The following is a 55670-nucleotide window of genomic DNA, read 5'->3' as shown; positions in this document are numbered from 1 at the left end:
CGCGAGGCAGGCGCCCATGCCGAGACCCAGTACGAACACGGACGGGGCGAGCGCCCACGCGGAGACCGTGGTGCCCAGCGCGACGCCGGTGATGAGCATGCCTGCGACCGCCGCGATCGTGATGACCAGACCCGCGATGACGAGCCGGCGCCCGAGTTTCGGGATCAGCGGCCGCGCGGCGAACGACGACACGATGATGCCCAGCATCATCGGCGACATCGCGAGAGCGGCACCGGCGGGTGCGAAGCCGAGTCCGAGCTGGAAGTACAGCGACACGACGTATGCGAATCCGTTGACGGCGGCGAAGTAGGCGAGTCCGACGAGCAGGCCGCTGGTGAATCCCCGGTTGCCCAGCAGCGACGGCAGGATGAGCGGGTTGCTCGCTCGCCGCTGGCGCCAGACGAACAGGCCAAGGAAGACGAGGCCGACGAAGACGGCGAGCAGGGGCGTCGGGCCCCACCCCGCTGTTGATCCCTCGATGAGGCCGTAGATGAAGCCGACCATGGTGACGGCGAGAAGGCCCGAACCGAGCCCGTCGATCGCCACAGGCTGAAGACTGGTGTCCTTGGGCAGAATGAGCCACCCCGCGATCAGACCGGCGGCGCACAGCAGGATGTTGATGAGGAACATCGGCCGCCAGGTGAGCCCCCACAGGTCGGCGCCGATGAGGAAGCCGGCGAAGATCGGCCCGACGATGGCCGCGCCGCCGAGCACGGGCCCGAACATGCTGGCCGCTGTGGGGAACTGGGCGCGTGAGAACGTGGCTATCAGAATGCCGATCCCCTGAGGGATGAGAAGTGCGCCGAAGGCCCCCTGCAGGAAGCGGGCGCCGATGAGCATGGCCGGGTCGAACGAGATCGCGCACAGCAACGAGGTGATGCCGAAGCCGGCCATTCCGATGAGGAACACCCGACGCTTGCCGAACCGATCGCCGAGACGTCCCCCGACTACGAGCAGGACGCCCAGGGCGAGTGCGTAGGAGGCTCCGAGCCATTTCACGAGGCTTTCGCCGCCACCCAGCTCTCGGACGATGGTGGGGGCGGCGATGTTGGTGATGGTGGAGTCCATCAGGTCGAGGGCGGCCGCGGCCAGGATGACCGCGAGGATCGCCCACTGTCTGGGGGTGAGGCGCGATGCTTCGCGGCTTGGGTGAGTTGCTGTCGATGACATCGGCTGTTTCTTTCAGCTCGAAATGATGGGGCGCGCGGCTGAACCAGATTCAGCGGAGGTGGCAGTGTTCCGGCAGGCTGAGCCGTATCAGCTGTTCGCGGTGCCACCGAGGGGCACAGTGTGATCAAGGCGGTGGAAGGCGTCGTGGTTCGGCTCGCCGTCGCCCGCCCGGAACGCTTCGCTCCCGCTGCGAAAGTCCTTTGGTGCACGCCGCGCGTGCAGGGGCAGGAAGTCGAGCGCGGGGTCGCCGGCTTCTACTCGTCGCGCCAGTCGACGTGAAGTTCGTGGCGCTGGCCGAAGCGTTCGAGATGGCGTCCGACGACGTCCTTGACGATGGTGAGGCCGTCCTCGTCGGTGGCGCTGGCACGCAAATCCAGGACGTGGTCGCCTGGTCGGAGGAGACAGGCTCCTTCATCGAAGGTGATCTCGGTGCCGCCGTCGATCTCCCGCACCTGGGCGCGGCGGCCGAGGTGAGAGGCGAGCTGTTTGGCATATCGCTCCGGCACCGAAGTGGAGACCGAGGCGATTGAGGTGCGTTCTTCACTCATGACCGTCACTCATCTCTCCGGCGAGCAGCAGATACATCGAGCGGCGCGCGTCGTCGAGGATCTCCGCAGCGGCCACGATCTGGTCATCCGTGCCCCCGCGCGCGACCTGTCGGGTTGCGTCGTGCAGTTGTCCGAGAAGGGATCGAAGGTCGGGGCCGCCCGCGTGCGGTCCTTCGTCGGCGAAGAGGTCGCCGGCCTGGTCGACCTGGGTCTGGGCCGCCTCACGCCCGGCCTCGGTCAGCGCGGCGAGTTTGCGGCCGGACTGCGCGGTGACGGTGACGAGGCCCTCGTCCTCGAGCTGGCTGATCGCGGGGTAGATCGCGCCCGGGCTTGGCGTCCAGCGGCCGTTGCCGCGCTCGGTGATCGCCTGCATGAGTTGGTATCCGTGCATGGGCTGCTCAGTGAGAAGGGCCAAGATCGCGACACGTACGTCACCGCGACGCATGCGGGACCGTCCTGAGCCGCCGCGTCCCCAGCCGCCTCCATGGCCGTGGTGGTGATGCCATCCACCCTCGTAGTAGCCGCGGTGACGGTGGCGCGAGACATCGCGCTCCGCGCCAGATGCAAACGAATCGATGTGGTCGTGATCGCCGTAATTGTTCACAATCGCCTCCTTTGGGCTCTGGCGGTAACGATGTATCAAGACTGTTCTGCCTGCTTCGAAAGGCGGTATTACTGCAAGAAACCGTCAGTGAAGGGTCATGGCGTGAAGTAATCCGTCGGCCACTTCCCGGTGGTGGGCTCGGCCGGACGTCGCCCGCCTCGCGTCCGCGCATACCAAGGCCGCCACCTGATCTGGCGACGCCGGGCTCGGGATCAGCGAGTGAGTCGTTTGATCTGCCGGAGAGCGGGGGCGGTTTCGACGTACTGCACGCCCGGCAGCGTGCCGACGTGCTCAGCCAAGTAGCGGTAGAGGCCGCCGGTGTTGCGGGTGATGGCGGTGGCGACCATGTTGTGCGGCCCTGTGACCGCCGCGGCGAAGCTGATGGGCGTGTGGGCGGCGAGGGAGGTGCCCACCTCTTCCAGCCGGGCGGGGTCCACGCGAAGCCAGAGATAGGACATGAGGCGGTAGCCGAGCCGACTCGGCGGGAACTCGGTACAGATCAGCACGACGCCCTCGGCCACCAGGCGGTCCACCCGTCGTTTCGCGGTGGAGTTCGTGAGGCCCGTGGCCGCGGCGAGCTGCGGGTAGGTCGCCCGGGCGTCCTCGCCCAGCGCGGCGATGAGCGCGTGGTCGGCATCGTCGAGATCCGCGAGTTCGGCGTCCGGTTCCACTGTGTGCGGCGCTGGAGGTGCCAGGGCAGCGTGCTGCTCGGGTGCGAGGGGGTTGCGCTTGGTGGCCCAGACGGGGGGATCACCTTCGTAGACGTGCAGCAGGCAGTGAGCGTTGATGGCGGTGACGCGGTTCATCCGGTGCAGGCTCGGCAGCAGCGGCGCGTCGTTTTCCTCAGTGGCGGGCGCGGTGATGCCGCAGTGGATCTCGGTGCCGGCGCCGCCGACGGACACGTACCCGGTCTCCGGGCGCTTCGCCAGCGCCTCGGCCACCGGTGTCGCGGCGTCGGGCGTGACCTGGATGCGCACGATCCATTCGGTGCGGCCCAGTCGCGCCGGCACGGGACGGGCCACGGTCCGCAGGCCCAGCGCGCGGAGGTTTCGGTAGCGGCGGGCGGCCGTGTTCTCCGAGACGTCCAGGACCTGGCCGATCCGTCGGAAAGATGCTCGGCCGTCGAGCTGGAGGGCCTGCAGCACCTTCCGGTCCAGCTCGTCGAGAGTGACGGATTCCAGCATGTCCTGCCTTCCAAGTGACGCTTAATTCCATTATCCACGCCGTGGTGACGTCGCCGAGAGGGGACGAGCGGGATTGTGGAGGCAACGAACCGGCACACCAGGACACCGTGATCACCGCCGGTCCTGGCTACGGAAGGTACACAGATCATGCGTAAGTGGGCGCCGCTGCTCGCGGTCGGCCTGGGCACATTCATGCTGATCATGGACGTCACCATCACCCTGGTCGCCCTGCCCGACATCTCCACTTCCCTGCACACGTCCCTGGACGCACTGGCGTGGGTCATCGACGGCTACGCCCTGGCCCTGGCGGCGGCGCTGCTCGCCGTCGGCACCCTCGCCGACCGATGGGGCCAGCGCCGTGTCTACCTCGCGGGGCTGGCGGTGTTCACGATCGCCTCGCTGATCTGCGGCCTGGCCCACACTCCCGCCCTCCTGATCACGATGCGGGTCGTGCAGGGCGTCGGCGCGGCAGGGATGTTCGCCACCTCCGTCTCCCTGCTGCGCCACACCTACCAGGGACGCGACTATGGGATCGCCATGGGCGTGTGGGGCGCGATCGCCTCCGGTGCGGCCGCCCTCGGCCCGCTGGCCGGTGGCATCCTGACCCAGGGCCTGGGCTGGGGCTGGATCTTCTTCGTCAACGTCCCCGTCGGCATCGCGGCCCTTGTGCTGACCGTGCGTGTCGTGCCGAAGCCGATAAACCGGCCCGGCAGCGCACTGCCGAATCTGGACGTGGCGGGCATGCTGCTGTTCGCGCTGTTCGCAAGCTCCCTGCTCTACGGCACCATCCGCTCCCACGCCTCGGGCTGGACCGGATCGCGGACTCTCATCGCCTTCGGTGTCTGCGCCGTCGCCCTACTCGCGTTCGTGCTGCGACAGCGTGCGACCGACCATCCGATGTTCGATCTGGCGCTGCTGCGCCGGCCCGCCTTCACCGCCGCCCTGGTCGCCATGTTCGTCGGCGAGTTCACCGCCTACGGCTTCATGGCGTACACCTCCATCTGGCTGCAGTCCCTGACCGGAATGTCCCCGCTGGGCGCGGGCCTGATCATGCTGCCCAGCTCCGCCGCGTCGATGATCGTCTCGATGATGGCCGGTCGCTGGCTGCGCCGTTTCCTCCCGCGGTACTCGCTGCCCGTCGCCCTTCTGCTGGTCGCCGTCGGCGCCCTGGCGCAGGCAGGCCTGACCCCCGGCTCCACCGGCAGCCGCGTCATCGCGGGACTGTTCGTCAGCGGCCTGGGCATGGGCATGGTCTTCCCGGTCGCCACCACCCTGGCGATCGAATCCGTCCCGCACCGCCGCGCCGGCATGGCCGCAGGGGCGTTCACCACCTTCCAACAACTCGGCTACGCCGTCGGTGTCGCCATCTTCGCCGGCGTGATGGCCGCGGTCGCGAAGTCCGAACTGACCGGGCACGTCACCGACGCCCACGCGACCGCCCAGGAACTCACCGGAGGCGGAGCCCAAGCGATCACCGCTCAGGCTCCGGTCACCGCCCGGCCGGCCCTTGAACACCTCTTGAGCACCGCGTTCGTCCATGGACTCAACACCGTCGCCATCGTCGGCGCAGCTCTGGCGGCGGTCACGGCGCTCATCACCGGGTTCGTCCTGCGCCGAGAGACATGGGCCGCAGCTGACCACGCCGAACCTGACGACGAAGAGACAAACGCCCTGGTCAGTGCATAGGGCGAACACCCAGGGCACTTTCAACGCCTGCCCCGCCGCACAGCGGCGGGGCAGGCTCCTTCGAAAGCTCACACGGACGCGTTCGGGACGCAGGTTGGACACAAGGATCGGAAAAGACTGACAAGGGGCGAGAGGAACTGAGGCGCCAAACGGCGTCTGACCTGGGGAAACGGACAAGATTGGCATTGATCGACAAGGGTCGCCAAGATCCTCAAAGGACTCATCATCCGTCGGCCGTGGGTTCGATTCCCACCCGCCCCACTGCGCAGGACTGTGACCTGCGGAAACGTTCGTTGTGAGGTGTCGGAACGTCAAATTTGGACGTGGCGTGGTGCGTTCCGCTGCGGCGGGGACAGTCGAAATGCCTCCCTCCAAACCCGCCCCAGCCGACCCTGACGCCGCAGGGCTCAGCGGGCTTCACGCGTTCCGCCCGGTAGCCGGCGCCGTCTCGGGCGCAGCCGGGACTGGTCGGCGCACAGGCAAACCGATGCCGAGTTCCTCGCCCGCTGCCGGCGATGACAGGAGACCCCGGTGCACTGGCCCCCCCGTGTCCTCGCCGTGCCCGCCCTTGCCCGGGTACTCCTGCGCGACGGGGCACGATGCGCGGGCCCCGGCTATCGCGACGTCACTGCCGACGGCACCTCGGACGATCCCATGATGGTCGGGGGTGTGCCCGCCCAAGGGTTGATGGGCACCGCATGGGTGGTCCGACCTTGGTGATCGAGGACGCGGCCCATTCGTTCGGTCATGCGCAGGACCACAGCGCGCTCGGACAGGGAGAGGGTGGGGAAGCCCTCGGCGATCTTTGTTTCCAGTCGCTGGCTGTCTCCGAGGGTGCGCAGCCACACGATGACGAGCAGGTTGTCCGTCCCGGCCGGCGAGGCCGAGTCTCGTCGAGTCGTGCTGACAGCCGCGAGGACGGCGGTCGGACGTCCACGGTCGCCGACGACCTGCCCCTCGATGTGCCGAGGCCGGCGGCTGTTCCGCTGGTGTTTCCCTTCGGCCTGCGGCGGCGAGCTCCGCGACATCTCCCGCGGGTAGGCTTGGCTGATCAGGCAAAGCGGCGGGGACGAGGCATGGGCGGGGTCGAGAAGACGCGGGGTGGCGGGGCTGAGAGGGCGACCTCGCGGGATGTCGCCCGGCTCGCCGGGGTGTCGCACACGGCCGTGTCCTTCGTCTTCAACGGGCGCGCCGAGGGCAACCTCTCCGCCGAGACGCAGGAGAAGATCCGCAAGGCAGCCACCCAGCTCGGCTACCGGCCGAACGCGGTCGCCCGTGGCCTGCGCCGACGTCGTACCGCCGTGATCGGTCTGGTCACGGACGAGATCGCCACATCGCCGTTCGCCGGGCGGCTGCTGCGCGGGGCCATGGACACGGCGTGGAACAGTGAGCATCTGGTGCTCACCATCGACTCCGGGCAGGACCCGGTCACCGAGGACGCGGCCGTCGCCGAACTGCTCGACCGGAGGGTCGACGGGATCATCTACGCCGCGCTGTCGTTGCGCCGGGCCCGAGTCCCGGAAGGGCTGCACCGCACGTTCGCCGTGCTCGCCAACTGCCTTGCCGAGGACGGCTCCCTCCCGGCCGTCATCCCCGCCGAGCGGGCCGGTGGCCGCAGCGCCGCCCGTGTCCTCCTCGACGCGGGCCACCGTCGTGTCGCCCTGGTGGGTGGTCTGGACGACATCGCGACCGCGGAGCGGCTGCGCGGCTTCCGGGACGCGCTGCGGGCGGTGGGGCTGACCGCCGACAAGGACTGGCTCCTGCGGACGGGAGGGGAGATCGCCGCCGGGTACGAGGGAGCGTTGCGGTTGCTGGACCGTGTTCCCGCCGACCGGCGGCCCACGGGGATCGTCTGTTACAACGACCGGGTCGCCGCGGGCGTCCTCCATGCCGCCGCGCGCCTGGGCCTCGACGTGCCCGCCGATCTGTCCGTGGTCGGTTACGACGACCAGGAGCACATGGCCGCCTTCCTCAGCCCGCCTCTCACCACGGTCGCTCTGCCCCATCGCGCGATGGGAGAGACGGCCGCCCGCCTGCTCCTGGACGCCATCGACAGCGGGACCGCGCCGCCCGTCACCACCCGGCGGCTGGAGTGCCCGGTCGTCAGGCGGGGCTCGGTGGGACCAGCGCCCAGCCCTTGACCTCGAGGTCCGTGCCCGACACCGTCAGCTCCGCGACGTCGTCGTCCCGTCGGTACACCCGTTCCGTGGCCGCCGCCCGGTCGCCCGCGAACAGTTCCAGCAGGGAGCCGTCCACGAGGATGCGTACGGAGAGGGGCTCGCCCGGCAGCCGGGTCGGCAGGACCAGGGGCGGGCCCGGTCGGCTGGCCGTGCCGTCCGGGCCGGAGCGCGGCCAGGCCGTGCGGTCCAGGGTCACCGTGCCGGACGCCGGGTCGAGTCGCATGGTCAGTTCGGCTCCGGACGTGGTCCGCAGCAGACTCAACGTCGCCGTCGACCGGGCGGTCACCAGCAGGTCGTACGAGACGGGGAGTGGGCAAGGTGGTCCCGGTGCGGCCGTGAACGGGACGGCCGCTCGCAGCAGTTCGAGTTCCGGAGCCGGTACGACCCGCAGCGTGCCGTCCTCATGGGTGTCCACCACGCGGGGTGCCGTGAGAACTCCGGACCAGCCCGCGCGGTCCACCGCCTCGCGCGGGCGTGATTCCCAGGACCAGCCCCACAGCAGGGCGCGGCCGGAGTCCGTGTCCTGGAGGACGCAGGGGGCGTAGAAGTCACGGCCGAGGTCCAGGGGGCCGCCGCCCGCACCGGCCGCGAACCTCAGTCCACCGTCCCCCTCCTCCACCAGTTGCCCCGTGAGGTACGCCGTGCTCAGCGGGTCGCCGTCCCACAGCGCCACCGCCAGCACCCAGTCGCCCCCGGCGGTCTCCCACAGCTGCGGGCACTCCCAGCCGATCGCGCGCGTACCGAAAGCGCGGGCCACCGACGGGTCCCGGCCGTCCAGCAGGACCCCGGCGAACCGCCACGCGTACAGGTCCTCACAGTCGTACACCAGGACGGACGGGGTGCCGTCGGCGTGGCCGGCGCCCACCAGCGCCCAGCGGCGCCCGGCGAAGCGGAAGACGAACGGGTCCCGGAACATCGTCACGTCCAGGGCGGGGGGCGGGCCGGCGACCACCGGCACCGGCAGTTGCTTCCACTCCTGAAGGCCGTCGTCCTCGGCCACGGCGAGACAGATCGCGCTCAGGCCCCGGTGGTCGTGGTCGATCCCGGAGTACACCGCCGTCGGTACGCCGCCGTCGTCCACCACGCAGCCGGACCAGCAGCCCGCCTCGTCCGGGCCGCCGGGCGCCGGCCGCAGGGCGATCCCGTGGTCGTCCCAGTGGGCGAGGTCGGGGCTGGATTCGTGACCCCAGTGGACGTTCGCGTGGACGGGGGCGTCGGGGTTGTGCTGGTAGAAGAGGTGGTACCGACCGTTCCAGCGGAACGGGCCGTTCGGGTCGTTCATCCAGTTGGCCGGAGGGCGGACCCGGAAGCGCGGGCTGTGGGCGTCGGTCGATGGGCTCGCGGAACTCAACGATTGACTCCTGCGGATGTGATGCCCTCGCGCAGAGGGCGCTGGCCGACGACGAACACGACGACGGCGGGGACCATGGAGAGGACGACTCCGGCGAGGACGACGGAGATCGAGCCGGTGCCGAGGTTGCCCTGGAGGGAGACCAGGCCCAGGGGCAGCGTGAGGTTCTCGGTGGAGGTTTCGAGGATCAGCGGCCGGAAGAACTCGTTCCAGTGGTAGTTGAAGGCCAGTACCCCGACGATGGCGAGACCGGGGGCCGCCAAGGGGGCGTACACGGACCGGAAGACGCGCCACGGACCCGCGCCGTCGATCATCGCCGCCTCGCCGAGGTCCTTCGGCATGCCCAGGAAGTACTGGCGCATCAGGAAGGTGCCGAAGGCGGTCGGGAAGGCCGGGACGATGAGGCCGAGCAGGGTGTCGGTCAGACCCATCGTCTTCAGTTCCAGGAAGACCGGGACCATCGTGACCTGCAACGGCACCATCATCGTGGCCAGGACCAGCGCGAACAGCGGCTTCTTGAAGCGGAATTCGAGGCGGGCGAAGGCATAGCCCGCCAGGCCCGCGGTGATCATCTGGCCGACCGCGATCAGCGCGGTCACCAGGGTGGAGTTCAGCGCGTACAGCCAGACGTCGATCTGGTCGAAGACCCCGCGGTAGGCGTCGAGGGTGGGGTCCGCGGGGATGATCCTCGGCGGCAGGTCGAAGGACTCCGCCGGTGTGCGCAGTGACGTCGACACCGTCCAGATGACCGGGCCGAGCGTCAACAGGGCGCACACCGCCAGGCCGGCGATCCGGCCCCAGGGCGCCAGACCGTGCCGTATGCGTGACGCGGCGGGGCTCGTAAGAGAACTCGTACTCAACTGACTCACCCGGCTCACTGGTAGTGGACGTAACGCCGGCTGAGCCGGAACTGGAGTGCGGTGACCGCCATGATCAGGACGAAGAGCAGGACGCCCACGGCGGACGCCTCGCCGAAGCGGAGCTGCTCGAAGGCCGTCTCGTAGATGACCATCACGACCGTGCGGGTGGAGTCGCCGGGCCCGCCGGCCGTGAGGACGTACGGCTGCTCGAAGACCTGGAGGGCGTTGATGATGCCGACCACGGACGCCACCAGCAGCGTGGGCGACAGCAGCGGCAGGGTGATGGCGAGGTGCTTGCGCACCCCGCTCGCGCCGTCCAGCGAAGCCGCCTCGTGAACCTCCTTCGGGATGTTGTTCAGGCCACCGACGAACAGCAGGAACGAGAAGCCGAACTGCTGCCAGACGTACGCCAGGACCACGGCCGCCATCGCCCCGTTCTCCGAGGTCAGCCAGGGGACCGAGGCGATGCCGACCGTGCCGAGGAGCCAGTTCACGGGGCCGAAGTCCTGGTTGAACAGGTACTTCATGACCACCGAGATGGACGCGGCGGACAGCACCAGCGGGAAGAAGAACGCCGAACGGAACACGGACCGCAGCCACTTGGGCATCCGGCCGTTCACCGCGATGGCCAGCACGAGCGCGATCAACAGCTGGAGCGCGACCGCGAGCACCATGAAGACGAGCGTGTTGCGGAAGGAGACGAGGACTGTCGAGTCGGTCAGGATCTCACGGTAGTTGGCGGCTCCGGCCCAGCGCGGGTCCTCGATCACGTCCCACTGGAAGAGACTGAGGACGACCGAGCCGACGATCGGTACGACCGTGAAGACGACGATGCCGACGACGGTGGGCGCGAGGAACAGTCCGGCGAGGAGGCGGGCGCCCCGGGTGCGGGCGGTGGTGGCGGCCGTGGACTCGGAGGCCTTACGGGGCTGACCGGTCCTGCGGTTCTTGCGGCTCTTTCGGGTGCGGGCGGACTCCGGCCGTACGGGCCTGACCTCTGTGTTCGTCACACTTCACGCTCCATGGCCTTCTCCAGGTCCCCCTGCAGCCGGCGCAGCGCGGGGCGCACCGCGCCGGGGTCGGCGAGTGCGGTTCCGGTGTGCTTGATCAGCAGCTGCTCGACCTCGTTGACCTGCGGTGGGGCCGGGATCGGGCCGGTGGTGGGGATCTTGTCGAGGGTGTCGTAGAAGACCTGCCAGTGGGCCGGGCCGGTCTCCCGGTAGCGGGCCTCGTCGAGCATGGAGCGGCGGGCCGGAGTGGTCTGGTTGGCTGCGAAGAGCTGGGTCATCACGTCCTTGCGGGCGGTGTACTTGATGAACTCCCAGGCCTCGTCCCGCATCTTCGACGTGCGCAGCAGCGCGTACCCGGCGGCGCCGAACTGGTGACGTCGCGTGCGCCAGCGCGGGAAGTACCGGACGTCGTAGTCGGCCGGTTTCATGCCCGCCTGGTGCAGGCCGCCCGCCCAGAAGCCGCCCGCGGGTGTGACACCGACGCGGCCGGTGGAGAAGACGCCGACGAGGTTCCGGCCGTCGCCGCCCTCGGGCCGGGTGCACAGGTCCTCCTGGACGAGGGAGGCGAGGTAGTCGTAGACCTCCTCGACGCGGTCGGAGTCGGCCTGGGGTGTCGTCCACCGGTAGCCGCCGCCCCGGCCGCGCCGCTCCGCCTCGGGGTAGAAGGAGTTCCAGAGCCAGTCGCCCCCGGGGGCCTTGGACTCGGCGAGGAGGTTGGTGCCGCTCGCGAACAGCCAGGGGACCACTCCGCCCCACAGTCGGTTGGTCCAGAAGTACGGGGTGAACCGGGCGCCGTTGCTGCGTTTCATCGCGCGCAGCAGCGCGGTGAAGTCGTCGCGGGTCCAGTCGTCGTCGGGGAGATCGGCGCCCGCGCGTGCGAGGACCCGGTTGTTGAGGTACATGTCGGCCGCGTTGAACTCGACCGGCAGCTGGTAGAGGCTCCCCTCGTACATCATCGACTCGACCAGCGAGGGATGGACGTCGGCGAAGTACTCGCGCAGTTCGGCCGCGTCCCGCTTCGCCCACCGGTCCAGCGGTACGCCGAGCCGCCGGGCGAAGAGCTGCACGCCCTCGGTGGCGACGTACACGAGGTCGGGTGCCGTGCCCGCGGCGATCTGGGTGAGGATCTTGGAGAAGAAGTCCGACCAGTCGTAGGCCTGTACGGGGTTGATACGGATCTTGATGTCGGGGTGGATCTCGCGGAATCCGTCGCGCAGGGCGCGTTGCGCCTCGGGGCCGAAGGCGGAGCCCAGGGTGGCGATGACGAGCGAGCCGTCGTCTCGGCCGGGGATGTCGGCGGCGGTGAGGCGGTCCCAGCCTGCCGCGACACCGACGAGCGCGGCGGCTCCGGCGCCGTACGCGCCGTAGCGCATCAGGGCCCGTCGGGAGAGGAGCGAGTCGGTCATCGGCGAGCCTAACTCGTGTTAGCCAGCGGGTGATTCCCCGATGATGAGAACCCCGTCAGGGCTCTGTCAAGGGATATGGGTGGACGGGAAGTTGCGTGAATGGACGGTGCGCGAGGGCTTGACCTTTAACGAGTTAGGTATACCGTTCCGGTCCACATGAGCCGCGTCCCGACGACGACGTCGGGGAAGGGAGCCGCACGATGCGTGGCATCAAGAGGAGTTCGCCGGGCCCAGGGGGGACTCTGTCCAGGCGGTCGCTGCTGACGGCCTCGGCCGTCGGCGCCGCCGGTGCTCTGCTGCCGGACCTCGCGGGACCGGCGGTGGCGTTGCCCCGCGAGGCGGCGGCCGCGTGCGCGGGCAACTACCGCGCCGAGTACCACTTCACCGTCCCCGACCAGTGGATGAACGACCCGCAGCGCCCGGTCTGGATCAACGGCGAGTACCACTACTACTACCTCTACAACCCCGACTACTCGACCGGCGGCACGACGGCCGGCACCACCTGGCGCCTGGCCACCAGCACCGACCTCGTCTCCTTCACCGACCAAGGCGTTGCCGTGCCCAAGGACACGACCCCCAACGGCGACGTCTGGTCCGGCTCGGCGGTGATCGACACGGACGACACGGCCGGCTTCGGCGCGGGCGCGGTGATCGTGCTCGCCACCATGGCGCCCGACGACAACACCCAGGCGCAGTACCTGTACTACTCGACGGACAACGGCCGCACCTTCACCAACCACGGCACCGCCCCGGTCCTCGCCAACCCCGGCGTACGGGACTTCCGCGACCCCAAGGTGATCCGCGACGAGGAGCACGGGCGGTGGGTGATGCTGCTCGCCGAGAACGACAAAGCGGGCTTCTACCACTCCGCCGACCTCAAGGCGTGGACGTACGTCGGCGGCTTCATCAAGGGCGGCATCGGCGTCCTGGAGTGCCCCGACCTGTTCCGCATCAGGGCGGACGACGGGACCTGGAAGTGGGTACTGGGCGTCAGCGCCAACGGCAAGGGCTCCGGGCTGCCGAGCACGTTCGCGTACTGGACCGGCTCCTTCGACGGCACGACCTTCACCGCCGACGCGTCCGATCCCCAGTGGCTGGACCACGGCTGGGACTGGTACGCGGCGGTCACCTTCGACAAACGTGACGCGAACGGGGTCCTGGACCCGGCCGCACGGTACGCGATCGGATGGATGAACCACTGGGACTACGCGAACACCACGCCCACGATTGAGTGCGACGGCTTCAACGGCACCGACTCGATCGTCCGCGAGGTGCGGCTGAGGCGCACGTCGTCGGGTGCGTACTACCTGGCGTCCCAGCCGGTGGCGGCCCTGGACGACCATGTGTCGCGCACGGTCAACCTCGGCGACATCACGGTCGACGGCACGCGGCTGCTCGACTACAGGGGTGCCGCGTACGAGCTGACCTGTGACATCACCTGGGACCAACTGGTCGGCGCCGGGCTCCAGTTGCGACGGTCGTCGGACGGCGGGCGGCACATCGACGCGGGGATCTACGGCGACTACGCCTTCGTCAACCGCGGTTACACCGCCGGCCCCGACACCTCCGGCCGCTGGCAGGAGAGCCGGACGCCCTTCGATCTGTCCGCCCGGACGGTCCGCCTGCGGATCCTCGTCGACCGCACGTCCGTCGAGATGTTCGTGGGCGACGGCCGGTACGTGCACTCGACCGAGGCCTTCCCCGACCCGTCCGACACGGGACTGGCGCTCTTCACGATCGACGGGCACGCGGTGTTCCGGAACACGGTGATCCGGGAGTTCACGGTCTGAATCCCCTGCGAGGTGGCCGGGGCGGACAAGGCCGCCGACGACCGGCGCGTCAGGGTTCTCCGTCCCGAGGCAGCGTGCCATCGGTGATCGTTCTCGAGGCCGTCGGGTCTGGCCCGCCATGGATGAGCGCTGATCGGCAAGGGTCGCCAAGATCTCAAAGGACCTGTCAGTCCTTGAGATCGATCATCCGTGCCGGCTGTCCGGTCGTACGGGCGATCGTCTCGAAGTCGCGGTCGTAGTGGAGCAGCGTCAGCCCCGCCTCTTCCGCGGCAGCGGCGACCAGCAGGTCGCAGGGGCCGGCGCTGCGATGCTCGCCCTTGGTGGTGAGTGTTTCCTGGACGACGCGTGCTCGCCGGTAGATGCCGTCGGGCATGGGGCACCAGGTGTAGTGGGCGTTCAACGTGCGCTTCACTCGCTCCCGGTCCGTCGCCGAGCGTGCTGAGTACAGGATTTCCAGTTCGGTGATGTCGCACAGGGCGACGAGTCCCGCGCCGATCCTGTCGTCCCACTCGGCCGTGGTCCGGCCGAGAAGGACACGGGCGACGGCGGAGGTGTCGATCAGGTAGTCGGCGACGGTCACTCGTGCGCCCCTGCGTCGTGGACGTCGTCCGGCCCGCCGGAGGGGCGGTACTTGCTCTTGTCGAGGAGGATGTCGATGTCCAGAGCGCCTTCGGCGGCCAGTTCGCGGGCTTCTCCCAGAGCGCGCAGTCGCCGGTAGCGGGCGGTGACCTCCCGCAGAGCGGTGTTGATGGTGTCGCGCTTGGTTGTGGTACCGAGCTCCTTGGCGGCGGCCTCCAACGCCTCGTCGTCGAGATCGATCACGGTGCGGCTCATGGTGCGACCCCTCGTATATACAGCGTTTTATATCAGTATACATTGCCTGGTATGCCTGGCGGGGTGGGCAGACGCAGACGAACGTCTACAGCGATTGACATGTAAAGCGTGGTGTCGCCGGGCGGCTGACGGCAAGCCCGGCACAGCCCTGCGGGCGCCGACCAGGCGCCCGCAGGCGACGCGACGGAACACGCCTCGTGGATACGCCGCCGTCGGACTCGGCCGGAAGGATCAACTTGACCTCGACCGAACTTGAGGTCGGACGCTGAGCGGGACCTTGTCTTAAGCGAAGGGTGCTGCTCATGCGTGCGATCCAAGTGGCCTCGTTCGGTGCCCCGGAGGTGCTGACCCCCGTGGACCTGCCCGACCCGGTGCCCGGTCCCGGCCAGGTCGTCGTCCGCATGGCCGCGGCCGACGTCATCTTCCTGGACACCCTGCTGCGCGATGGCTGGGGCCAGGACTTCTTCCCGCGAACACTGCCGTACGTGCCGGGCGGCGGCGGAGCGGGCGAGGTGCTGGCAACCGGTGACGGAGTGGATCCGGCCTGGGCCGGCCGGCGCGTAGTTGTACGGACCGGCACTGGGTACGCCGAACAGGTCGTCGCCGGTGAGCGGGAAATCATGGCGACCCCTGACGGGCTGGCCGACGCGACGGCGGCCGCACTGGTGCACGACGGCGTGACGGCACTCAACCTGCACCGGCTGGGCGCGCCGCGCTCGGGGGAGTGGGTGCTGGTCTCGGCGGCGGCCGGAGGGGCGGGCGCCCTGTTGGTGCAGTTGGCCGTCGACGCCGGAGCCCGGGTGGTGGCCGCCGCGTCCAGCGACGCCAAGCTGGCCCTGGCCCGCGACCTGGGCGCCGAGGCCGTCGTCGACTACACGCGCGCAGACTGGATCGAGCGGGTGCGGGAGGCGACCGGCGGCGGTGCCGCGCTCGTCTACGACGGCGCGGGCGGGACGCTCGGTGCGACCACCGTGGACGCGATCGCGGACGGCGGGCGGTTCGTCACCTACGGCACCGCCGACGGCTTCGCCGCCCCGGACCGGGAATCGGCCGCACGCCGAGGCGTGCGGCTGCTCATGCCGCTCATGGACGGCCCACCGGACCTGGACACCGTACGAGAACTGCTGGGCCTGGCACTGGAACGCGCCGCCAGGGGAAGCCTGCGTCCGGCGATCGGCGCCACCTACCCGCTGGAGCAGGCCGCTGAAGCCCACCGCGCCCTGGCCGCGCGTACCACTGTGGGCAAGTCACTGCTGCTGATGGCCGGCGAGTAGGACAGCCCTCAGGTGGCGCCGGCCCGGTCCGTGACGGACAGGACGCCTGTCGGGCTGACGGTCGGTTGAGTCAGAGCTTGAAGACATTGCGGGCCTCCCTGGCGGCGTCGGCGACGGTCTGGAGGTCGGCGCCGGACGCGGCGGTGACGGCGGCGGCGACGGCCCCTTCGACGAAGGGGCCGTCGATGAGGACGACGTCGGTGCGGGGGTGGTCCTCCAGGACGGTGCGGGCTGTCAGGACAGAGCTGCCGAGGTCCGGAAGGACGATGACACCGCCCCCACGGTCGACGTCCTTGATCGCTTTGAGAACGAGGTCGTAGCTGGTGCCGATCCGGCCGTCGTCGGTGCCTCCGGCGGTGGCGACGGGGACATCCTCCGAGCCGATCTGTTCCACCAGCAGGCGAAGCCCCGAGGCGAGCTCGGTGCTGTGGGACACAAGGACGATTCCAACGGGTGCTGTCATGAACGGCAACGTTAGATCTCGGAACGTTGTTCATCAATACGGAATCGCTTCCAAATTTCTTCGGCCTGAGGGCGACGTGGCGCGCGACATGGAGCGCGGACGTGGATCGCCGAGTTGGATCGCCCGGGCGCTCGCCTTCACCATCCCCTCCCTTGCGGGGGCCTCTGTCCGGGGTGGTCGCCCAACCCCTTGACACGGGCGAAACAGGCACTTAATTTTTCGGAACATCGTTCATCAATGATGAACGCTTGCCCGGATGCCTTCGGCCTTCCGGTTTCCCCTTGAGCCGGCCGCCAGGCTGAACCAACCCTGACCACCTGGCGGCCCCCTCCCTTCACAGCCCGCTCATGCGGAGGAGGTGAGGCGCCCGATGCGACGTGGCACGGGCGCCCGACTCTGGAAGAGAACAGCTACTCGCAGAAGCTTCTCGCCGAGACGCTGGGCACCGCGGTGCTGGTGTTCATCGGCGTCGGTTCGGTCCCCGCGACGCTCATCGTCGGCGGCGACGCCCCGTTCACCATGGCGCAGCTGGGAATGATCTCGCTGGCGTTCGCCACCGCGGTCATCGCGATGGTCTACGCGATCGGCCACATATCCGGCTGCCAGATCAACCCGGCCATCACCCTGGCCCTGGCCGCCACGAGGAAGATGCCCTGGCGTGACGTTCCCGGTTACATCGCGGCCCAGGTGGCCGGCGCGGTACTTGGCTCGCTCGCGATCGTGGGGGTGCTGGGGAAGAAGGCGGTCGACGTCGGCCTCGGTATCGCCGCCTACGGCAGCGGTGTCGGCGCCGGGCAGGCCTTCTTCGCCGAAGCGGTCGGCACGTTCATCCTCGCGTTCGTCGTGTTCGGCGCCATCGACCGGCGCGCGGCCGGCGGCTTCGCGGGCCTGGCCATCGGCCTCGGTGTCTTCGCGATCATCCTCCCGCTGGCGCCGGCCACCTCGGCGTCCATCAACCCCGCCAGAACACTCGGCCCCATGATCACGGGCGAGCTGTTCGGAGGCACGGTCCACTGGGGCCAACTGCCGGTCTACGTGGCCGCCGAGGTCGTCGGCGCGGTGGCCGCCGGCCTTCTCTACACCGCCCTCAACACCCACCGCGCAGCCGCCGCAACGCCCGCCGGAACTCGGGCGGCCCAGCCCGCCACGGCCGAAGGAGCCCTGTCGTGAAGAAGCTCATCAACGCGCCCGAGGCGGTCCTCGCCGACGCCCTGGCCGGTATCGCCGCCGCTCACCCGGAGCTGAAGGTCGACACGGAGAACAAGGTGATCACCCGCGCGGGCGGCACCCGCGCGGGCAAGGTGGCCCTGGTGTCCGGTGGCGGTTCCGGACACGAGCCCCTGCACGGCGGTTTCGTGGGAGTGGGCATGCTGGACGCGGCCTGCCCCGGGGAGGTGTTCACCTCGCCCGTCCCCGGCCAGATGCTGACCGCGGCCCAGGCCGTCGACGGCGGCGCGGGCGTGGTGTTCATCGTGAAGAACTACACCGGTGACGTCCTCAACTTCCAGATGGCCGCCGAACTCGCCGCCGAGGAAGGCCTCACTGTGGAGACCGTCCTGGTCGACGACGACGTCGCCGTACAGGACTCCACCTACACCGCCGGCCGCCGGGGCACCGGGGCCACCGTCTTCGTCGAGAAGATCGCCGGAGCCCTCGCCGAGCAGGGCGCCGACCTCGCCGCCGTCGCCGAGATGGCCAAGCGGGTCAACGCCTCCTCCCGGTCCTTCGCCGTGGCGCTGACCGCGTGTACCACTCCCGCCTCCGGCAAGCCCGGCTTCGACCTGCCCGAGGACGAGATGGAGGTCGGCGTCGGCATCCACGGCGAGCCCGGCCGCCGCCGCGAGAAGCTCCGCACCGCCCAGGAGATCGTGGCCACCGCCCTGGACGCGATCCTCGACGACCAGCCCCTGGCCGCCGGCGAGGAGACCATCGTCATGGTCAACGGCCTGGGCGCGACCCCGCTCATCGAGCTGTACGTGGTGTTCAACGAGGTGGCCGCCACGCTCGCCGCGAAGAACGTGACCATCGCCCGCAGCCTGGTCGGCAACTACGTCACCAGCCTCGACATGGCGGGCGTCTCCATCACGGTGTGCAGGACGGACGCCGACATGCTCGCCCTGTGGGACGCACCCGTGCACACCCCCGCCCTGCGCTGGGGCGCCTGACCGGGTCGGGGGCGGACGTTCAAGGACACGCGAGGGCCGGGCCGGAGCCTCCCCGCTGCCGGCTCTCCCCGGACCGCACCCCTTGCGATCCAGCCGACCCGCCCCCGGCTCATCCCCCCCCTCGCCACCACCTGCTCCTTGTCACCACCTGCTCCTTGTCACCACCTGCTCCTTGTCACCACCTGCTCCTCGTCACCACCTGCTCCTCGTCACGACCCGCTCCTCGTCACGACCCGCTCCTCGTCACCACCTGCCACGCAAGCCATGAACGGAGACTCCGTGGACATCGACCTCGCCCGCGCGTGGGTGCAGGCCATCGCCGCCGCGGTGGACCAGCACAAGGACCACCTCACCCAGCTCGACTCGGCCATCGGCGACGCCGACCACGGCGTCAACATGCACCGCGGCTTCTCCGCCGTCACCACCGCCCTGGACGGCCTTGAGCCGGACACCGTCGGAGCCCTGCTGGTCAAGGCGGGCACCACCCTCATCTCCAGCGTCGGCGGCGCCTCCGGCCCGCTGTACGGGGGCGCCTTCCGCGCCATCGGCAGGACGCTGGACACGTCCAAGGCCACGCCCCAGGAATTCGCCCACGCACTCGCCGCCGGCCTGGACAGCATCCAGAGACTCGGCGCGGCCGCACCGGGCGACAAGACCATGATCGACGCCTACACCCCCGCGCTGGCCGCCTTCCAGCAGCAGGCCGACGCCGGAGCCGACCTCGCCACGGCCGCCCTCGCCGCGGCAGACTCCGCCGAGGACGGCCTGCGCGCCACCGCCCCGCTGCAGGCACGCAAGGGCCGCGCCTCCTACCTCGGCGCCCGCAGCATCGGCCACCAGGACCCCGGTGCCGCCTCCACCGCCCTGGTCTTCCGCGCCCTCGCCGAGACGGCCGCGGCCGCCGAGACGGCGGCGACCCGATGACCGACCGCCTCACCTATGAAGGACGTACCGCGGCAGCCGGCATCGCCCTGGGCTTCCTGCGCCGCACCGACCGCCCGTCCCCGCGCGGCGCGCTGCCCCAGCGCACCGGCGGGGAGCCCGCGCGGCAGATCGCCGACGCCTTCGACGCCGTCGCCGCCCGCCTGCTCGAACTGTCGGCCTCGCTGCGTGAACAGGGCAAGGACGAACAGGCCGACATCATGGAGGTCAACTGCTACATCGCGCAGGATCCGGATCTGCTCGAACAGGCCGTCAAGCGAGCGGGCGAAGGCCATCCGGTGGCCGTCGCCGTACGCCAGGCCGTCGACACCTACGCGGGCACCATCGCCGCCCTGGACGACCCGACCCTCGCCGACCGCGCGGCCGACGTCCGCCAGGTCGGCCGCCGTGTCCTGGCCCACCTGTACGGCGACACCGGCCCCGCACCCGACCAGCCCCTCGTCCTGGTGGCCCAGGAGATCGGCGCGGCAGACCTGCTGGAACCCGGCCAGACCGTGACCGGCGCCATCTCCGTCACCGGCGGCCCGAACTCCCACGCCGCGATCGTCGCCCGCTCGCAGGGCATCCCTCTGCTGCTCGCCGTCGACCCGCGGCTACTGGAGTCGCCCGACGGGCAGGAGATCCTCCTCGACGCCGAGCACGCCATCGCCGTCGTCCATCCTGACGACACCGAACGCACCACCGCTCTTGACGCCATCGACGCGGCCCGCACCCGCAGGCTCGCGCTCGCGCGAGAGCGCCACCTGCCCGCCCGGACCCTGGACGAGCACGACATCGTGCTGCGGGCCAACGTGGCCACGCCTCCCGAGGCCCGGGCGGCCCTGACCGCCGGTGCCGACGGCGTCGGCCTGCTGCGCACCGAGCTGCCCTTCCTCAACCACGGCGCCTGGCCCACCCGTCACCAGCATGCGGCCGCCCTCGTCCCCGTCCTGCGTGTCCTTCAAGGACAGACCGTCACCGTCCGCACCCTCGACTTCGCCGACGACAAACTGCCGCCGTTCCTCGCCCAGGGCCGCGAGGGCGAGCGCCTCGGCCGCGGCCTGCCGCTGATGCTCGCCCAACCCGACGCCTTCGCCGACCAGTTCCGCAGTCTGCTCAGCGCCGGAGCCGGCACCGACCTGCGCATCATGATCCCCATGGTCGCCGGCATCGATGAACTGCGCGCCTGCCGTGCCCTACTCGATACCGCGGCCGACGAACTCGGCGTCGGCGCACCACCGTTGGGCATCATGGTCGAACTGACCGAAGCCGTCGCCGCGGCCGATGAGCTCGCCCGCGAAGCGGCCTTCATCTCCATCGGCAGCAACGACCTCACCAGCCAGATCCTGGGCATCGACCGACGAGACCCCGCCGCCACCCCGGCCATGGCCGCACACCCCGCCGTACTGGACGCCATCTCCCAGGTCGTCACCGCCGCGCACCGCCACCACCGCCAGGTCTCGGTCTGCGGTGACGCCGCCGCCCACCCCCTTGTCACCCCTCTGCTCATCGGCGTCGGCTGCGACATCCTCTCCGTGGCCCCCGCCGCGCTCGACGAAGTCCGTGCCCGCGTCCGCCGCCTCAGCTACGACACCTGCTCCGCCCTTGCCGCCACCGCCCTCACCCGCCGGACACCGCAAGAGGTCTGGGAACTCGTACAGCAGACCTGCGTGCCGTCGCTGCCATGACGCCTGCCGCATCGCGCGGCCCAGGGCTCCGCCAAGGATCGGACCTCCCTGTGGAGGTCACGGACGGGCCGTCGTGTCGGCGAGGGCGCGGAAGATCAGGGCGGTCGAGGTGGCCCCCGGGTCCTGGTGGCCGACACTGCGCGCCCCGAGGTAGGAGGCGCGGCCCTTGCGCGCCTGCAGCGGTGTCGTGGCGCGCATGCCCTCTTCCGCTGCGTCGGCGGCAGCCGCCGCGGCCGTGGCGAAGCCGGTTCTCCGACGCGCCTGCTCCTCGAAGGAGGCGACGGCAGGCGCGTACGCGTCGATCATGGTCTTGTCGCCTGGTACGGCCGTGCCCAGCTTCTGGATGCTCTCCAGCCCGGCGGCGAGAGCCGCGGCGAACGCCTCAGGGTCGGCGGAAGGAACGTCCAGTGCCTTGCCCAGCGCGCGGAACGCGCCGCCGTACAGCGGCCCCGAGGCACCCCCGATGGTGGAGATGAGAGTGGTGCCGGTCTTGGTGAGTACGGCTCCGACGGTGTCGGCGTCGAGGTCGGTCACGGCCGTGGCCGCCGCGGCGAACCCACGGTCCAGGTTGGTCCCGTGATCCGCGTCGCCGATCGCCGAGTCGAGCTGGGTGAGGTAGTCCTTGTGCCGGCCCACGGCGACGGCGATGGCCTGCACCCACGCGCGGGCGAGGTCGGTGTCCATGGAGGTCTCCATTCGATGATCGGTGCATCGGTACCGGGCTCGCGTTCGGGTAGGACCCGCCGACCTTGTGGGAACTGGACGATCCCATCTTTCCGCAATTGTTCACCATTGGTGAACGTTGTTCCGGAAGTTAAACGTGCGTTTCGCGCCTGTCAAGAGGTCGGCGCACCGGCCGGCCCCGGCACGCTCAGGAAATGCCCGTGGTGAGGGCGCCCCGGCGCGGGGCGCCCAGGTCGCGGGAGAGGTTGCGGGCGGTCTCGCGGACCGCGACGGCGAGTTCCTGGCGCACCGGTTCGTCCAGCATGCGCTCGACCGGGCCGACGATGCCGATGGCGCCCACCACCTGGCCGGAGCGGTCGAAGACCGGCGAGGCGATGCCCGCGTCCCCGATGGCCGACTCCTGGTCCTCGACGGCGTAGCCCGTCCTGAAGACGTCCCGCAGGTGCCGGTCCAGCTCCTCCCGGCCGGTCAGGCTGGCGCCGGTGAGTACCGCCAGGTCCCCGGCGAGCAGGCGGTCGCGCTCCTCCGCGGGCAGCGCCGCCACGATGGCCTTGCCGAGGGCGCAGGTGTTCCACGGGATGCTCGCGCCCACCTCGAGGATCTGCACGGCCCCCTCGGGGCGGAAGGCGTGGTGGACGATCAGCACGTGATCACCCGTGAGGACGCCCACCCACACGGCTTCCTTCGTCCGGTTGGCCAGAGCGTCCGCCCAGGTCAACGATCGCGTGCGCAGTTCCTGGGTGTCCAGATAGGCGTTGCCCAGCTGCACCAGGTTCGGCCCCAGCTGGTACTTCGAGCTGTCCCGGTCCTGCGAGACCAGCCCCTCGATCTCCAGCGTGCGCAGCAGTGCGTGCACCGTGGGCTTGGCGACACCCAGTCGCTCGGCCAGTTCCGTCACGCCCAGCCGGGGGCCGCCGGAGGCGAGTTCCCGCAAGATCTGCACCGCTCGATGCACAGCCTGGACCATGGAGATTCTCCGATTCAGTATTGCTGAACAGCGTTCCGAGATTTAATGTGACTGTTCATGAGCGCACACGTCGGCATCGTACTCGTGTCCCACAGTGCCGAGCTCGCCGCGGGCCTGTGCCTGCTGGTGCGGCAGATCGGCTCCGACGCCGTGCCCGTCGCCACCGCCGGCGGGACCGACGACGGCAGGATCGGCACGAGTTACGACCGCGTTCTCTCCGCCATGAAGGATGCCGACCGGGGCGGCGGCGTCCTGGTCCTTCCCGATCTCGGAAGCTCTGTCCTGACCGCCCGTACCGTCCTCGACGACCACCCCCGCCCCGACGTCGTCATCGCTGACGCTCCCTTCGTCGAAGGGGCCGTCGCGGCAGCCGTCACCGCCGCGTCCGGCGCCGACCTCCAGACCGTCCTCACCTCAGCCGAAGAGGCCCGCCATGTCCGCAAGCTCTGACACCACGACCGTCCGCCACGAAGCCCAGGTGGTGCTGCCGGCCAACCTCCACGCCCGCCCCGCGGGCCGGCTCGCCCGCGCCGCGAGCGGGTTCTCCAGCACCATCGAGCTCGACTACAACGGCAAAACGATCAACCCGACCGGTGTGCTCGGCGTCATGGGGCTGGGAGCCACGGCCGGCAGCACCGTGACCGTACGCGCCGTCGGAGCCGACGCCCGGGACGCCGTCTCGGCACTCACCGACATCCTGGCCAACGCCGAGTGACCCCTGGGGCGCCAGGCCGTCAGTGAGCCTCAGTACGCCTGCCACGATCAACAACACGCTGTTGAGGTGGAGTTGCGCCAGGGAACCGCGTGCCTGGCTCCCGTCGGAGAACGCGCGGGAGACGCCGATGCCGGCGCCGGCCGGGACGGTGGTGGCCGGGACGGTGGTGGCCCGGGACCGCCGGCGCCGGGGCCGTGCGCGGATGGTCGGCGTCCGGCTCGACATGGCAGACGCGGCGGGGGTGCCCGATAGTGAACGGAGGGGGTTTCTCACGAGACTCCGGAGCCGCAATGGACCGCTACCCTCCCATCGCCGAGCACGGCCTGGTGGGCGACCTCCAGACCGCCGCGCTCGTCTCGTCACAGGGCGTCGTCGACTGGTTCGCCGCTCCCCGGTTCGATTCACCCAGCGTCTTCGCCGCCCTGCTCGACCACGACCGTGGCGGGTACCTGCGGCTGTCCCCCGAGCACCCCGAGGGAACATGCCGACAGCTCTACTACCCCGACACCGCCATCCTGGTCACGCGGTTCCTGTCGCCGGACGGGGTGGGCGAGGTGCTCGACTTCATGCCGCTGGAGGAGAGCCGCACCGTCACGAACCGGCACACCCTGGTCCGTCTGGTCCGTGTCGTGCGGGGGACCGTCGACTTCACACTCGAGTGCCGGCCGCGCTTCGACTACGGCCGGGCCGAGCACCAGCTCGAAGTCGGTGTGAACGGCGCCCTGTTCCGGGCCCCCGGGATCGACGGGCACCTGCGGTCCACCTTCCCGCTGGAGCGGGAGGGCCAGGACGTGCGCGGAAGGGTGCGGCTGCGCGCCGGCGAGTCCGGCGGCGCCGTGTTCACCGTCTGCGCGCCCGGCGGCACGGCACCCGAGGTCCCCTCGGTCGACGGGCTGACCGGGCAGTTCGACGAAGTCGCCCGGTTCTGGCGGCACTGGCTGCGTCAGTCCCGCTACCGGGGACGGTGGCCCGAGCTGGTGCACCGCTCGGCCATCACCCTCAAGCTCCTCACCTACGCCCCCACCGGCGCGCTGGTCGCGGCGGCCACCACGGGGCTGCCCGAACAGGTCGGCGGAGAGCGCAACTGGGACTACCGCTTCACCTGGGTACGCGACAGCGCGCTGTCCGTGCGGGTCATGCTGGACCTCGGCTTCGTCGAGGAGGCCGTCGGCTTCGTGCACTGGCTGGTGGAACGGCTGCGCGAGCGCGAGGGCAAGGAGGAGGAGCCGCTCCAGACGATGTACCGGGTCGACGGCAGTCCCGACCTCCCGGAGCAGACACTCGATCACTTCGAGGGCTACCGCGGCTCCTCGCCCGTCCGGATCGGCAACGGCGCCGCCGACCAGCTCCAGCTGGACATCTACGGCGAGGCCCTCTACGCCGTGTCCCAGGGGAGGGAAATCGCGCCACAGGCCAGTTTCGAGGGATGGCGCACACTCACCAGGACACTGGACTGGTTCACCGACGCCTGGGACCGACCGGACGAGGGCATCTGGGAGACCCGCGGCGGCGCCCAGGACTTCACCTACAGCCGGGTGATGTCGTGGCTCGCCTTCGACCACGGGCTGCGGCTGGCCGACACCTTCCGCAGGCCCGCCGACCTGGAGCGGTGGCGCGGGGCGAGGGACGCCGTGTTCCACCAGGTCATGGAGCGCGGCTGGAGCGAGAAGGAGCGCGCCTTCGTCCAGCACTACGACGGCGACGTCCTGGACGCCTCGCTGCTGCTCATGCCCAGGGTCGGATTCATCGCTCCCCAGGATCCGGCCTGGCTCTCCACGCTCGACGCGATAGACCGCAAGCTCGTCTCCGACAGCCTCGTCTACCGCTACGACCCGGCCGCGTCGCCGGACGGGCTGCGCGGCTCCGAGGGCACCTTCAGCCTGTGCACCTTCCTCTACGTCGACGCGCTGGCCCGCGCCGGGCGGCTGTCCCAGGCCCGCTACACCTTCGAGAAGATGCAGACCTACGCCAACCACGCCGGGCTGTTCGCCGAGGAGATCGGTCCGAGCGGGGAGCAACTCGGCAACTTCCCCCAGGCGTTCACCCACCTGTCCCTGATCATGGCCGCCATCACCCTCGACGAGTCGCTCGACGCGGTGGACGGGCGCTGACCCATGGCCACGCACGCCCGTCCGGCAGGACCGTCATGGCTGACCGCTGCCGAGTTCGACGCGCTGTACCGGCGTCTGGCCTCGCGCGCCGCCTGGGCCGAGGGGGACCGGGGCGCTCTGGCCGCACTCACTCCCGCCCGCGTGCTGGCCGCCACCCGCGAGGTGCGCACCGGCCGGACGGTCACGCTGGCCGCACCGGTGCAGACGTCACCCGGCCCCGACGATCCGGAGCCCGCGACGCACCGGATGAGCCAGTGGCCGGGACGGTCCGGCGAGTCCACGAGCGGACTCCACTTCGCCATGGACGGCTTCGCCATGAACGTGCACGGGGACGTCGGCAGCCATGTCGACGCCCTGTGCCATGTGGTCTACGACGGCACGCTGCACGGCGGCGTGGCCGCGAGCACCGTCACCGCGGACGGTGCCACGGCGCTCACGATCGAGGATGCGGCCCACGACGGGATCGTCGGACGCGGCGTGCTGCTGGACATCCCGCGACTGCGCGGCCTGCCATGGCTCGAACCGGGTGACCACGTGACCGCCGGCGACCTCGGCGCGGCCGAGAGCGCCCAGCACGTCCGTGTGACCGAGGGCGACCTGCTGTTCGTCCGGGTCGGCCACCGCAGGCGCCGCGCCGAGCTGGGGGCGTGGCACGTGGCGGACGCGCGCGTCGGGCTCCATCCGTCCGCGCTGGAGTTCCTGGCGGACCGCCGGGTCGCCGTGCTCGGCGGCGACGGGAACAACGACACCGCCCCCAGCCTCACCGAGGGGGTCGGCTTCCCCGTCCATGTGCTGGCGATCCACGCCATGGGCCTTCACCTGCTGGACTACCTGCAGTTCGAGGACCTCGCGCCGGTCTGCGAGGCGGAGGGGCGCTGGTCGTTCCTCTGCGTCGTCGCCCCTCTCAGGCTGCCGGACGCCACCGGCTCACCGGTCAACCCGATCGCCGTCCTCTGAGTCCGAGGACATGCCGACAGCCTCCGGGGTGCCCACGGTCGTCGTGGTCATGGGTGTCTCGGGCTCGGGGAAGTCCAGCGTGGGGCGACTGCTCGCGCGGCGGCTCCGGTTGCCCTTCCTGGACGCGGACGAGCTCCACCCGGCCGCGAACCGGGCCAAGATGGCCGCGGGCCGTCCCCTCGACGACGAGGACCGGCGGCCGTGGCTGCTGTCCCTCGCCGACTGGATCCGCGAGGCGACCGACTCCGGCCGGGGTGGCGTGATGGCGTGTTCGTCTCTCAAGCGCGCGTACCGGGACCTGTTCCGCGGGGCGGGCGCGGGCGTGTGGTTCCTGTACCTGGAGCTCGACCCGGCGTCCGCCGGCCGGAGGGTCGCCGGACGCGTGGGCCATTTCATGCCGGCCCGGCTGGAGGACTCCCAGTACGCCGTCCTCGAACCACTGCGACCGGACGAGCCGGGGCTGACGGTCGACGCGGCAGCCGACCAGCAGGTCATCGTCGACGAGGCGGCGAACGCCGTGCGCGCGATCCCATGAACGGTTGAACGGTCCCCCGTCCGATCGCCGAGTCCCTTCGAGTGGCCACTCCCACAAGGGGTCGATACCGTCGAAAACGGACATCGAAAACAGGCATGAAGGTTTCCCTCCTGGAACGAGAGGCCGCATGGCTGACGACCACCACTACGACGTCATCATCATCGGTACGGGAGCGGGCGGAGGCACTCTCGCCCACCGGCTGGCCCCCACCGGCAAGCGGATCCTGATCCTGGAACGCGGTGACTACCTGCCGCGGGAGCGGGACAACTGGGACTCCACCGCCGTCTTCGTCAAGGGCAAGTACCGTGCCCCGGAGTTCTGGTTCGACAAGCACGGCAACGAGTTCCCCCCGGAGGTCAACTACTACGTCGGCGGCAACACCAAGTTCTACGGCGCCGCGCTCTTCCGGCTCCGGCCCGAGGACTTCGGTGAACTGCGCCACCACGACGGCATCTCACCGGCCTGGCCGATCCGTTACGAGGACCTGGAGCCGTACTACACGCAGGCCGAGCAGCTCTACCTGGTGCACGGGCGGCATGGTGAGGACCCCACCGAGGGTCCGGCGAGCGGCCAGTACCCGCACCCTCCCGTCGAGCACGAGCCGCGTATCCAGCAGCTCAGCGACGACTTGGAGAAGAGGGGACTGCGGCCCTTCCATCTGCCCATCGGCGTGAACCTCACCCAGGACGAGCACGGCGGGGCCACCCGTTCCAGCGTCTGTATCCGCTGCGACCGGGTCGACGGCTTCCCCTGCCTGCTGGGCGCCAAGTCCGACGCCCAGGTGATCTGCGTCGACCCGGCGCTGGAGCACGACAACGTGACGATGCTGACGGGCGCCCAGGTGCGGCGCCTGGAGACCGACCCGACCGGACGCACCGTCACCAGGGTGATCACCCAACTCGGGGACGCGACCGAGTCGTTCAGCGCCGACATCGTGGTGGTCGCCTGCGGGGCGGTCAACTCCGCCGTCCTGCTGCTGCGTTCGGCCAACGACAGCCATCCCGCAGGACTGGCCAACAGCTCGGACGTGGTGGGACGCCACTACATGCGGCACAACAACCTGGCCCTGATGGCGGTGTCCAAAGAACCCAACCCCACCAGGTTCCAGAAGACGATGGCCCTGAACGACTGGTACCTGGGCGCGGACGACTGGGACTTCCCGCTCGGCGGCATCCAGATGCTCGGCAAGTCGGACACCGACCAGATCCACGGCGAGGCGCCGCGCTGGGCCGGTGCGGTCGCACCCGACATGCCGTTCGAGATGCTGGCGCACCACGCCGTCGACTTCTGGCTGTGCGGGGAGGACCTGCCGCTGCCCGAGAGCCGCGTCACGCTGGACGAGGACGACCGCATCCACCTCGCCCTCGACGAGAAGAACAACACCGCCGGGCTGCATCGCCTCCGGCACAAACTGCAGGGGATGCTCGGGCACTTGGGCATGCACGAGCAGCATCTGCTGCCGCACAGCATCTACCTGCACAAGGGCATGCCGATCGGAGCCACCGCGCACCAGGCGGGCACCGTACGGTTCGGTGAGGACCCGAGAAGTTCGGCGCTCGACGTCCACTGCAAGGCCCACGACCTCGACAACCTCTACGTCGTGGACACCAGCTTCTTCCCGAGCATCGGCGCGGTGAACCCGTCACTGACGGCCATCGCGAACGCCCTGCGGGTCGGCGAGCACATCGCCGCACGGCTGAGCTGACGAATCGCCGGCCAGGGTGCCGTCAGAGGTTGTCCCCGGGCGTTCTGGCGGCCCCGGTGTCGGCATCCGTGAGCGGCTCCAACTCGCCCATGGTGCTGAGCCGGTAGAGCAGTACGAGAGCGGGGCCGACCACGACGACGGCGATGACCGTGACGATCGCCAGCCAGCGCAGCGTGTCCGAGGCACCGGCCCCCTGGGCCACGGTCAGCGAGGTGGGCAGCAGATAGGGCCGCTGTGCGAGGCCCCAGGCACCGACGATCAGGGCGACGCTCGCCACCGAGGTGTAGCGGGTCAAGCCGTAGGACCGGCGCAGCAGGAACAGCACCGTGGCCAGACCGCAGACCGCGGCCAGGACGACCAGCAGCAGGCCCCAGCCCCTGGTGAGGCCGTCCCAGACATACCGGGCGTCGTCGTGGGTGACGGGCAGGCCGATGAGCGCGAGGACGACGACGGCGGCGAAGGCGAACAGCGCGCGCAGCCTGAAGTAGCCGATGAGGTCGTCGGCACCGAAGCGCCGGGCGTCGGAGCAGAGGAACACCGCCCCCAGGAACGCGGCGGCGGCGACGGCCAGCAGACCCGCCACGACGGAGGTCGGATTGGCCCAGGCGTCCGCGGAGGCGGTCGTGCCGACCGCGACCCGGCCGGAGACGACGCCGCCGAGCGACGCTGCCAGGAAGAACGGTGTGAGCAGTGACGAGACGGCGAACATCGCCCCGTAGAGCCGCCGTTGGGCCAGCCGGCGGGTCGGTTTGCGCAGGGCGAACCCGGCGCCGCGGAGCACCAGCCCGACGGCGGCGAGGACCAGGGGCAGCCACAGCGCGGTGAAGACGGCCTGGAACATCGTCGGGAAGCCGGTCCACATGATGACCAGGACGAAGATCAACCAGACGTTGTTGGTCTCCCAGACCGGTGCCATGGCATGGTCGATGAGCCACCGGGGCCGCCGGCCGCGCTCGGCTCCTCCGGCCAGCAGGTCCCAGAAGCCGGCGCCGTAGTCGGTACCACCGGCGCAGGCGTAGGCCGCGACAGCGATCACCAGCACCCAGGCGATGAGATCGGCCATCATGACGAACCGCCCGCGGAGCGGTCGGACCCCTGGCCTGGCGTGGCCCGGACCGCCGCGGGCTCGGGCTCCCTGGGCCCGTACGGTGTGTCGGTCTCAGGGGGCGGTGCGGCCCCCGCGGCGCCGTAGCCCTCGTCGGCGATGCGCCAGCGCGTCCGCATCTTCAGGAGGACCGCGAGGAACGAGCCGAAGACGGCCGCGTACAGGACGATGACGATGCCGAGGATCGTCCACAGAGATCCGGCGCCGGTGGAGGTCACCGCCTCCGAGACCCTCATGTGGTCGTAGACGATCCAGGGCTGGCGGCCGACCTCCGTGGTGATCCAGCCGCACTCCACGGTCACCAGGCAGGCGACTCCCGCGACCGCCGCGCAGCGGAAGAACCAGCGGCTGCGGGGCAGGTCCCGGCGCCGCAGCCAGCACCAGCCGTACCAGAGCGCGAGCAGGATCAGCAGGCTGCCGATGGTGACCATGATGTCGAAGGCCCAGTGGGCGATGGTGGCCTGGACGACCGTGGGGCGGTCGGAGGCCGGTACCGACGTCAGCCCGGTCACCTGGGTGCTCGGCTTGAAACCGGCGAGGATCGAGTCCAGTTGGGGAATCTTCAGTCCGCCGGTGACCGTCCCGTCGCTGTTCAGCCGTCCGAACAGGTACTCGGGCACATGGGTGTCCGTGTCCCAGACGAGTTCCATGGCGGCGAACTTGACCGGCTGCTTGTGGAAGACGGACCGGGCCGCGGAGTCGCCGATCACGAACTGGACCGGTGTGAGGATCGCGGCCACGGTGAACGGCAGCGTGAAGCCGAGCCGGTGGTAGCGGTCGCGGCGCCCGCGCAGCCAGCCGACCGCGTACACGCCGGCGACCAGGTAGCCGGCGGTCAGGAACATCGCCACCACGAAGTGCCAGTACTCCGCGCCGAAGATCGGCGTGAAGACCGCCTTGCGCACATCGACGTCGACGGGGTTGCCCCGGGCGTCGAGGGCGAACCCGCGCGGGGTGTTCATCCAGGAGTTGGCCGCGATGATGCCGAACGCCCCCAGCAGAGCGGCCAGTGGCAGCGGTGCCGCGAGCCAGAAGTGCGTCCAGGGTCTGAGCCGGCGCCAGCCGTACAGGTAGATCGCGATCAGAACGGCCTCCAGGAAGAACCCCCATGCCTCGACCCCGAAACCCAGGCCGAAGACATCACCCCAGCGGCCCAGCATCCCGGGCCACAGCAGGCCGAACTCGAAGGACAGGACGGTGCCGGTGACGACACCGATGGCGAACTGGACCGCCATCACCGCCGACCAGCGCCGGGCGAGTGTGAGGGCGACGGCGTCGTCGCGGCGGAGTCCGCGGTAGTGCATCAGCAGGGTGATGAACGGCAGTGCCACACCGAACGGGACCAGCAGGATGTGCATGGCGAGGGTGAAGGCCATCATCTCGCGCGCCGGCAGGAGCTGGGGCGGGGTGGCCGCCAGAAGGATCGCTGTGCCGGTCATGTGCGCCTCGGTGGTCTGTCCCGCGGGACGCCGCCGGACGAGGTGAAGGCGCGCTCGCGCCGCGCACTGGTGGCGAACGTGACGGCCCAGCTGAGCACCGCTCCCAGCCTGCTGCGGAACCCGGTCAGGAAGGCGATGTGGATGAAGAGCCAGACGAACCAGCCGAGTACGCCCGACAGGTGCAGCGGGCCCATCTTGACGACGGCCCGGCCACGGCAGATGTAGGCGGCGCTGCCGAGGTCCCGGTACGTGAAGGGCTTCGGCTTCTTCGTCCTGCCCTCCACCGCGTGGCGCACCGCCCGGCCGGCGTACGCGCCCGACTGCATGGCGACCTCGGCCAGGCCCGGCAGCCGGTTCAGGCTCATCACGTCGCCCGTGACGCGGATCTCCGGATGACCGGGAAGGGTGAGGTCGGGTTGGACGGCGATGCGCCCGGCCCGGTCCTGGGTGGCGCCGGTCGCCCGGGCCAGCGCCGCGGCGATCGGCGGCGCCTCGACCCCGGCCGTCCACAGCACGGTGCGTGCCGCGAACCGGGTGGTCGTACCGGCCCGGTCCCGCACCGTCAGGCCGTGCGCGCCGACGTCGGTGACCAACGTGCCCAGATGCAGCTCCACGCCGAGACTCCGCAGGGTCCGGGCCGCGCGACGGGCCAGGTGAGGGCCGAAGGCGCCCAGCACGTCGTCCGAGCCCTCGAAGAGCAGCACGCGCGCCTGGGCGGAGTCGATCGTCCGGAACTCCCGGTCGAGCGTGTGGCCGGCGATCTCCCGGATCTGCCCGGCGAGTTCGACCCCCGTCGGCCCGCCGCCGACGAGCGCGAAGGTGAGCCACTGCCGCCGTTCCTCGGCGTCAGCGGCCGTCTCGGCCATCTCGAACGCGCGGTAGAGCCGTCGTCGGATGTCCAGCGCGTCGTTCAGGGTCTTCATGCCGGGGGCGTGTACGGCGAACTCGTCGTGCCCGAAGTAGGACTGGCGCATACCGACGGCGACGATCAGATCGTCGTACGGCAGCTCGAGAGCCCCGCCGTCGGGCCGCCGGGCGTGGACCAGCCGGGCCTCGGCGTCCACGTCGGTGGCCTCGGCGAGCAGGCAGTCCACGTTGGGGTGGCGGCGCAGGACCTTGCGGAGCGGCTGGGCGATCTGCCCCTCCGACAGGATTCCGGAGGCGCACTGGTAGAGCAGTGGCTGGAAGAGGTGGTGGGCACGGCGGTCGACCACGGTCACGGCGACCGGTGACCGCCGCAGCGCGCGGGCGGCGAACAGCCCGGCGAAACCCCCGCCGATGATCACCACCCGGCGGGGCGTGACGTGATCCCGCATCGGGGGTCAGCCTCCGGTGGCGAAGCCGGGGAAGAGCGTCATCCCGCCGTCTACGTAGAGGGTGGTGCCGACGACGTAGTCGAGCAGGTCGGAGGCCAGTGCGACGGCGGCGCTCGCGATGTCGTCAGGATCACCCACCCGCCGGTACGGGATGAGACGCAGCAGGTCGGCCTCGGCCTCGGGGGTGGACCAGGCGTCGCGGTTGATCGGTGTGCGGATGGCGCCGGGCGCGATCGCGTTGACCCTGATCCGTTCGGGGGCGAGCTCCTGGGCGAGCGTCTGCATCAGCATGGACACACCGCCCTTGGAGGAGGCGTAGTTCACGTGCCCCGACCACGGGATGATCTGGTGGACCGAGCTCATGCAGATGATCTTCCCGGCCGACCGGGACACCTCCTCCACCACACCGCGCCGCCGGAACTCCTTGGTGGCCTCCCGGGCGCACAGGAACTGACCGGTCAGGTTGACGTCGATGACCTTCTGCCACTGGGCGAGCGTCATGTCGGTCACCGCCGCGTCCCGCTGGAGGCCCGCGTTGGCCACCATGATGTCGATGGTGCCGAACTCCTCGACCATCCGGGCGACCATGGCGACCACCTGGTCCTCGTCGGACACGTCGGCCTCGTGGGCGTAGGCGCGGACCCCGAAGTCCTGGATCTGCTGGACGACCTTCTCGGCCTCCTCCGCACCGACGACGTAGTTCACCACGACGTCAGCCCCGGCCCGGCCCAGGGCCACGGCGGTGGCCAGGCCGATACCCGAGTTGGCGCCGGTCACCAGTGCCTTCTGGCCCTTGAGGAGCGGTACGGACATCGCTTGACGGCTGTCGTCGGCCTTTCCTGCCATCACGGTTACTCCTTCGGCGTTTCGGACGGCACGCATTGCCGGGAGCGGGCGACGCGCAGGGGAGTCCGAGGCGAACGGCCCACCCGTGCGGATGCAGGACGGAACAGGCCGGATGCAGGAGCCGTCGCATGCCCGGTGCCCCGACCAAAGCACCCTGCGCCGTGGACGGGCCGGACCGGCACACCGTGCGGCCGTATTCGGCCGGGCATGTCACACGGCCGGACTATGAGCTGTCACGGGGCCCCGCAGCGGAGGCGTCCTCCTGACCGACGCGCGATGTGAACAGGCGGGACAGCGGCCACCTGGCCCTCGGCCATGGCACACGACCTTTAATCGGTTGCCTGTTGGCGATGGCGGTGGTTGCAATGTCCGGCATGGTCAACCAGGTGCGCCCGCCACGGGGAGATGAAGAGGAACGGACCGACGGATCGTCCGTCCGGATCGGCGCTCTCGTTCCGCTGACCCGGCCCGGCTGGGCCGAGGCGGGCCGACACCTGCTCGCCGGACTCGAGCTGGCCGTTCGCGACGCCAATGACGGCGGCGGGATCGCCGGAAGGCCACTGGAGCTGGTGGTCCGGGACACCGCCGCTGATCCACAGAGGGCCGTGGCGGCCGTGGACGAACTGGCCGGTCTGGGCGTGGCCGCCTTGGCGGGGGAGTACCACAGCGTCGTCGCTCGCGCCGCTGCCGCCAGGGCCGACGCCCTCGGCCTGCCGTTCCTCTGCTCGTCGGCGGTCCTCGACGCGCTCACCGAACAGCCGACGGAACGGGTCGCGCGTCTCGCCCCGGCGCAGTCCCACGGCTGGCGGATCTACGCGGACTTCCTCCTCGGCGCGGGCCACCGTCGCGTCGCCGTAGCGGCCGAGCCGAGTGTCTACTGGGCGTCGGGGACCCGCATTCTGAGGGACCACCTCGCTCCGCGCGGCGGCACCGTCATCGAACTCGACATGCGCGCGCTCGATCCCGGGGCCCTGTGCGAGGAACTCGTCGACCATCGCGCGACAGCCCTCCTCCTTCTGGTCGGCAACCCGGAGCCGGCCGTGTCGATCGTCAGGTCCGTCCGCCGCGACGAGCGCCTCGCCGAGATCATGATCGGCGCTCCGGCCGGACAACCGGAGTTCGCCGCATGGGCGACGTCGCTGGGCGGCGACGGCGCCGCGATCCCGTTCCTGCGCTACCTGCCCGAGCGCCTCGGCCCACTCGGCACACGCGTCGGGACGGCCCTTCGCGAACGGCTGGCCGAAGCGCCCTCCTTCGTCGCCTTCGAGGGCTACGACACGGTCGCCGTCCTCGCCGATGTACTGCGTTCTCACGGCGTGGACCGGGCGCGCACCGCCGAGTCCTGGCCGAGCGTCGCCGTCGAAGGCACCCGCGGGCAGATCCAGTTCTCGCGCACGCCGGGCATCAGCGTGTGGCAGTGGGCCTGGACGCCGGTCCAAGTCGTCGACCGGGATCCGGCGGAACCCGGTCGCTTTCGGATCCTTCACGCCGGCTGAGAGGGCACAGAGGGATCAGGGCACAGGGATCAGGGCACAGGGCATCGAGGCGAGCTCGATGAGGTGCCGCGCCGTGCCGGCGGGCTCGGCGATTTGATGCGGGAGCTGCCGGGAACGGCGATGCCGCCCGTCAGGCGCGCAGGGCCGTGAAGATGAGGTTCCGGGTCTCGGCCCAGCGCTGGACGAGGTCCTTGCGGCGGTTGAGCCGTGCGGAGATGTGCTGGGTGCCGAAGAAGGCGGAGACGAGTGCGCAGGCCGCTGCCGAAGGTGTGACTCCGGGGCGCAGTTCGCCGGCCTCCTCCGATTCGACGAGGAGTTGTTCGAGCAGGCTGATCCAGCCGACGTAGGGCACGGGGAGTACGCCGTCGGGCAGGGGCTGTTCCATCTGCAGGCGTGCTCCGCCCTGGACGACGGAGTCGTCGCAGAAGGCTTCCGCGGTGCGGTCGAGCAGCTCCATCACGGTGTCCAGGGGGCCGAGCCCTTTGCTCTGGACGGACTCCAGGAGCAGGGGCCAGCGCTCGTAGTGCGCTTCCACGACCGCGATGGTGAGGGCTTCCTTGGTGGGGTAGTGGAAGTAGACCGCGCCCTTGGTCATGCCGACGCGGTCGGCGACGTCCTTGACGGACGTGCCTCCGTATCCGCGTTCGTCGAAGAGCTGGGCGGCCGCGTCGAGGATCTGTGTGCGGGTCTGGACGGCCCGTTCCTGGTGCAGTTCGGGGCTGCGCGCCTGGCGTGTGCGGCCGGGTGCCTGTCGAGGGCGCTCCGGTGCCGGGAACGTGGCCTGGCTCTTGCTGTACTCCACGTGTGCCTCCGCCTCTTGGTTCGTGTCCTTGCGTACCCGCGTGCCCCCGCGCCGTGCGGAAGGCGGTCTGGACCGTACCGAACGGCCATTGCAATATACCTTCCCGGAGGTATATTTTCGAATCGCCCGAACAATCGGTGACCGAGCACTACTCACGGTCACCGATGTCGTGGCGTGGCCGTTTCCAGGGGAGGGGAAAACGTGTACGACATCGACATGGCATCCATGGCGCCCATAGCGCCCACGACGTCCGGTGCCGGGAATGTGGACCAGGGCGGCGATTCCCATGTTCCGCGCACTCTGGTGCACAAGACCGCGGACGCCGAGGTCCTGCTCTTAGCCGTCCGCCCACTGGGCGGGGACCGTTACGCGGTCAGCGGGCGCTGGCCCGACGATCACCTGCTGCACCACCGGGGGGCCGACGGCAGACGTGACTCGCTCGTGGTCGTGGAGACGATGCGGCAGGCGGGGATCTGCATCTCCCACCGCTTCTACGGTGTTCCGGAGGGCCACGCGTTCGTCCTGCACGGCTTCGAGTTCCACCTGGACGCGCCGCTGCGGGACAGCGGTGAGGGGGCCGACGTGGTCTTCGACGTCGAGGTGCGCCGTGTGCCGGGCAGTTCGCGCCGCGTGCGGCTGGAGTCCGAGGCGGCCATCGTCGTCGGCGGCCGTGTCGTGGGCCGGGCCGCCATGCGCTGGGACGCTCTGCCGCCCGCGCAGTACGCCCTCGTGCGCAGCCGCAGCGCCGCGGCGGCCGCGCCCTTCGACGTCATCGACCCCGTCGTGGAGGCGCGGGTGCTGTCGCCGGCCGCTGTCGGCCGCGACCGTGACGACGCCGTGCTGCTGGCGGACACGGGTGACACCGCGTCGGGATGGCGGCTGAGGGGGGAGACCGGCCACCCCGCCCTGTTCGACCACGGCAGCGACCACGTCCCGGGCATGGTGCTCGTGGAGGCGTTCCGGCAGGCCTGCCTGGTCCGCGCCGCGCAGGATGTCTCGGGGGACGCCTCGGGGGACGCTTCGAGGGACTGGGCGGTCGACTCCGTGCAGGCGTCGTTCCTGGCGTTCGGCGAGCTGGGACAGCCCGTGACGATCGTCGCGGAGCCCGAAGGGCCCGGCAGTTACCGGCTGGCGGCCCAGCAGGGTCCGCGCACCCTGGCCACCGCGCTGGTCCAGGGCGGTACGGCCACCCGGCCGGACGCCCTCATGGCGGGGGCCGGTGTTGCCGCGTGCTGAGCGATCTGGGCAAGACGCTGGATGTCGCCCGCGAGGACCGGGCGCTGCTGGACGAGGCCTGCCGGCTCACCGACCGGCTCGCCGACTCTCTGGTGACGAACGGGTTCGCACGGCACTTCGTCCCCACGCGCTGGGGCGGCGGGGCCGGTACGTTCACCGCGCTGCTGGACGCGGTCTCGCTGCTGGCGGAGACGTGCGCGTCCACCGCCTGGTGCGCCGCGCGGTACGCGGCGCACGGCAGGCTCGCCGCCTATCTGCCCGAGGACGGACAGCAGGAGGTGTGGGGCGACGGGCCGGACGTGTGTGTGGCCGCGTCCGTGGTGCCGCCGCAGGGCAGTGCCGTACCGGTGGACGGCGGCTGGCGGCTGACCGGCAGGTGGAGGATGGCCAGCGGCGTCGACCAGGCCGACTGGGTGCTGCTCGCCTCCTGGGCGCCGGCCGACGGTGACGCGTCTGCCGACGGCGACGCGCCGGGCGGGGCGACGGAGCACCGGATCTTCGCCGTACGGCGCTCGGAGGTGAAGGTGCTGCCCACCTGGCGCCCGGTGGGGATGCGGGGGACCGGCAGCAACACCGTCGAGGCCGACGTCCTCGTCCCCGGCCACCTCAGCTTCTCGCTGCGTGATCTCGCCCGCGTCCAGCCGCACGCCGCACGCTGCCACACCGTGCCGTTTCCCCTGGTGGCCGCCCTGATCTTCGCGGCACCGGTGCTGGGGGCCGCCGAGGGAGCGCTGCGTTCCTGGTGGGACGAGCAGGCCGCCCGGACACTCCCTGACAACGCTGTCGCCGCCCAGCAGCAGGTGCTGGCCAGGGCGTCCGCGCACATCCAGTGCGCCCGCCTGCTCCTGGAGCGGGCCGCGCAGCGCGCCGACCACGCAGTGGTGACGCCCGTGCTCGTCGCCGAGAACCAGCGCGACGTCGTCGTGGCGGTGGAACTGTGCGGCGCGGCCGTGGACGAGATCTTCCGTACCGCGGGGTCGCGGGCCCTCGACGAGGACGACGCGCTGCAGCGCCACTGGCGGGACATCACCACGGCGCGCGCCCACGGCACCCTCAAGTTCGCCCCGGCGGCCGCCCACTACGCGGACGCCCTGCGCACGGCGCGAGCCGCAGAGGGGGCGCGGTGAGCGGGCGCATCGCCTTCTTCGACGTGGACGAGACGCTGCTCGCGGACAAGAGCATGCTGAGCTTCTGGCACTTCTGGTCCGCGTGGCCCTCAGGCACGGGCCGCCCGCCGGTCACCCGGCCGAGCACCGGCGGCGCCGACCGGGAGACCCTGAACCGCGCCTACTTCGCGCTCTTCGCCGGGGCGTACCGGTCCTCGCTGGAGGCAGCGGCCCGCCAGTGGTACGCGCGCTACCGCGGCGGCCCGCAGGCCTATCTGTCCGAGACCCTGCGGGCTCTGCGGGACCACCAGCGAGAGGGCGACGAGGTGGTGCTCGTGACCGGCTCGGGCGCGGCCCTGGTCCAGCCCGTCGCCGACGATCTCGGTGTGCGCCACGTGCTGGCCACCGAGCAACTCGCCGACGCCGCCGGAGTTCTGACCGGTGAGGTCCGCCGGCCCATGATCGGGGCGGCCAAGGCCGAGGCGGCGGCCGGCCTCATCGGCAGCCTCGGCGCCCGCGCGCGGGACTGCTGGGCCTACGGCGACCACGCCACCGATCTGGCGATGCTGTCGCTGGTGGGACGGCCCGTGGTCGTCGGCGAGGACCCCGTCCTCGCGGCGCACGGGACCGGGCGGGGCTGGCGCTTCCTGAGTGCGCGGACCGGGCCCCGCTTCGACAGGGGTGCTGTTCGACGGGAGTGTGGTGCTCCGGTGAGCTGAACCGTCCTGCCCTGACCGGCCGTTGAGGTCGGCCAGGGCAGGACCCTCCTCCAAAAAAATACCTTCGGGAGGGTATTTTGTTGCCATGGGTTTCTGGAACTGGGAAGACCGGAGCAGGCGGCGGGCGGATGCGAGGCACCTCCGATGACTCAGGAACGGTCGGTGCGCACCCGCCGTCTGCTCCTGCGCGCCGCGGCCGGCGAGTTCGCCGCGCACGGCTACACCGGCGCTCGCCTGCAGACGGTGGTCGACCGGATCGGCATGACCAAAGGCGCCCTGTACGGCCACTTCACCTCCAAGGACGACCTGGCCCGGGCCGTGGCCGCCGAGGCCGTCCGAGCCTGGGAGGTGCTGCGCGGGGAGCTGTCCGCCGCGGCGCCGGACGCCGGGACGGAACTGCGGCTGATGGCCGAGCGGCTGGTCCGGCTGATGGACGACGACCCCGTCTTCCGAGCCGCCGTCCGGCTCACCGCGGAAGGCCACCGGGGCCACTCGGAGCGCGACCTGCTCGCGACGGTCGCGGCCCACACCACGGCGCTCGTCCGGCGCGCCCAGGACCAGCAGGCTCTCTCCGCCGACCACCCGGCCGTCGTCCTCGCCGATCTGGTCACCGCCGCCATCTTCGCGGGCGCCCGGTCGGGTGCCGCGTCCGCCACCGCCCGCCGCACACGGCTGGACGGGCTCTGGGAACTGCTCGGCCCGGGCGGCCCGCGATGCCGCCCGCCGTCGCACCCCCCACAGATCAGTCGTAGAGAGGCAGCGGACGGAAAATGAGCACACCGGCCATCGGACCCCAGGCCCTGAGGCTCTTCGAGTACGCCTCGGCCCGCGGCGACTGGACCGTGGGCAGCGCCTGCGAGCAACTGGACACCACCGTCGAGGAGGTCGAGCGGGCCCGCCGCCAACTGATCACCCTCGGCCTGCTCGTGGAGTCCGGCGACGGGGAGTCGGCCGCCGCGGCCACCTCTCCGGAGGCCGCGCTGCTGCGGCTGCTCACCGCCGAGGAGGAGGCGGCGGCCCGCCTGACCGACCAGATCCGCCGCACCCGCCAGCAGATCGACGCGATGCGCGAGGTGTTCCTGCCGCTGCACACGGCCCGCAGCAGCGGGCTCAGCGGTGACGTGGTCACCGGGTCCGACCGGATCGCGCGGGTGCTCGGCGACACCGCCGACATGGCGACCTCGGAGATCCTCAGCATGCACCCCGGCCCCGTCATGCCGCCGGAGGTGCTCACGCAGGGGCTGCGGCGCGACCGGCAGGTCCTCGACCGCGGTGTGAGCATGCGGGTCATCCACCTGCGGCCGATGACCCGCATCGTCTACTCGATGACCCATCTGCACGAGCTGCGCACGGCGGGCGCGCAGGTGCGGATCGCCGACATGGTGCCGTTCCGCTTCATCCTGGCCGATCGCGTGCAGGCCCTGGTGCCCGCGCTGCACACCCCTTCCAGCAACGCCCTGATGGTGCTGCGCGGCGAGGCCGTCACCGCCCTGCTGGTCAAGGTCTTCGAGATGTGCTGGGCCTTCGCGGCACCTCTGGAACCGGCCGGCACCGACGAGGAACTGGGGCTCACCTCCCAGCAGTTGTGGGTGCTGCGGCTGATGTCCACCGGACGCAAGGACGAGGCGATCGCCCGTGAACTCGGCGTCTCCGTACGGACGCTGCGCCGTGTCATGGCCGACCTGATGGCGCAGCTCGGCGTGGAGAGCCGCTTCCAGGCGGGCATCACGGCCGCGAAGAGGGGGCTTCTCGACTGAGAGGGCTTCTCGACGAAGGGCTTCTCGACCAGCTGGTGTGAAAGTCCCGTACGGCTGTCCGCTACCGGCCACGCCGCAGGGTGCCGCGCCCCGAACCTGGCAGTTCGCTCCCGCGCCTCGCACGATGGGCCCTCAGGCAGAGACGTCGGCGAGTCAGGAGCCCTCGTGTTGGACCCCGCGTTCCTCCGGTCCCTGACAGGGACACCGATGCGGGTCCGGTGTGCCGTTCTGCCCGCCCGGCTGTCCGGTGCGTGGCCCGCGCCGGGCGCGGGCGAATGGGCCGTGCTGCGGGTGACCCTGGCCAACGCGGGCAGCGCCGGGCAGGGGGAGGCGACACTCGTGCCGTGCGTGGACGGGCACGGACCCGGCGTGCTGCGCGAACAGCTCGCCGCCGCTCAGGACGGCCTGGAGCGGATGATCAGCCCGGTGGAACTCCCCGGGCTCCTGCCGCCGGGCCCCCTGCGCAGCGCCCTGGACCTGGCGCTGTGGGATCTGCTTGCCAAACGCAGCGGGCAGCGCGCCTGGAAGCTGCTCGGGATGCCACCGCCGCGACCGGTGCCCGCCATCCGCACCGTCCCGCTGGTGGCCCCGGACCTGCTGCGGGAGGAACTGCGGGACAGCGAGGGCTTCGCGTTCCTGCGGCTGAAGCTCGGCGGGGGCGACGTCGCCGACGACCTCGTCCGGCTGGCGGCCGTGCGCCGCCTGCGGCCCGACGCCTGGCTGATGGCCGACGCCGGTGGCGCCTGGGACCTGGACCGGCTCCGCCGGATGCTGCCGGTCCTCAAGGCCCACGGCGTACGGCTGCTCGAACAGCCGCTGCCGCAGGCCGAGTCCGGCGCCCTGGCCGCGCTGCGCCGCCCCTTCCCGATCATCACGGGCCTGGCGTACGGGCAGAGCGCCGATCTGGAGCGCCTGGGGGCCCGCTATGACGGGATCAGCCTCAGGCTCGACGCCGTCGGAGGTCTGACGGCGGCCCTCGGCATCATGGAACAGGCCGGCCAGCGGGGCCTCGTGGTGCTGCTCGACTCGCCCCCGGCGACCGCCCTGTCCTGCGCGGCCGTGCTGCACGCCGCACCGGGAGCCGACTACGTCAACCTGCCGCGGTGGCTGCGCGCACCCGGGGACGGCGCCGCCCGGCCACGGGTGGAGGGCGGGATGCTCATCCCGCCCTCCGCGCTCCTGTGGGGGTAGGCCCTCGCCCGAGCCCTCGCCCGAGGCCTCGCCCGCGGTCTCGCCCGCGACGAGGTTCTCAGCCCCAGATCAAGTCGTCGTCCGAGGGCGGTCCCACCTCCCGGACCGCCGGCCCGGAGGGGACGGCCGCGGTGCGGGCCGCGAGCAGACGAACGATCCGGGCCTTCGGTTCGGCCACGACCGGACGGGAGTCGTACATGAGAGGTGCTCCTTCTATTCGAGACGGCGTGACGTGCCCGAGCTGAAAGATCAGGCGCAAATTCAGTGCCTTCGACAAGACTTTCGCATTCCGCCTCCACCTCTCCCAAGCGGTGGAGCTGACCCGGAAGTGACGTGGCCCCGACCGGCCATGGAACCAGCCGCGGTTCCAACAATGCGAAAAGATCTTCCGAGTGCCCGGGCGGCCGTTCGACCCATGCGGGTCATGTCCCACAGCGGCCAGGGCGACCGGCCCCCGGCCGTCGGAACGCGCCTTAGTCTCACCGATGTTGAGCTGCGCGAGCAGCATCGGGCGAGGAAAGGGACAGCATGTCAGTGACACCGGATTCACGCCGCGTTTCCATTTTCGACACCACGCTCCGCGACGGTGAGCAGGCGCCTGGAAACGCGATGAATCCACAGCAGAAACTCGATATCGCACTGCGCATAGAAGCGCTGGGCGCCGATTACATCGAATCCGGGTTTCCGGCCTCGTCGCCCAGTGAGTTCCAGGCCACCAGACTCATTTCCCGGAACCTGAGCTCGGCGCGCTTCACCACTTTCTGCCGGGCGGTGCGGTCCGATGTGGACACGGCCGTCGCGGCGGGCGGCACCGAGCGCCACCAGGTGCAGATCATGGCCACCGGCAGCGACCTGCACCTGCTGCACAAGCGGGGCATCAGCCGCGCCCAGGCCGTCCACGAGGTCGCCGACACCGTCGCCCACGCGTACGCCCTCGGCGTCGAGGAGGTGTCCGTCGGCATCGAGGACGCCAGCCGCGGCGAGCACGACCTGCTGCGCGACATCGCCCTGGGGGCCGTCGAGGCGGGGGCCGTCTGCTTCGCCGTCGCCGACACCTCCGGATGCCACCTGCCGCAGGAGTACGGGGCGCTGATCGCCACGTTCCGCTCCTGGCTGCCCGAGGGCGTCCGCGTCGCCACCCACTGCCACGACGACTTCGGGCTCTCCCTGGCCAACGCGGTGGCGGGACTGCAGGCCGGCGCCGACGAGGTGCAGGTCACGCTCGGCGGCATCGGTGAGCGTGCGGGCAACACCCCGCTGGAGGAACTGGCCGCACTGCTCACCTACAAGGGCGTCCTGCTCGGCCTGCACACCGACATCGACGTGGCCGGGATGTACGAGGCCTACACCGCGCTCCGCGCCGCGATCGGCCTGGAGGAGCCGCGCAACAAGGCGATCTTCGGCACGTACGCGTTCGGCACGGCCGCCGGCATCCACCAGCAGGGCATGCTGCGCAACCCGGCGACGTACGAGTACGTGGAACCCGCCCGCTTCGGCCGCGAGCGCTCGTTGCTGATCGGACGGCACTCGGGCCGGGCGGTGCTGCGCCACATCCTCGACGAGCTGCACATCGACGTCAGCGAGGAGGAGTTGGTGGAGCTCTACCAGGTGCACATCGCCGAGCGCACCGGCGGCGACTGCGAGGACATCGGCGTCGTCAGGGACCGCCTCGCGCGGGAGCTGACGGTCCGGCGGCAGCCCGCCGCAGCCTGAGCGGCGCCCTGGCCGGGGCGGGTGGGGCGGCCGGCCCCGGCCAGGGCGTCTTTCGGCGGCGTCCTTCGGCGCACGCCGCGAAGTGATGACGAGGACGAGGAGACCGGGTGTGGAGATGACCGTGCGAAGCGCCGGTGACGGCCGTGTCCTGTTGTACGAGCTGTACGAGCCCGAGGCCCCCGATGCCGGCGTCCTGGTCGCCGACGCCGACCCGGTGTCCCGGCACGTCCTCGCCGGGGCGCTCGACCAGGCGGACGGGATCAGGGTGCTGGCCACGGCCGACAGCGGCCGGCCGCTGCACCGCTGGCCCCTGAGCGGCGTCGACGTCGTCGTGCTCGCCGACGCGTTCCGGCCCCGGCCGGCCTCGCTCGTACCCGAGCTGGTGCACAAAGGGGTGCGCGTGCTGCTGCTGGACACGCGGTGGACGGCGCCCACGCTCGGCGCCGCGCTGGTCGCGGGCTGCTCGGGCGCGCTGGTCAAGGACACGGCCATCGGCCGGCTCGCGGCCGCGGTACGGGCGGCGGCCGCCGGGTACGTGGTGGTGTCGCCGGAGCTCGTCGGCCTGTGGTCGCCGCCGGCCCGTACGGCCGCTGCCGCCCCCGTCCTCCCGCGCGGCGACCGCTCGGCGGGCCTGCGCCTGCGCTCCCTGACGGAGCGGGAACGCGAGGTGCTCACCCTGCTCGCGGAGGGCCTGTCCACCCGTGAGGCGGCCCGGCGCCTGAAGGTCACCCCGGCGACCGTCAAGAGCCATGTGTCGCACGCGCTGACGAAACTGTCCGTCCGCAACCGCCTGGAGGCGGTCCTGCTGATGCGCCGGGCCCTGGACGAGGACCGCCCACCGTGGTCGTGACGCTGGGGCGCGGCCCACGCACCGGGGGCGGGCCGCGCCCGGCGGGTCAGTCGCCCACGCGGCCGCGTACGCCGTCCAGCCAGCGGTCGGCGTGGCGGTCGGCGGCCGCCTCGTCACGGAAGGCGTAGGTCTTCAGCAGCCAGCGCTGCCGTGCCCTCGCGGGATCGTTGATCTCCATCTTGTCGCGGCTGTGCAGACCGTCCTGGTTGGCGAAGACGAACAGGTCGCCGGTCCGGATGCGGTGGCGGGTCTTGTCCGCGCGTACCAGGGCGTCCTTCAGCGCCAGCAACGCGTCCTTCGCCGCCTCACCCGCCCCCGGGGCGGCCGTCGTGCAGGTGTCCAGGTAGCGGAAACTGTGGTGGTTCTCCAGGATCGGGTGGACCTCGGAGACGGTCAGTTCCTCGTTGTTGTCCCGCGAGAACACGTCGAACGGCGTGACGAACTGGGCCGTCCTCAGCTGCCTCTGCTCCTCGTCACTCAGATGGGCGAGCAGGTCGCGCCCGTCGACGAACCCCGTGTAGATGAAGTCGCCTTCGGGGCAGTGCATGCCGAGCAGCGAGATGAAGTCAGCCCGGACCGGGTGGGCGGTGCGGTCGTTGTGGTAGACCAACTCGCTGTCGCTGAAGCCCGTCTGCATCCCGCTGTAGCGGTTGATGGCGACGACGTCCGTGAAGAAGTCCCCGTTGAAGCGGGTCGCGTACGACAACAGCGGGGTCTTCACCAGTTGGGCGAAGAGCTCCAGGAACGCCTCGGCGACGAACGTCTTCTTCCGCGCGTGTTTGTCCGCGACCGGGTCGTCCAGGTCCAGCAGCGGGATCTCCTCGTCCAGCGGGCAGTTGCGCAGCACGTGCGCTTCCAGGGTGCCCGTCGTGCGATCGGCACGGACACGCGCGCAGACGTCGCCGAGGAAGGCGGGCACCTCGCCGCGCGCGATCAGGTCACCGACGGCGCGTGAGAAGCCCTCGTAGTCCTCGTACGGGTTCTTGGACACGCCGCGCAGCACGGTGGTGAGCTGCTCGCGCTCCGGGTCGGACAGTGCGTAGATGGGTTCCATGCCCCGAGCCTCGCCGCGGGCCCGCCGCCCGGCATCGGCCGTCGGAGGAGGGAGTCGGGTCCGTGTACGCCGATGTCGTATCCGCTCTCCACCGAAGTGGAGGGCGCAGTGGTGGCGCGTACGACATCGGGGAACGGTGACGCGGTGGCACGGGCGCCCGGGCGGCTACGTGAGCATCAGCCCGAGCGTCCGTTCCAGGCCGGCGGCACCCTCGTCCGTCAGGTGCACCACCCTGGGCGCGGCTCCCCACCGCACCCAGCCGAGGTCGAACAGGCGCGTGGTGAGCGTCGCGCCGAGCCCGCCGGCCAGGTGGTGCTGATGCTCGCTCCAGTCGACGCAGTAGCGGATGGCGGGGCGGCGCGGCGGCAGCCGGTCCGTGTCGACGCCCAGCCCGGCGAGAATCACCTTGCCCTCGCCGGTGAGCTCGTAGGAGATGTCGCGTCCGTACGACGACGGCCGGTCCCGTACCGCCTGGTCGGGCCGGTGGATGCCGTCATGGCCGGTGAGCACGCCGTGGTCGAGCAGCGCCTGCATCAGGGCCACGCCGAGCCGCCCGGCCAGATGGTCGTAGCAGGTCCTGGAGCGGTGCAGGGCGTTGGTGCGGTTGCTCTGCTTCAGTGACGTGATCGCCAGCGGCGGGGCGATCAGGGCCAGTGCCTCCAGGGCGGCGCTCACGTCCGGTCCGAAGAGCCGGTAGTAGCGGTGCCGGCCGCGTTGTTCGACGGTGACGAACTCTCCCTTGACGAGCTTGGCGAGATGCGCGCTGGCCGTGGCGGCGCCGATCCCCGCCTCCTGGGCCAGCGCGCTCGCCGGCAGGGCGCGGCCGTCGGCCAGGCACTTCAGGATGCGGGCGCGCGACGGGTCGGCGATCAGGGCGGCGGCGCGGGCGATGTCGGTCTGCTGCTTGAGCGGCTCGTGGGTCTCGTACGGCTCGTACGGCTCGTACGGTTTGTGCGGCTCGGCCGGGCCGCGAGTCGGCTCCCGCGGGGAGCGAGGGGCTTTCGGCATGACGTCAGCGTACGACAACGACACTTCGCTGAGTGGCGAAGTATCCGGACTCGATGCTGGTGTCATGACCACCACCGACATCCCCGCAGGTGCCGGCGCCGCCCCCGCCCCGGCGCCCGCCGCCCCCGCCCCGGCCGCCCGGCCCGCCCTCGCCCTGCCCCCACTGATCGCTCTCAGCCTCGGCTACTTCCTGGTGATGCTGGACGTCACCGTCGTCAACGTCGCCGTCCCCGACATCCGCACCGCCCTGAACACCGGGGCCTCCGGGTTGCAGTGGATCGTCGACGGCTACAGCACCGTCTTCGCCGGGCTGCTGCTCCTCGGCGGCACGCTCGCCGACCGGCTCGGACACCGCCGGATGTTCCTCGCCGGGCTCGGCGTCTTCACGGCGGCCTCCCTGGCCTGCGGCCTCGCCGGCACGTCGGGCCTGCTGATCGCCGGGCGACTCGCCCAGGGCGCGGGCGCCGCGCTGCTCGTCCCCGCCTCGCTCGCCCTGCTGCAGAGCAGTTACCCCGACCGGGCGGTGCGGGCCCGGGCCATCGCCGTGTGGGGAGCGGTCGCCTCCATCGCCTTCGGCGCCGGGCCCGCGGTGGGCGGACTCCTCGTGGCCGGGCTCGACTGGCGCTTCGTGTTCTGGCTGAACCTGCCGGTCGGCGCGCTCGCCGTCGTCCTCACCCTGCGCCACATGCCGGCCTCCGCGGCCAAGGCCCCGGCCCGCAGGATGGACTGGACCGGTCAGGTCCTGGGCCTCGTCGGCCTCGTCGCGCTCGCCGGTGGCCTGAACGAGGCGGGCTCGCACGGCTGGACCTCCTCGCTGGTGCTGTCGGCCTTCGCCGCCGGTGCCGTGTGTCTGGCGGCCTTCGCGGTGGTGGAGCGGGCCCTGGAGAGGCGTGACCGGGTGGGTGACGGCGAGCGGGCGCCCCTGCTGCCGCCGTCCCTGTTCCGCTCGGGCGCCTTCACCGGCACCGCCGCGATCGGCATGCTGATCAGCCTCGGCTACTACGGCATGCTCTTCCTGACGACCCTGTACTTCCAGCAGGAGCGCGGCTTCTCCGTCCTGACCAGCGGCCTGGCGCTGCTGCCGTCGGTGTGCATGGGGCTGGTCGCCGCCCCGCTGTTCAGCCGCCTGGCCGCCCGCACCGGTCCCTACGTCCCGATGGCCGGCGGGCTCGCCCTGGGCACCCTGGGGTTCCTCGGCTGGCTGACCGCCGGACCGGAAACCCCGTACCCCGTGCTGCTATTCGCCCTGATCGCGACCGGGCTCGGCCAGACCATGACCGCCCTGGCCGCCACCGCCGCCATCATCGAGGCGGCCCCCGCCTCCGGCGCGGGCATCGCCTCCGCCGTCTTCAACGTCGCCCGGCAGGTCGGCAGTGCCGTCGGCGTGGCCCTGTTCGGCACCCTCGCCGCCGCGGCGGGCGACTTCACCTCGGGGCTGCGCATGTCGGCGGGCATCGCGGCGGGCGCCTTCGCCGTCGGCACGGTGCTCGCCCTGGGCGCCCGGCGCCGCGCCGCCGGGCGCACCGACTGAGGACGGCGGGGCAGGCCCGGCCGGGCGTGTCACGACGGTCGCCGTGGTGGTCCATGGGCGGCGATCGTCGTGACACGCGGCCGGTGCGGCCGGGCGGAGAGGGGGGGAGGGGGAGGGCGTCAGCCGCGGTCGGCCAGTGCCCCTTGCATCCGGTCGGCCGCCGCCCGTCCCATCCGGTCCAGCGCCGTCCGCAGCACCTTCGGCGACGTGGCGAACGACAGGCGGACGAAGCCCTCACCGCCCGGCCCGAACGCCGAGCCCGGCATCACGGCCACCTCCGCCTCCCGCAGCAGCCACTCCGCGAACGACGCCGAGTCCGCGAACCCCGTGCCGCGCACGTCGGCGAAGGCGTAGAACGCCCCCTCCGGCGGGGAACAGGACACCCCCGGCAGCGAGTTCAGACCCCGCACGAGGAGATCCCGGCGTGCCGCGTACTGCGCGGTCATCTCCTCGACCGGCTCCTGCGGGCCGGTGAGCGCCGCGATCCCTCCCCGCTGCACGAACGACGCGGTGCAGCCCACCGTGTGCTGCACCACCTTCAGCAGCTGCGCCATCAGATCCGGGGGACCGGCCGCGTACCCGAGGCGCCAGCCCGTCATCGCATGGCCCTTGGAGAAGCCGTTCACCGTGATCGTGCGGTCGGCGCAGCCCGGCACCGCGGCCAAACTGAGGTGGGAGCGGCCGTCGTAGAGGATCTTCTCGTAGATCTCGTCCGTGATCAGCAGCACGTCGTGCTCCACCGCGAACCGGCTGATCGCCCCCGCCTCCTCGGCGGTCAGTGACCGGCCCGTCGGATTGTTGGGCGAGTTGACCAGCAGCGCCTTCGTCCGCGGGGAGACGTGCCGCTCCAGCAGCTCGGCGGTGATCCGGAAACCGTCCGCACCGTCGAGGGGCACCTGCACCGGCCGCGCGCCGATCAGCCGCGCCATCTCCGTGTAGCTGACCCAGCTCGGCGTCGGCACGAGCAGCTCGTCGCCGGGGTCGAGCACCGTCACCAGCGCGGCGAACAGGGCGTGTTTGGCCGACGGTGTGACGACGACGCCGTCGGCCGCGTCGACCACGACCCCGTTGTCCTCGGCGAGCTTCTCGGAGACGGCCTCCAACAGGCCGGGGAGGCCACGGCTCGGGGTGTAGTGCGTGAAACCACCACGCAGCGCGCCCACCGCCTCGTCCACGACATGGTCGGCGGTGTCGAAATCCGGGTCGCCGCCGCCCAGGTCCACCACGTCCGCTCCCCGCGCGCGCAACCGCGCCACCATGTCGAAGACCGCGTACGTCGCCGATGGCTGCACGGCGCCGAACCGGGCCGCTGCTCGCGTCCTCATGTGCTCGGGCTCCGTCCCGCGTCCGCCATCGGCGCACCCGAGACCGGCGCACCCGAGACCGGCGCACCCGGCACCGACCGCACCGCCGGCAGCGCGTCGGCGACCGTCGTGACCGTGGCGATCCGGGAGAGGATCTTCAGCGCCGCGTCGTGGATCTCCGCGTCACCGGCGAGCGTCGCGTCCTCCAGGATCCGCACCCGGTAGTCCCGGTCGTGGGCGGCCTGCGCGGCCGTGAGCACGACCAGCTCGGTGGAGACACCGGTGAGCAGCAGGGTGTCGACGCCGGCCGTGCGCAGCAGGATGTCGAGGTTCGTGCCGTGGAAGGGGCTGACGCGGTGCTTGACGACCACCGGCTCCCCGGGCCGCGGCGCGAGCGCGTCGTGCACCTGGGTCGCCCACGTCCCGAGCAGGAGACGGCCGTCGTCCTTCGCCTTCTCGAAGACCGGCGAGGCGGCGGGCCACTCCGGATAGCCGGGGGAGAAACCGACGACGACGTGGATCACCGGTATGTCCGCCGCGCGGGCCCGTGCGATCGCGTCGGCGGCACGCTCCAGTACTCCGCGCTCGTGCGCCTGCGCGCCGTATCCGTCGGCGGCGTACTTGCCGTCCGGATGCACGATCTCGTTGATGAGGTCCATCACCAGGAGCGCCGGGCAGCCGGCAGTGAGGTCCATTTCTTTTCTCTTCCCTTCCCTTACGTCGAGACATCGAATTGCATGAAGAACTCTCATGCGAAGCATCAATGAATTCGTGTTGAACCGCCCATACGGAAACTCCTATCTTCGGGATGCGACAGGGAAACCGCAGCCGGAAGGTGCAGGAAATGAAGGTGGCAATTGTCGGCAGTGGCCCGCGCGGAGTGTCCGTCCTGGAGCGCATGGCGGCGCGCCTCGCCGAGGGCCCGGTGAGCGAGGCCACGGACATCTACCTCATCGACTCCCACCGCATAGGCACCGGCCGGATCTGGCGCACCGACCAGCCCCACTGGTTCCTGATGAACACGGTCGCCGACGAGGTCTCCGCGTTCTCGGGGCAGCCGGACGGCGGCCGGGCCAGACCCGGCGCCGGCCCGTCGCTCGCACAGTGGTGGAGTTCCGTCGACCCCGCATACCCGGGGCGCAACAGTTACGCACCGCGCGCCCTCCACGGCCGCTATATGCGGTTCGTTCTCGAAACGATCGAGAAGAACCTCCCTGGAAAAGTCCGGCTGATATCCGTCAGGGCGACGGTCGACGCGCTTCGGCGTGACCGCGGGAGATACCGGCTTTCCCTCGAGGACGGCACCCGCCTGACCGCCGACCGCGTCGTGCTGACCACCGGACACACCACTCCCGAGCTCACCGGCAACCAGCGCCGCCTGGCCGCCCACGCCGCCCGCCACCCCCACCTGCGCTACATCGCGGGCGACAGCGCGGCCGACATGCCGCTGGAGGAGATTCCCGCGGGATCGGCGGTCGGCGTCCTCGGGCTCGGCCTGTCCTTCTACGACGTGATGGCCGCGCTCACCGAAGGGCGCGGCGGACGCTTCGAGGAGGACGGCTCCGGCCGGCTCCGCTACCGGCCGCGCGGCACCGAACCGCTCATCGTGGCCGGTTCCCGCAGCGGCATGCCCCTGCCCGCCCGCGGCCGCAACCAGAAGCACCACGACCACCGCCACGACCACGCGCTGTTCACCACCGAACGCGTCCTGGCCCGCGGCCGCCACGGCGCGCTCTCGTTCGCCGACGACGCACTGCCATGGCTGCTCGCCGAGGTCGACCTCGTCTACTACGCCACGACACTGATCGCCCGGGGGCAGCCGGAGAAGGCCGCGGCCTTCGAGGCGGAGGTGGTGGCCGCGGCCGAGACCGGTGTGCCCGACGTCGTCGCCGTCGCCGCCGGGTACGGCCTCGCCGACGTGCCCCGCATCGACCTGGACGCGCAGGCCCGCCCCTTCGCCGGACGGCACTTCGCCGGCCCCGAGGAGTTCACGCGGGCCCTGACCGGCGCGCTCGCCGAGGACCTGGCGCACGCCGAGGCCGGCAACGTCGACGACCCGCTCAAGGCCGCGCTCGACGTCATCCGCGACTCCCGCGCCGTGATCCGCTCCCTGGTCGACTTCGCGGGGCTCACGCCCGTCTCGCACCGCGAGGACTTCCTCGGCTGGTACGTGCCCCGCAGCTCCTTCCTCGCCGCGGGGCCACCGCGGATGCGGCTGCGGCAGGTCAGCGCGCTGCTGGGCTGCGGTGTGCTGCGCGTCGCCGGCCCCGATACCCGCTTCCGCCCGCACACTTCGGGGCGCTTCGCCGTTCACTCGCCCTACGTGGTGGGCTCCGAAGTCCTCGTGGACACCGTCATCGACGCCCGCGTACCCGTGCCCGACGTGCGCCTCGACCCGCACCCCCTCACCCGCGACCTGCGCGAACAGGGCATCTGGACCTCGTACGTCAACCACGGCACGGACGGCGACCGCTTCGACACCGGCGGCGTCGCCGTGACCGGTTCCCCCTTCCACCCCGTGGACCGCTCCGGCCGGCCCGACCGCGGCCTGTACGTCCTGGGCATCCCCACCGAGCACACCCGCTGGTTCATGCAGGGCGGCAGCAGCAGACCCGGGTTCTGGACGGATTTCGTGCAGAACGCGGACGCCATCGCCGCCGACGTGACCGCCCCCGTCCGCGTCCCCCACCCCCGGCGGGACGAGGCCCCCCTCGCCGCCCGCCCGGCCTGACCGACCGCCTCTTCCCGGCCCCGCCCCGCACCCCGACCGCGCCCCGCACCCCGACCGCGTCCCACACCCAGACCGCGTCCCGCCCGACCCCGGAAAGCGAGCATCCCCATGTCCGTCGTCACCCGTCCCGCCGCCGTCGCCGTCCCGCCCCAGAAACGCGCCGTCACCGTCCTGCGCGACATCTTCGACCCGCTCGGCCTGGACTCCCTGCGCTGGGAACGCTGGGAGGAGCCCGGCCGCGCCGGGGTCGACGTGTACCGCCTCTACGTCACCGACGGCGCCGCCCCGGGCGCCGCGATGATCACGCGGATGGCACCCGGCGCCCACGGCGACCTGCACGAGCACCTCGGATACGAGCTGATCCTGGTCCTGGAGGGGGAGTTGTACAACGACAACGGCGACCGGTACCGGCCCGGAGACCTCGTCGTCGAGCAGCCCGGCAGCATCCACCGGGTCAGCACCGACACCGGCTGCACCGTGCTCGGCGTCCGCCACGCGCCGACCCGTCCCGTGTCCTGACCCCTCGCCCGCGGGGCACACGCCCCTACTGCACGGCAACGGGAACCCTCCGCCAGTCGCTGCGCAGCGCCAGGGACCGCGCGGCGTGCACGAAGGCCTCCACGACGGGGGAGTCCCGCGTCTCCGGGCGCATACCGATGCCCAGGTGCCGTACGACGGCGGGGGCCAGCGGCAGCACCCGGACCTCCGGCAGCGCCAGGGGCAGGGCGAGCCACGGGATGACGCTCGTGCCGAGCCCGGCGGCGACCATCGCAAGGAGCGCGTTGATGTCCCGCACCTGGTGACTGACCGTGGGCTCCAGGCCGGCCGTGCCGAACGCGGCGCGCACCATCGCCTCGACACCGCCGACCGGCATCAGGAACGGCTCCCTTGCCAGCTCCCTGATGGTCAGTTCCGGCCGCAGGGCCAGCGGGTGGTGCACGGGCAGCACGGCGAACATCTCGTCCTGCAGCAACGGTGCCGTGGCCAGGCCCCGCTTGGGCAGGGACACGATGCCGATGTCGACACCGTGCCCCCGCAGCCACTGGGCGATCTGCATGTCGCTGCCCTCGCGCAGCTCGACCAGGAGCCGCGGATAACGCACCTGCAGTTCGGACATGAGGGCGGGAAGCAGCCGGGCCGCGAAGCTCTGGCTGGTGCCGATCCGCAGGACGCCCTCGGGTTCCGCCCGCACACCGCGCACCGCCAGCCGTACCCGCTCCGCCTGCGCCACCACGGCCCGCGCGGGCTCCAGGGCGCGGCGCCCGGCGTCGGTCAGCTCCACCCCGGAGCGGTCCCGCACCATCAGCGTCGCGCCGAGGTCCGCCTCCAGACCGGCGATGGCGTGGCTGACGGCGGACTGGCTGACGCCCAGGGCGCGGGCGGCGTTCGTGAAGGTGCCGGTGTCGGCGATCGCGACGAACGCGGCGCACTGGGCGAGCTTCACGGCGCCACCACCCCGGGAGTCACGGATCCACGGGTGACCGGCAGCGCGGGCCGCCGCCCCGCCTCGTAGCGGGCGATGTCCGCCTCGAACCGCAGGGTGTCGGCGATCTGGTCGAGACCGCCCAGCAGCCTGCGCCGCGCGTCCTCCTCGACGTCGAAGGGCTCCGCGAGGCCGGCGCACCGCACCTCACGGCTCTCCAGGTCGACGGTGACCTCGGTGCGCGCGTCGGCCTCCGTCAGCTCCCACAGCCGCTCCACCGCCCGGGCCGGCAGGACGACGGCCAGCAGGCCGTTCACCAGCGCGTTGCCGCGGAAGATGTCGCCGTACCGGGGCGCGATGACCGCCCTGAACCCGTGGTCCTTCAGGGCCCACACCGCGTACTCGCGCGACGAGCCGGTCCCGAAGTCGCGGCCGGCGACGAGGACGCTGGCGCCCTCGCGTTCGGGCCGGTCCAGGACGAAGCCGGGCTCGGCGCGCCAGTCGGCGAACAGCGCGTCGGCGTGCCCGGTGCGGCGGGTGCTCGCGCAGAAACGGGCGGGGATGATCTGGTCGGTGTCGACGTCCGTGCGGCGCAGCGGTACCGCCGTGCCGGTGTGCACGGTGAACTTCTCCATGGTCGGGCTCCGTCTCACAGATCGGCGGGCGAGGACAGGCGTCCGGTGACCGCGGTGGCCGCGGCCACAGCCGGCGAGACGATGTGCGTGCGCGACGCACGGCCCTGCCTGCCCTCGAAGTTGCGGTTGTTGGTGGAGGCGGCGCGCTGCCCCGGCAGCAGCCGGTCCTCGTTGAGCGCCGCGCACATCGAACAGCCCGCGCCCGCCCGGAAGTCGGCGCCCGCCTCGGTGAACACCCGGTCCAGTCCCTCCTCGACGGCCTGCCGTCGCACCCGCGCCGAGCCGGGCACGATCATCATGTGCAGGCCGTCGGCGACCCTCCGGCCGCGCAGCACGTCCGCGGCGGCGCGCAGGTCCTCGATACGGCCGTTGGTGCACGAGCCGAGGAAGACGGTGTCCACGGTGACGTCCCGCAGCGCCGTGCCGGGCCGCAGATCCATGTAGGACAGGGCGCGTTCGGCCGCGGCGCGCTCCGTGCCGGGCGCGAAGTCGCGGGGAGCCGGCACCCGTCCGTCCAGCGGGACGCTTTGCGCGGGGTTGGTGCCCCAGGAGACGTAGGGGCTCAAGCCGCGCGCGTCGAGGGTGACGGCCTTGTCGAAGCCGGCGTCGGCGTCACTTGCCAGGCCGCGCCAGTACGCGACCTCGCGGTCGAAGTCGGCCCCGCCCGGCATGCCCGGGCAGCGGGCGAGGTACGCGAACGTCGTCTCGTCGGGGGCGACCATCCCGGCCCGCGATCCGGCCTCCACCGACATGTTGCACAGCGTCATCCGCGCTTCCATCGACAGGGCCCGCACGCCCTCGCCGCGGTACTCGATGATGTGGCCCTGACCGCCCGCGGTACCCACCCGGGCGATCAGCGCGAGCACGAGGTCCTTGGCGCTCACTCCCGCGGGAAGGGTGCCGTCGACGGTGACGGACATGCCCTTCGGCCGCCGCATCGGCAGCGTCTGGGTGGCGAGCACGTGCTCGACCTGGCTGGAGCCGATCCCGAAGGCCAGTGCGCCGAAGGCGCCGAGCGTCGTGGTGTGCGAGTCGCAGCACACGATCGTCATCCCCGGCCGCACCAGGCCCAGTTCGGGCGCGATGACGTGAACGATGCCCTGGTCCCGGTCGCCGAAGCGGTGCAACGGGATGCCGAACTCGGCGCAGTTGGAACGCATCAGCTCCGCCTGCCGGCGGCCCTCGCGGTCCTTGATGATCCGGTCGAGCGCCAGCGTCGGTGTGTTGTGGTCCTCGGTGCCCAGCGTCAACTCCGGCCGGCGGACGGTGCGTCCGGCGCCGCGCAGCCGGTCGAACGCCTGCGGCGTGTTCACCTCGTGCAGCAGCTGCAGATCGATGTACAGCAGATCGTCGCCACCGCTCGCACGCCGCACCACATGGGCGTCCCACGTCTTCTGCGCCAGTGTTCTGCCCATGGTCTCCCTCACGTCACCGCCGGTCGCTGCCGCCACGTCGATCATCGGGCGTCGCGGGCCCCTCGGCACCGGCCGGCGGCTGGCCGCGGGGGGCCTGACCGGTGGGGGCCACAGCGGGCCGCGACATGTGAGAGCCCCGCGACATACGAGAGCCCCGTGCCGTGCGGAGCGTCGCTCCGCACGGC

General features: G+C 71.3%; 54 protein-coding genes (1 of these 54 running past the window's edge). 27 read left to right on the top strand and 27 right to left on the bottom strand.

Going from position 1 to position 55670, the window contains the following annotated elements:
• A protein-coding gene (locus AB0959_RS07085) for an MFS transporter (RefSeq protein ID WP_366825290.1) crosses the window boundary here: on the bottom strand, positions 1 to 1170 show its 5' portion. 258 nt of this gene lie to the left of the window's left edge; only the first 1170 of its 1428 coding nucleotides appear in the window; its start codon is at positions 1168 to 1170; its stop codon lies beyond the left edge, outside the window.
• Between the two features lie 120 nt (positions 1171 to 1290).
• On the opposite strand from AB0959_RS07085, the gene AB0959_RS07080 reads away from it, so the two are divergent.
• A complete protein-coding gene (locus AB0959_RS07080; RefSeq protein WP_366825289.1) occupies positions 1291 to 1449 on the top strand; it encodes a hypothetical protein in 159 nt (52 codons plus the stop codon).
• On the opposite strand, the gene AB0959_RS07075 is transcribed toward AB0959_RS07080, so the two are convergent.
• From AB0959_RS07075 to AB0959_RS07065, 3 genes are all read right to left on the bottom strand, one after another.
• Complete coding sequence (locus AB0959_RS07075; protein WP_366825288.1) at positions 1425 to 1718, bottom strand: DUF2218 domain-containing protein; 294 nt, start codon at positions 1716 to 1718, stop codon at positions 1425 to 1427. The two genes, AB0959_RS07080 and AB0959_RS07075, sit on opposite strands and share 25 nt — an antisense overlap.
• Positions 1711 to 2163 carry a PadR family transcriptional regulator gene (locus tag AB0959_RS07070; RefSeq protein WP_366825287.1) on the bottom strand — a complete coding sequence of 151 codons (453 nt, stop codon included), beginning with the start codon at positions 2161 to 2163 and terminating at the stop codon, positions 1711 to 1713. The genes AB0959_RS07075 and AB0959_RS07070 overlap by 8 nt, the downstream gene beginning before the upstream one ends.
• A gap of 371 nt (positions 2164 to 2534) precedes the next feature.
• Complete coding sequence (locus tag AB0959_RS07065) at positions 2535 to 3506, bottom strand: Lrp/AsnC family transcriptional regulator (RefSeq protein ID WP_366825286.1); 972 nt, start codon at positions 3504 to 3506, stop codon at positions 2535 to 2537.
• A gap of 147 nt (positions 3507 to 3653) precedes the next feature.
• Here AB0959_RS07065 and AB0959_RS07060 point away from each other — a divergent pair, with 147 nt between their 5' ends.
• A complete protein-coding gene (locus AB0959_RS07060) occupies positions 3654 to 5192 on the top strand; it encodes a DHA2 family efflux MFS transporter permease subunit (RefSeq protein WP_366825285.1) in 1539 nt (512 codons plus the stop codon).
• A 614-nt stretch (positions 5193 to 5806) separates the two neighbouring features.
• Here the strand turns inward: AB0959_RS07060 and AB0959_RS07055 are convergent.
• Complete coding sequence (locus tag AB0959_RS07055; protein WP_366825284.1) at positions 5807 to 6220, bottom strand: hypothetical protein; 414 nt, start codon at positions 6218 to 6220, stop codon at positions 5807 to 5809.
• A gap of 48 nt (positions 6221 to 6268) precedes the next feature.
• Here AB0959_RS07055 and AB0959_RS07050 point away from each other — a divergent pair, with 48 nt between their 5' ends.
• On the top strand, positions 6269 to 7333 hold the full coding sequence (locus AB0959_RS07050) for a LacI family DNA-binding transcriptional regulator (RefSeq protein ID WP_366825283.1): 1065 nt from the start codon (positions 6269 to 6271) through the stop codon (positions 7331 to 7333).
• Here AB0959_RS07050 and AB0959_RS07045 read toward each other — a convergent pair.
• Genes AB0959_RS07045 through AB0959_RS07030 form a run of 4 tightly spaced genes read right to left on the bottom strand, consistent with a single transcriptional unit; the run spans position 7296 to position 11999 of the window.
• Positions 7296 to 8723, bottom strand: coding sequence for a glycoside hydrolase family 32 protein (locus AB0959_RS07045; protein WP_366825282.1), 1428 nt, complete (start codon positions 8721 to 8723; stop codon positions 7296 to 7298). The genes AB0959_RS07050 and AB0959_RS07045 overlap by 38 nt on opposite strands.
• Positions 8720 to 9583, bottom strand: coding sequence for a carbohydrate ABC transporter permease (locus AB0959_RS07040; RefSeq protein WP_366825281.1), 864 nt, complete (start codon positions 9581 to 9583; stop codon positions 8720 to 8722). Before AB0959_RS07040 ends, AB0959_RS07045 begins: the two co-directional genes overlap by 4 nt.
• Before the next feature lie 14 nt (positions 9584 to 9597).
• Entirely contained in the window at positions 9598 to 10593 is a 996-nt protein-coding gene (locus tag AB0959_RS07035) for a sugar ABC transporter permease (RefSeq protein WP_366825280.1), read from the bottom strand.
• Positions 10590 to 11999, bottom strand: coding sequence for an extracellular solute-binding protein (locus AB0959_RS07030; RefSeq protein WP_366825279.1), 1410 nt, complete (start codon positions 11997 to 11999; stop codon positions 10590 to 10592). The genes AB0959_RS07035 and AB0959_RS07030 overlap by 4 nt, the downstream gene beginning before the upstream one ends.
• A 200-nt stretch (positions 12000 to 12199) precedes the next feature.
• On the opposite strand from AB0959_RS07030, the gene AB0959_RS07025 reads away from it, so the two are divergent.
• A complete protein-coding gene (locus AB0959_RS07025) occupies positions 12200 to 13789 on the top strand; it encodes a glycoside hydrolase family 32 protein (protein WP_366825278.1) in 1590 nt (529 codons plus the stop codon).
• 166 nt (positions 13790 to 13955) lie between these two features.
• On the opposite strand, the gene AB0959_RS07020 is transcribed toward AB0959_RS07025, so the two are convergent.
• Both AB0959_RS07020 and AB0959_RS07015 read right to left on the bottom strand, forming a co-directional pair.
• On the bottom strand, positions 13956 to 14369 hold the full coding sequence (locus tag AB0959_RS07020) for a PIN domain nuclease (protein WP_366825277.1): 414 nt from the start codon (positions 14367 to 14369) through the stop codon (positions 13956 to 13958).
• Positions 14366 to 14623 carry a type II toxin-antitoxin system VapB family antitoxin gene (locus AB0959_RS07015; protein WP_366825276.1) on the bottom strand — a complete coding sequence of 86 codons (258 nt, stop codon included), beginning with the start codon at positions 14621 to 14623 and terminating at the stop codon, positions 14366 to 14368. The genes AB0959_RS07020 and AB0959_RS07015 overlap by 4 nt, the downstream gene beginning before the upstream one ends.
• Positions 14624 to 14925: 302 nt before the next feature.
• Between AB0959_RS07015 and AB0959_RS07010 the strand changes: the two genes are divergently transcribed.
• On the top strand, positions 14926 to 15897 hold the full coding sequence (locus AB0959_RS07010) for a zinc-binding dehydrogenase (RefSeq protein ID WP_366825275.1): 972 nt from the start codon (positions 14926 to 14928) through the stop codon (positions 15895 to 15897).
• Positions 15898 to 15967: 70 nt separating this feature from the next.
• Here the strand turns inward: AB0959_RS07010 and dhaM (AB0959_RS07005) are convergent, their stop codons facing one another.
• Complete coding sequence (gene dhaM, locus AB0959_RS07005; protein WP_366825274.1) at positions 15968 to 16360, bottom strand: dihydroxyacetone kinase phosphoryl donor subunit DhaM; 393 nt, start codon at positions 16358 to 16360, stop codon at positions 15968 to 15970.
• A gap of 309 nt (positions 16361 to 16669) precedes the next feature.
• Here dhaM (AB0959_RS07005) and AB0959_RS07000 point away from each other — a divergent pair, with 309 nt between their 5' ends.
• From AB0959_RS07000 to AB0959_RS06985, 4 genes are all read left to right on the top strand, one after another.
• Positions 16670 to 17530 carry an aquaporin gene (locus AB0959_RS07000; RefSeq protein ID WP_366825485.1) on the top strand — a complete coding sequence of 287 codons (861 nt, stop codon included), beginning with the start codon at positions 16670 to 16672 and terminating at the stop codon, positions 17528 to 17530.
• A complete protein-coding gene (dhaK, locus tag AB0959_RS06995; protein ID WP_366825273.1) occupies positions 17527 to 18525 on the top strand; it encodes a dihydroxyacetone kinase subunit DhaK in 999 nt (332 codons plus the stop codon). Before AB0959_RS07000 ends, dhaK begins: the two co-directional genes overlap by 4 nt.
• Before the next feature lie 264 nt (positions 18526 to 18789).
• Entirely contained in the window at positions 18790 to 19449 is a 660-nt protein-coding gene (gene dhaL / locus AB0959_RS06990; RefSeq protein WP_366825272.1) for a dihydroxyacetone kinase subunit DhaL, read from the top strand.
• Positions 19446 to 21134, top strand: coding sequence for a putative PEP-binding protein (locus tag AB0959_RS06985; protein WP_366825271.1), 1689 nt, complete (start codon positions 19446 to 19448; stop codon positions 21132 to 21134). The genes dhaL (AB0959_RS06990) and AB0959_RS06985 overlap by 4 nt, the downstream gene beginning before the upstream one ends.
• A 57-nt stretch (positions 21135 to 21191) precedes the next feature.
• On the opposite strand, the gene dhaL (AB0959_RS06980) is transcribed toward AB0959_RS06985, so the two are convergent.
• Together dhaL (AB0959_RS06980) and AB0959_RS06975 are read right to left on the bottom strand one after the other, a co-directional pair.
• Entirely contained in the window at positions 21192 to 21818 is a 627-nt protein-coding gene (dhaL, locus tag AB0959_RS06980) for a dihydroxyacetone kinase subunit DhaL (RefSeq protein WP_366825270.1), read from the bottom strand.
• A gap of 187 nt (positions 21819 to 22005) precedes the next feature.
• Positions 22006 to 22785, bottom strand: coding sequence for an IclR family transcriptional regulator (locus AB0959_RS06975; RefSeq protein WP_366825269.1), 780 nt, complete (start codon positions 22783 to 22785; stop codon positions 22006 to 22008).
• A gap of 57 nt (positions 22786 to 22842) precedes the next feature.
• Between AB0959_RS06975 and dhaM (AB0959_RS06970) the strand changes: the two genes are divergently transcribed.
• The 6 genes from dhaM (AB0959_RS06970) to AB0959_RS06945 all read left to right on the top strand — a co-directional run bounded on the left by dhaM (AB0959_RS06970) (position 22843) and on the right by AB0959_RS06945 (position 28808).
• Positions 22843 to 23235 (top strand): dihydroxyacetone kinase phosphoryl donor subunit DhaM, encoded by a 393-nt coding sequence (gene dhaM / locus AB0959_RS06970; RefSeq protein WP_366825268.1) that lies wholly within the window; start codon positions 22843 to 22845, stop codon positions 23233 to 23235.
• Entirely contained in the window at positions 23219 to 23500 is a 282-nt protein-coding gene (locus tag AB0959_RS06965; protein WP_366825267.1) for an HPr family phosphocarrier protein, read from the top strand. Before dhaM (AB0959_RS06970) ends, AB0959_RS06965 begins: the two co-directional genes overlap by 17 nt.
• A gap of 290 nt (positions 23501 to 23790) precedes the next feature.
• Positions 23791 to 25611 carry a glycoside hydrolase family 15 protein gene (locus tag AB0959_RS06960; protein WP_366825265.1) on the top strand — a complete coding sequence of 607 codons (1821 nt, stop codon included), beginning with the start codon at positions 23791 to 23793 and terminating at the stop codon, positions 25609 to 25611.
• A 3-nt stretch (positions 25612 to 25614) separates the two neighbouring features.
• Entirely contained in the window at positions 25615 to 26568 is a 954-nt protein-coding gene (locus AB0959_RS06955; protein WP_366825264.1) for a cyclase family protein, read from the top strand.
• 10 nt (positions 26569 to 26578) lie between these two features.
• Complete coding sequence (locus AB0959_RS06950; protein WP_366825263.1) at positions 26579 to 27103, top strand: gluconokinase, GntK/IdnK-type; 525 nt, start codon at positions 26579 to 26581, stop codon at positions 27101 to 27103.
• A 127-nt stretch (positions 27104 to 27230) separates the two neighbouring features.
• A complete protein-coding gene (locus tag AB0959_RS06945; protein WP_366825262.1) occupies positions 27231 to 28808 on the top strand; it encodes a GMC family oxidoreductase in 1578 nt (525 codons plus the stop codon).
• Positions 28809 to 28830: 22 nt separating this feature from the next.
• Here the strand turns inward: AB0959_RS06945 and AB0959_RS06940 are convergent, their stop codons facing one another.
• Genes AB0959_RS06940 through AB0959_RS06925 form a run of 4 tightly spaced genes read right to left on the bottom strand, consistent with a single transcriptional unit; the run spans position 28831 to position 33514 of the window.
• A complete protein-coding gene (locus AB0959_RS06940) occupies positions 28831 to 29874 on the bottom strand; it encodes a cytochrome d ubiquinol oxidase subunit II (RefSeq protein ID WP_366825261.1) in 1044 nt (347 codons plus the stop codon).
• Positions 29871 to 31352, bottom strand: a complete 1482-nt coding sequence (locus AB0959_RS06935) for a cytochrome ubiquinol oxidase subunit I (RefSeq protein ID WP_366825260.1) — start codon at positions 31350 to 31352, stop codon at positions 29871 to 29873. Before AB0959_RS06935 ends, AB0959_RS06940 begins: the two co-directional genes overlap by 4 nt.
• The gene (locus tag AB0959_RS06930) at positions 31349 to 32668 is read right to left on the bottom strand and encodes an NAD(P)/FAD-dependent oxidoreductase (RefSeq protein ID WP_366825259.1); all 1320 of its coding nucleotides are present in this window, start codon (positions 32666 to 32668) and stop codon (positions 31349 to 31351) included. Before AB0959_RS06930 ends, AB0959_RS06935 begins: the two co-directional genes overlap by 4 nt.
• A gap of 6 nt (positions 32669 to 32674) precedes the next feature.
• Positions 32675 to 33514 carry an SDR family oxidoreductase gene (locus tag AB0959_RS06925; RefSeq protein WP_366825258.1) on the bottom strand — a complete coding sequence of 280 codons (840 nt, stop codon included), beginning with the start codon at positions 33512 to 33514 and terminating at the stop codon, positions 32675 to 32677.
• A 365-nt stretch (positions 33515 to 33879) separates the two neighbouring features.
• Here AB0959_RS06925 and AB0959_RS06920 point away from each other — a divergent pair, with 365 nt between their 5' ends.
• Positions 33880 to 35010, top strand: coding sequence for an ABC transporter substrate-binding protein (locus AB0959_RS06920; protein WP_366825484.1), 1131 nt, complete (start codon positions 33880 to 33882; stop codon positions 35008 to 35010).
• Between the two features lie 130 nt (positions 35011 to 35140).
• Here the strand turns inward: AB0959_RS06920 and AB0959_RS06915 are convergent, their stop codons facing one another.
• Complete coding sequence (locus tag AB0959_RS06915; RefSeq protein WP_366825257.1) at positions 35141 to 35812, bottom strand: ScbR family autoregulator-binding transcription factor; 672 nt, start codon at positions 35810 to 35812, stop codon at positions 35141 to 35143.
• Between the two features lie 201 nt (positions 35813 to 36013).
• On the opposite strand from AB0959_RS06915, the gene AB0959_RS06910 reads away from it, so the two are divergent.
• The 6 genes from AB0959_RS06910 (at position 36014) to AB0959_RS06885 (ending at position 41821) form a co-directional block, all read left to right on the top strand.
• Positions 36014 to 37048, top strand: coding sequence for a ScbA/BarX family gamma-butyrolactone biosynthesis protein (locus AB0959_RS06910; protein WP_366825255.1), 1035 nt, complete (start codon positions 36014 to 36016; stop codon positions 37046 to 37048).
• Positions 37042 to 38175: an oxidoreductase gene (locus tag AB0959_RS06905; protein WP_366825254.1), complete on the top strand. Its 1134-nt coding sequence runs from the start codon at positions 37042 to 37044 to the stop codon at positions 38173 to 38175. The genes AB0959_RS06910 and AB0959_RS06905 overlap by 7 nt, the downstream gene beginning before the upstream one ends.
• Complete coding sequence (locus AB0959_RS06900; RefSeq protein WP_366825253.1) at positions 38172 to 38873, top strand: HAD-IB family hydrolase; 702 nt, start codon at positions 38172 to 38174, stop codon at positions 38871 to 38873. Before AB0959_RS06905 ends, AB0959_RS06900 begins: the two co-directional genes overlap by 4 nt.
• A gap of 144 nt (positions 38874 to 39017) precedes the next feature.
• Positions 39018 to 39647, top strand: coding sequence for a TetR family transcriptional regulator (locus AB0959_RS06895; protein WP_366825252.1), 630 nt, complete (start codon positions 39018 to 39020; stop codon positions 39645 to 39647).
• Positions 39644 to 40630 carry a helix-turn-helix transcriptional regulator gene (locus AB0959_RS06890; protein ID WP_366825251.1) on the top strand — a complete coding sequence of 329 codons (987 nt, stop codon included), beginning with the start codon at positions 39644 to 39646 and terminating at the stop codon, positions 40628 to 40630. The genes AB0959_RS06895 and AB0959_RS06890 overlap by 4 nt, the downstream gene beginning before the upstream one ends.
• Positions 40631 to 40795: 165 nt before the next feature.
• Entirely contained in the window at positions 40796 to 41821 is a 1026-nt protein-coding gene (locus tag AB0959_RS06885) for an enolase C-terminal domain-like protein (protein WP_366825249.1), read from the top strand.
• Positions 41822 to 41879: 58 nt separating this feature from the next.
• On the opposite strand, the gene AB0959_RS06880 is transcribed toward AB0959_RS06885, so the two are convergent.
• Complete coding sequence (locus AB0959_RS06880) at positions 41880 to 42020, bottom strand: hypothetical protein (RefSeq protein WP_366825248.1); 141 nt, start codon at positions 42018 to 42020, stop codon at positions 41880 to 41882.
• 329 nt (positions 42021 to 42349) lie between these two features.
• Between AB0959_RS06880 and AB0959_RS06875 the strand changes: the two genes are divergently transcribed.
• Together AB0959_RS06875 and AB0959_RS06870 are read left to right on the top strand one after the other, a co-directional pair.
• Positions 42350 to 43534: a pyruvate carboxyltransferase gene (locus tag AB0959_RS06875; protein WP_366825247.1), complete on the top strand. Its 1185-nt coding sequence runs from the start codon at positions 42350 to 42352 to the stop codon at positions 43532 to 43534.
• A gap of 115 nt (positions 43535 to 43649) precedes the next feature.
• Complete coding sequence (locus tag AB0959_RS06870) at positions 43650 to 44384, top strand: response regulator transcription factor (protein WP_366825246.1); 735 nt, start codon at positions 43650 to 43652, stop codon at positions 44382 to 44384.
• A gap of 46 nt (positions 44385 to 44430) precedes the next feature.
• On the opposite strand, the gene AB0959_RS06865 is transcribed toward AB0959_RS06870, so the two are convergent.
• Positions 44431 to 45438: a TauD/TfdA family dioxygenase gene (locus AB0959_RS06865; RefSeq protein ID WP_366825245.1), complete on the bottom strand. Its 1008-nt coding sequence runs from the start codon at positions 45436 to 45438 to the stop codon at positions 44431 to 44433.
• A 165-nt stretch (positions 45439 to 45603) separates the two neighbouring features.
• Positions 45604 to 46446, bottom strand: coding sequence for a winged helix-turn-helix domain-containing protein (locus AB0959_RS06860; protein ID WP_366825243.1), 843 nt, complete (start codon positions 46444 to 46446; stop codon positions 45604 to 45606).
• Positions 46447 to 46510: 64 nt separating this feature from the next.
• Here AB0959_RS06860 and AB0959_RS06855 point away from each other — a divergent pair, with 64 nt between their 5' ends.
• Positions 46511 to 47977 carry a DHA2 family efflux MFS transporter permease subunit gene (locus AB0959_RS06855; RefSeq protein ID WP_366825242.1) on the top strand — a complete coding sequence of 489 codons (1467 nt, stop codon included), beginning with the start codon at positions 46511 to 46513 and terminating at the stop codon, positions 47975 to 47977.
• Positions 47978 to 48096: 119 nt separating this feature from the next.
• Here AB0959_RS06855 and AB0959_RS06850 read toward each other — a convergent pair whose 3' ends face one another.
• Both AB0959_RS06850 and AB0959_RS06845 read right to left on the bottom strand, forming a co-directional pair.
• The gene (locus tag AB0959_RS06850; protein ID WP_366825241.1) at positions 48097 to 49302 is read right to left on the bottom strand and encodes a pyridoxal phosphate-dependent aminotransferase; all 1206 of its coding nucleotides are present in this window, start codon (positions 49300 to 49302) and stop codon (positions 48097 to 48099) included.
• On the bottom strand, positions 49299 to 49976 hold the full coding sequence (locus tag AB0959_RS06845) for an isochorismatase family cysteine hydrolase (RefSeq protein ID WP_366825240.1): 678 nt from the start codon (positions 49974 to 49976) through the stop codon (positions 49299 to 49301). Before AB0959_RS06845 ends, AB0959_RS06850 begins: the two co-directional genes overlap by 4 nt.
• Before the next feature lie 149 nt (positions 49977 to 50125).
• On the opposite strand from AB0959_RS06845, the gene AB0959_RS06840 reads away from it, so the two are divergent.
• Together AB0959_RS06840 and AB0959_RS06835 are read left to right on the top strand one after the other, a co-directional pair.
• A complete protein-coding gene (locus AB0959_RS06840) occupies positions 50126 to 52012 on the top strand; it encodes an FAD/NAD(P)-binding protein (protein ID WP_366825239.1) in 1887 nt (628 codons plus the stop codon).
• Between the two features lie 108 nt (positions 52013 to 52120).
• Complete coding sequence (locus AB0959_RS06835; RefSeq protein WP_366825238.1) at positions 52121 to 52531, top strand: cupin domain-containing protein; 411 nt, start codon at positions 52121 to 52123, stop codon at positions 52529 to 52531.
• A 25-nt stretch (positions 52532 to 52556) separates the two neighbouring features.
• Here AB0959_RS06835 and AB0959_RS06830 read toward each other — a convergent pair whose 3' ends face one another.
• The 3 genes from AB0959_RS06830 to leuC are packed head-to-tail and all read right to left on the bottom strand — an operon-like array spanning position 52557 to position 55485.
• Positions 52557 to 53456: a LysR family transcriptional regulator gene (locus tag AB0959_RS06830; RefSeq protein ID WP_366825237.1), complete on the bottom strand. Its 900-nt coding sequence runs from the start codon at positions 53454 to 53456 to the stop codon at positions 52557 to 52559.
• On the bottom strand, positions 53453 to 54070 hold the full coding sequence (leuD, locus tag AB0959_RS06825) for a 3-isopropylmalate dehydratase small subunit (RefSeq protein ID WP_366825236.1): 618 nt from the start codon (positions 54068 to 54070) through the stop codon (positions 53453 to 53455). Before leuD ends, AB0959_RS06830 begins: the two co-directional genes overlap by 4 nt.
• Positions 54071 to 54084: 14 nt before the next feature.
• Positions 54085 to 55485, bottom strand: a complete 1401-nt coding sequence (gene leuC / locus AB0959_RS06820) for a 3-isopropylmalate dehydratase large subunit (protein WP_366825235.1) — start codon at positions 55483 to 55485, stop codon at positions 54085 to 54087.
• Between the last annotated feature and the right edge of the window lie 185 nt (positions 55486 to 55670).

Origin of the sequence: Streptomyces sp. NPDC046862 (assembly GCF_040704615.1) — a bacterium.
Classification (GTDB): Bacteria; Actinomycetota; Actinomycetes; order Streptomycetales; family Streptomycetaceae; genus Streptomyces.
The sequence above is the reverse complement of the archived record's forward strand: the minus strand, read 5'-3'. Positions and strand labels throughout refer to the sequence as shown.

Excerpts from the sequence above, each read along its gene's own strand:
- AB0959_RS06940 (WP_366825261.1), bottom strand. The coding sequence starts at position 29,874 with ATGATGGCCGATCTCATCGCCTGGGTGCTGGTGATCGCTGTCGCGGCC.
- dhaM (WP_366825268.1), top strand. The coding sequence starts at position 22,843 with ATGAGCGCACACGTCGGCATCGTACTCGTGTCCCACAGTGCCGAGCTC.
- AB0959_RS06975 (WP_366825269.1), bottom strand. The coding sequence starts at position 22,785 with ATGGTCCAGGCTGTGCATCGAGCGGTGCAGATCTTGCGGGAACTCGCC.
- AB0959_RS06865 (WP_366825245.1), bottom strand. The coding sequence starts at position 45,438 with ATGGAACCCATCTACGCACTGTCCGACCCGGAGCGCGAGCAGCTCACC.
- AB0959_RS07025 (WP_366825278.1), top strand. The coding sequence starts at position 12,200 with ATGCGTGGCATCAAGAGGAGTTCGCCGGGCCCAGGGGGGACTCTGTCC.
- AB0959_RS06985 (WP_366825271.1), top strand. The coding sequence starts at position 19,446 with ATGACCGACCGCCTCACCTATGAAGGACGTACCGCGGCAGCCGGCATC.
- AB0959_RS06850 (WP_366825241.1), bottom strand. The coding sequence starts at position 49,302 with ATGAGGACGCGAGCAGCGGCCCGGTTCGGCGCCGTGCAGCCATCGGCG.
- AB0959_RS06835 (WP_366825238.1), top strand. The coding sequence starts at position 52,121 with ATGTCCGTCGTCACCCGTCCCGCCGCCGTCGCCGTCCCGCCCCAGAAA.
- AB0959_RS06935 (WP_366825260.1), bottom strand. The coding sequence starts at position 31,352 with ATGACCGGCACAGCGATCCTTCTGGCGGCCACCCCGCCCCAGCTCCTG.
- AB0959_RS06895 (WP_366825252.1), top strand. The coding sequence starts at position 39,018 with ATGACTCAGGAACGGTCGGTGCGCACCCGCCGTCTGCTCCTGCGCGCC.
- AB0959_RS07075 (WP_366825288.1), bottom strand. The coding sequence starts at position 1,718 with ATGAGTGAAGAACGCACCTCAATCGCCTCGGTCTCCACTTCGGTGCCG.
- AB0959_RS07010 (WP_366825275.1), top strand. The coding sequence starts at position 14,926 with ATGCGTGCGATCCAAGTGGCCTCGTTCGGTGCCCCGGAGGTGCTGACC.
- leuC (WP_366825235.1), bottom strand. The coding sequence starts at position 55,485 with ATGGGCAGAACACTGGCGCAGAAGACGTGGGACGCCCATGTGGTGCGG.
- AB0959_RS06930 (WP_366825259.1), bottom strand. The coding sequence starts at position 32,668 with ATGCGGGATCACGTCACGCCCCGCCGGGTGGTGATCATCGGCGGGGGT.
- AB0959_RS06950 (WP_366825263.1), top strand. The coding sequence starts at position 26,579 with ATGCCGACAGCCTCCGGGGTGCCCACGGTCGTCGTGGTCATGGGTGTC.
- AB0959_RS06955 (WP_366825264.1), top strand. The coding sequence starts at position 25,615 with ATGGCCACGCACGCCCGTCCGGCAGGACCGTCATGGCTGACCGCTGCC.
- AB0959_RS07055 (WP_366825284.1), bottom strand. The coding sequence starts at position 6,220 with ATGTCGCGGAGCTCGCCGCCGCAGGCCGAAGGGAAACACCAGCGGAAC.
- dhaM (WP_366825274.1), bottom strand. The coding sequence starts at position 16,360 with ATGACAGCACCCGTTGGAATCGTCCTTGTGTCCCACAGCACCGAGCTC.
- dhaL (WP_366825272.1), top strand. The coding sequence starts at position 18,790 with ATGAACGGAGACTCCGTGGACATCGACCTCGCCCGCGCGTGGGTGCAG.
- AB0959_RS07070 (WP_366825287.1), bottom strand. The coding sequence starts at position 2,163 with ATGCGTCGCGGTGACGTACGTGTCGCGATCTTGGCCCTTCTCACTGAG.
- AB0959_RS06845 (WP_366825240.1), bottom strand. The coding sequence starts at position 49,976 with ATGGACCTCACTGCCGGCTGCCCGGCGCTCCTGGTGATGGACCTCATC.
- AB0959_RS06925 (WP_366825258.1), bottom strand. The coding sequence starts at position 33,514 with ATGGCAGGAAAGGCCGACGACAGCCGTCAAGCGATGTCCGTACCGCTC.
- leuD (WP_366825236.1), bottom strand. The coding sequence starts at position 54,070 with ATGGAGAAGTTCACCGTGCACACCGGCACGGCGGTACCGCTGCGCCGC.
- AB0959_RS06855 (WP_366825242.1), top strand. The coding sequence starts at position 46,511 with ATGACCACCACCGACATCCCCGCAGGTGCCGGCGCCGCCCCCGCCCCG.
- AB0959_RS06965 (WP_366825267.1), top strand. The coding sequence starts at position 23,219 with ATGTCCGCAAGCTCTGACACCACGACCGTCCGCCACGAAGCCCAGGTG.
- AB0959_RS06840 (WP_366825239.1), top strand. The coding sequence starts at position 50,126 with ATGAAGGTGGCAATTGTCGGCAGTGGCCCGCGCGGAGTGTCCGTCCTG.
- AB0959_RS06880 (WP_366825248.1), bottom strand. The coding sequence starts at position 42,020 with ATGTACGACTCCCGTCCGGTCGTGGCCGAACCGAAGGCCCGGATCGTT.
- AB0959_RS07030 (WP_366825279.1), bottom strand. The coding sequence starts at position 11,999 with ATGACCGACTCGCTCCTCTCCCGACGGGCCCTGATGCGCTACGGCGCG.
- AB0959_RS06890 (WP_366825251.1), top strand. The coding sequence starts at position 39,644 with ATGAGCACACCGGCCATCGGACCCCAGGCCCTGAGGCTCTTCGAGTAC.
- AB0959_RS07060 (WP_366825285.1), top strand. The coding sequence starts at position 3,654 with ATGCGTAAGTGGGCGCCGCTGCTCGCGGTCGGCCTGGGCACATTCATG.
- AB0959_RS06960 (WP_366825265.1), top strand. The coding sequence starts at position 23,791 with ATGGACCGCTACCCTCCCATCGCCGAGCACGGCCTGGTGGGCGACCTC.
- AB0959_RS07050 (WP_366825283.1), top strand. The coding sequence starts at position 6,269 with ATGGGCGGGGTCGAGAAGACGCGGGGTGGCGGGGCTGAGAGGGCGACC.
- AB0959_RS06860 (WP_366825243.1), bottom strand. The coding sequence starts at position 46,446 with ATGCCGAAAGCCCCTCGCTCCCCGCGGGAGCCGACTCGCGGCCCGGCC.
- AB0959_RS06875 (WP_366825247.1), top strand. The coding sequence starts at position 42,350 with ATGTCAGTGACACCGGATTCACGCCGCGTTTCCATTTTCGACACCACG.
- dhaL (WP_366825270.1), bottom strand. The coding sequence starts at position 21,818 with ATGGACACCGACCTCGCCCGCGCGTGGGTGCAGGCCATCGCCGTCGCC.
- AB0959_RS06870 (WP_366825246.1), top strand. The coding sequence starts at position 43,650 with ATGACCGTGCGAAGCGCCGGTGACGGCCGTGTCCTGTTGTACGAGCTG.
- AB0959_RS07065 (WP_366825286.1), bottom strand. The coding sequence starts at position 3,506 with ATGCTGGAATCCGTCACTCTCGACGAGCTGGACCGGAAGGTGCTGCAG.
- AB0959_RS06945 (WP_366825262.1), top strand. The coding sequence starts at position 27,231 with ATGGCTGACGACCACCACTACGACGTCATCATCATCGGTACGGGAGCG.
- AB0959_RS07015 (WP_366825276.1), bottom strand. The coding sequence starts at position 14,623 with ATGAGCCGCACCGTGATCGATCTCGACGACGAGGCGTTGGAGGCCGCC.
- AB0959_RS06920 (WP_366825484.1), top strand. The coding sequence starts at position 33,880 with ATGTCCGGCATGGTCAACCAGGTGCGCCCGCCACGGGGAGATGAAGAG.